The organism is Paenibacillus sp. W2I17, assembly GCF_030815985.1.
Taxonomy (GTDB): Bacteria; Bacillota; Bacilli; order Paenibacillales; family Paenibacillaceae; genus Paenibacillus.
In genome coordinates, this window is sequence record NZ_JAUSXM010000001.1 from 5,418,953 (window position 1) to 5,474,631 (window position 55,679).

64 protein-coding genes, 13 tRNA genes, 4 rRNA genes and 1 other annotated feature (2 of these 82 running past the window's edge) are annotated in these 55,679 nt (G+C 45.9%); of the genes, 77 read left to right on the top strand and 4 right to left on the bottom strand.

Translation table 11 applies throughout. The annotated features are described in order from the left end of the window. The 50 genes from sigH to rpsI all read left to right on the top strand — a co-directional run. A protein-coding gene (sigH, locus tag QF041_RS24135) for an RNA polymerase sporulation sigma factor SigH (RefSeq protein WP_017692059.1) crosses the window boundary here: on the top strand, window positions 1-250 show its end. The gene continues 395 nt to the left of window position 1, outside the view; the window shows 250 of its 645 coding nt (coding positions 396-645); its start codon lies off the left edge, out of view; the stop codon is at window positions 248-250. 304 nt (window positions 251-554) lie between these two features. After that, complete coding sequence (rpmG, locus tag QF041_RS24140) at window positions 555-704, top strand: 50S ribosomal protein L33 (RefSeq protein WP_072735843.1); 150 nt, start codon at window positions 555-557, stop codon at window positions 702-704. Between the two features lie 17 nt (window positions 705-721). Next, window positions 722-913 carry a preprotein translocase subunit SecE gene (gene secE / locus QF041_RS24145; RefSeq protein ID WP_017692060.1) on the top strand — a complete coding sequence of 64 codons (192 nt, stop codon included), beginning with the start codon at window positions 722-724 and terminating at the stop codon, window positions 911-913. 21 nt (window positions 914-934) lie between these two features. Next, the gene (nusG, locus tag QF041_RS24150) at window positions 935-1,468 is read left to right on the top strand and encodes a transcription termination/antitermination protein NusG (protein WP_024633599.1); all 534 of its coding nucleotides are present in this window, start codon (window positions 935-937) and stop codon (window positions 1,466-1,468) included. A gap of 68 nt (window positions 1,469-1,536) precedes the next feature. After that, complete coding sequence (gene rplK, locus QF041_RS24155; RefSeq protein ID WP_017692062.1) at window positions 1,537-1,962, top strand: 50S ribosomal protein L11; 426 nt, start codon at window positions 1,537-1,539, stop codon at window positions 1,960-1,962. Between the two features lie 94 nt (window positions 1,963-2,056). Beyond that, the gene (gene rplA, locus QF041_RS24160) at window positions 2,057-2,749 is read left to right on the top strand and encodes a 50S ribosomal protein L1 (protein ID WP_017692063.1); all 693 of its coding nucleotides are present in this window, start codon (window positions 2,057-2,059) and stop codon (window positions 2,747-2,749) included. Window positions 2,750-2,817: 68 nt separating this feature from the next. Beyond that, window positions 2,818-2,964: a sequence feature (ribosomal protein L10 leader region), on the top strand. 24 nt (window positions 2,965-2,988) lie between these two features. Further along, on the top strand, window positions 2,989-3,492 hold the full coding sequence (gene rplJ, locus QF041_RS24165; protein ID WP_017692064.1) for a 50S ribosomal protein L10: 504 nt from the start codon (window positions 2,989-2,991) through the stop codon (window positions 3,490-3,492). A 71-nt stretch (window positions 3,493-3,563) separates the two neighbouring features. Beyond that, window positions 3,564-3,923: a 50S ribosomal protein L7/L12 gene (gene rplL, locus QF041_RS24170; protein ID WP_017692065.1), complete on the top strand. Its 360-nt coding sequence runs from the start codon at window positions 3,564-3,566 to the stop codon at window positions 3,921-3,923. Window positions 3,924-4,020: 97 nt separating this feature from the next. Then, window positions 4,021-4,623, top strand: coding sequence for a class I SAM-dependent methyltransferase (locus QF041_RS24175; RefSeq protein WP_047841126.1), 603 nt, complete (start codon window positions 4,021-4,023; stop codon window positions 4,621-4,623). Window positions 4,624-5,035: 412 nt separating this feature from the next. Next, window positions 5,036-8,581, top strand: a complete 3,546-nt coding sequence (rpoB, locus tag QF041_RS24180) for a DNA-directed RNA polymerase subunit beta (protein WP_307415966.1) — start codon at window positions 5,036-5,038, stop codon at window positions 8,579-8,581. A gap of 113 nt (window positions 8,582-8,694) precedes the next feature. Continuing rightward, complete coding sequence (gene rpoC, locus QF041_RS24185) at window positions 8,695-12,309, top strand: DNA-directed RNA polymerase subunit beta' (RefSeq protein ID WP_307415967.1); 3,615 nt, start codon at window positions 8,695-8,697, stop codon at window positions 12,307-12,309. Window positions 12,310-12,514: 205 nt separating this feature from the next. Further along, window positions 12,515-12,763 carry a ribosomal L7Ae/L30e/S12e/Gadd45 family protein gene (locus QF041_RS24190; protein ID WP_047841123.1) on the top strand — a complete coding sequence of 83 codons (249 nt, stop codon included), beginning with the start codon at window positions 12,515-12,517 and terminating at the stop codon, window positions 12,761-12,763. 153 nt (window positions 12,764-12,916) lie between these two features. Then, window positions 12,917-13,339, top strand: a complete 423-nt coding sequence (gene rpsL / locus QF041_RS24195; RefSeq protein WP_017692070.1) for a 30S ribosomal protein S12 — start codon at window positions 12,917-12,919, stop codon at window positions 13,337-13,339. 87 nt (window positions 13,340-13,426) lie between these two features. Continuing rightward, the gene (gene rpsG / locus QF041_RS24200) at window positions 13,427-13,897 is read left to right on the top strand and encodes a 30S ribosomal protein S7 (RefSeq protein WP_017692071.1); all 471 of its coding nucleotides are present in this window, start codon (window positions 13,427-13,429) and stop codon (window positions 13,895-13,897) included. Window positions 13,898-13,946: 49 nt separating this feature from the next. Continuing rightward, complete coding sequence (gene fusA, locus QF041_RS24205; RefSeq protein WP_076216857.1) at window positions 13,947-16,025, top strand: elongation factor G; 2,079 nt, start codon at window positions 13,947-13,949, stop codon at window positions 16,023-16,025. A 95-nt stretch (window positions 16,026-16,120) separates the two neighbouring features. Further along, complete coding sequence (gene tuf, locus QF041_RS24210; protein ID WP_017692073.1) at window positions 16,121-17,311, top strand: elongation factor Tu; 1,191 nt, start codon at window positions 16,121-16,123, stop codon at window positions 17,309-17,311. Window positions 17,312-17,747: 436 nt separating this feature from the next. Next, window positions 17,748-18,056, top strand: coding sequence for a 30S ribosomal protein S10 (gene rpsJ, locus QF041_RS24215; RefSeq protein WP_017692074.1), 309 nt, complete (start codon window positions 17,748-17,750; stop codon window positions 18,054-18,056). Window positions 18,057-18,102: 46 nt separating this feature from the next. After that, a complete protein-coding gene (gene rplC / locus QF041_RS24220; RefSeq protein WP_017692075.1) occupies window positions 18,103-18,726 on the top strand; it encodes a 50S ribosomal protein L3 in 624 nt (207 codons plus the stop codon). Between the two features lie 25 nt (window positions 18,727-18,751). Next, the gene (gene rplD, locus QF041_RS24225; protein WP_017692076.1) at window positions 18,752-19,375 is read left to right on the top strand and encodes a 50S ribosomal protein L4; all 624 of its coding nucleotides are present in this window, start codon (window positions 18,752-18,754) and stop codon (window positions 19,373-19,375) included. Continuing rightward, window positions 19,375-19,665: a 50S ribosomal protein L23 gene (gene rplW, locus QF041_RS24230; protein WP_017692077.1), complete on the top strand. Its 291-nt coding sequence runs from the start codon at window positions 19,375-19,377 to the stop codon at window positions 19,663-19,665. Before rplD ends, rplW begins: the two co-directional genes overlap by 1 nt. Before the next feature lie 30 nt (window positions 19,666-19,695). After that, window positions 19,696-20,526 (top strand): 50S ribosomal protein L2, encoded by an 831-nt coding sequence (gene rplB, locus QF041_RS24235; RefSeq protein WP_017692078.1) that lies wholly within the window; start codon window positions 19,696-19,698, stop codon window positions 20,524-20,526. A 71-nt stretch (window positions 20,527-20,597) separates the two neighbouring features. Further along, complete coding sequence (rpsS, locus tag QF041_RS24240) at window positions 20,598-20,876, top strand: 30S ribosomal protein S19 (protein ID WP_062836183.1); 279 nt, start codon at window positions 20,598-20,600, stop codon at window positions 20,874-20,876. A 35-nt stretch (window positions 20,877-20,911) separates the two neighbouring features. Further along, the gene (gene rplV / locus QF041_RS24245; RefSeq protein WP_024633583.1) at window positions 20,912-21,244 is read left to right on the top strand and encodes a 50S ribosomal protein L22; all 333 of its coding nucleotides are present in this window, start codon (window positions 20,912-20,914) and stop codon (window positions 21,242-21,244) included. 15 nt (window positions 21,245-21,259) lie between these two features. Next, window positions 21,260-21,925, top strand: a complete 666-nt coding sequence (gene rpsC / locus QF041_RS24250; protein WP_036607182.1) for a 30S ribosomal protein S3 — start codon at window positions 21,260-21,262, stop codon at window positions 21,923-21,925. A 2-nt stretch (window positions 21,926-21,927) separates the two neighbouring features. Beyond that, window positions 21,928-22,362 carry a 50S ribosomal protein L16 gene (rplP, locus tag QF041_RS24255; RefSeq protein ID WP_017692082.1) on the top strand — a complete coding sequence of 145 codons (435 nt, stop codon included), beginning with the start codon at window positions 21,928-21,930 and terminating at the stop codon, window positions 22,360-22,362. Beyond that, complete coding sequence (gene rpmC, locus QF041_RS24260) at window positions 22,352-22,549, top strand: 50S ribosomal protein L29 (protein ID WP_017692083.1); 198 nt, start codon at window positions 22,352-22,354, stop codon at window positions 22,547-22,549. Before rplP ends, rpmC begins: the two co-directional genes overlap by 11 nt. A 48-nt stretch (window positions 22,550-22,597) precedes the next feature. Next, the gene (rpsQ, locus tag QF041_RS24265) at window positions 22,598-22,864 is read left to right on the top strand and encodes a 30S ribosomal protein S17 (RefSeq protein WP_017692084.1); all 267 of its coding nucleotides are present in this window, start codon (window positions 22,598-22,600) and stop codon (window positions 22,862-22,864) included. A gap of 35 nt (window positions 22,865-22,899) precedes the next feature. Beyond that, window positions 22,900-23,268 (top strand): 50S ribosomal protein L14, encoded by a 369-nt coding sequence (gene rplN, locus QF041_RS24270; protein ID WP_017692085.1) that lies wholly within the window; start codon window positions 22,900-22,902, stop codon window positions 23,266-23,268. A 39-nt stretch (window positions 23,269-23,307) separates the two neighbouring features. Beyond that, the gene (gene rplX, locus QF041_RS24275) at window positions 23,308-23,661 is read left to right on the top strand and encodes a 50S ribosomal protein L24 (RefSeq protein WP_017692086.1); all 354 of its coding nucleotides are present in this window, start codon (window positions 23,308-23,310) and stop codon (window positions 23,659-23,661) included. 32 nt (window positions 23,662-23,693) lie between these two features. Next, window positions 23,694-24,236 (top strand): 50S ribosomal protein L5, encoded by a 543-nt coding sequence (gene rplE / locus QF041_RS24280; RefSeq protein ID WP_221825249.1) that lies wholly within the window; start codon window positions 23,694-23,696, stop codon window positions 24,234-24,236. 73 nt (window positions 24,237-24,309) lie between these two features. Next, entirely contained in the window at window positions 24,310-24,495 is a 186-nt protein-coding gene (locus QF041_RS24285) for a type Z 30S ribosomal protein S14 (protein WP_013312154.1), read from the top strand. Window positions 24,496-24,527: 32 nt separating this feature from the next. Further along, window positions 24,528-24,926, top strand: a complete 399-nt coding sequence (gene rpsH, locus QF041_RS24290; RefSeq protein WP_017692088.1) for a 30S ribosomal protein S8 — start codon at window positions 24,528-24,530, stop codon at window positions 24,924-24,926. A 30-nt stretch (window positions 24,927-24,956) separates the two neighbouring features. Then, on the top strand, window positions 24,957-25,499 hold the full coding sequence (gene rplF / locus QF041_RS24295; RefSeq protein WP_017692089.1) for a 50S ribosomal protein L6: 543 nt from the start codon (window positions 24,957-24,959) through the stop codon (window positions 25,497-25,499). 117 nt (window positions 25,500-25,616) lie between these two features. Further along, window positions 25,617-25,985 carry a 50S ribosomal protein L18 gene (gene rplR, locus QF041_RS24300; RefSeq protein ID WP_017692090.1) on the top strand — a complete coding sequence of 123 codons (369 nt, stop codon included), beginning with the start codon at window positions 25,617-25,619 and terminating at the stop codon, window positions 25,983-25,985. Window positions 25,986-26,012: 27 nt separating this feature from the next. After that, window positions 26,013-26,510 (top strand): 30S ribosomal protein S5, encoded by a 498-nt coding sequence (rpsE, locus tag QF041_RS24305; RefSeq protein WP_017692091.1) that lies wholly within the window; start codon window positions 26,013-26,015, stop codon window positions 26,508-26,510. Between the two features lie 13 nt (window positions 26,511-26,523). Next, window positions 26,524-26,709 (top strand): 50S ribosomal protein L30, encoded by a 186-nt coding sequence (gene rpmD / locus QF041_RS24310; protein ID WP_017692092.1) that lies wholly within the window; start codon window positions 26,524-26,526, stop codon window positions 26,707-26,709. A gap of 43 nt (window positions 26,710-26,752) precedes the next feature. After that, window positions 26,753-27,193: a 50S ribosomal protein L15 gene (gene rplO / locus QF041_RS24315; RefSeq protein ID WP_017692093.1), complete on the top strand. Its 441-nt coding sequence runs from the start codon at window positions 26,753-26,755 to the stop codon at window positions 27,191-27,193. Next, on the top strand, window positions 27,193-28,491 hold the full coding sequence (secY, locus tag QF041_RS24320; RefSeq protein ID WP_047841120.1) for a preprotein translocase subunit SecY: 1,299 nt from the start codon (window positions 27,193-27,195) through the stop codon (window positions 28,489-28,491). Before rplO ends, secY begins: the two co-directional genes overlap by 1 nt. A gap of 90 nt (window positions 28,492-28,581) precedes the next feature. Continuing rightward, window positions 28,582-29,226, top strand: coding sequence for an adenylate kinase (locus QF041_RS24325; RefSeq protein WP_036607188.1), 645 nt, complete (start codon window positions 28,582-28,584; stop codon window positions 29,224-29,226). A gap of 3 nt (window positions 29,227-29,229) precedes the next feature. Beyond that, entirely contained in the window at window positions 29,230-29,982 is a 753-nt protein-coding gene (map, locus tag QF041_RS24330) for a type I methionyl aminopeptidase (protein WP_036607191.1), read from the top strand. A gap of 10 nt (window positions 29,983-29,992) precedes the next feature. Next, complete coding sequence (locus QF041_RS24335; RefSeq protein ID WP_036607194.1) at window positions 29,993-30,301, top strand: KOW domain-containing RNA-binding protein; 309 nt, start codon at window positions 29,993-29,995, stop codon at window positions 30,299-30,301. Between the two features lie 3 nt (window positions 30,302-30,304). Then, window positions 30,305-30,520, top strand: a complete 216-nt coding sequence (infA, locus tag QF041_RS24340) for a translation initiation factor IF-1 (RefSeq protein WP_017692098.1) — start codon at window positions 30,305-30,307, stop codon at window positions 30,518-30,520. 152 nt (window positions 30,521-30,672) lie between these two features. Next, a complete protein-coding gene (gene rpmJ / locus QF041_RS24345) occupies window positions 30,673-30,786 on the top strand; it encodes a 50S ribosomal protein L36 (protein ID WP_003333770.1) in 114 nt (37 codons plus the stop codon). 20 nt (window positions 30,787-30,806) lie between these two features. Beyond that, complete coding sequence (rpsM, locus tag QF041_RS24350) at window positions 30,807-31,175, top strand: 30S ribosomal protein S13 (RefSeq protein ID WP_062329455.1); 369 nt, start codon at window positions 30,807-30,809, stop codon at window positions 31,173-31,175. 19 nt (window positions 31,176-31,194) lie between these two features. Continuing rightward, complete coding sequence (rpsK, locus tag QF041_RS24355; protein ID WP_017692100.1) at window positions 31,195-31,590, top strand: 30S ribosomal protein S11; 396 nt, start codon at window positions 31,195-31,197, stop codon at window positions 31,588-31,590. 136 nt (window positions 31,591-31,726) lie between these two features. Beyond that, on the top strand, window positions 31,727-32,671 hold the full coding sequence (locus QF041_RS24360; RefSeq protein ID WP_017692101.1) for a DNA-directed RNA polymerase subunit alpha: 945 nt from the start codon (window positions 31,727-31,729) through the stop codon (window positions 32,669-32,671). A gap of 34 nt (window positions 32,672-32,705) precedes the next feature. Then, window positions 32,706-33,071, top strand: coding sequence for a 50S ribosomal protein L17 (rplQ, locus tag QF041_RS24365; protein ID WP_017692102.1), 366 nt, complete (start codon window positions 32,706-32,708; stop codon window positions 33,069-33,071). A 159-nt stretch (window positions 33,072-33,230) separates the two neighbouring features. Then, window positions 33,231-34,004: a tRNA pseudouridine(38-40) synthase TruA gene (gene truA / locus QF041_RS24370; RefSeq protein ID WP_307415968.1), complete on the top strand. Its 774-nt coding sequence runs from the start codon at window positions 33,231-33,233 to the stop codon at window positions 34,002-34,004. A gap of 205 nt (window positions 34,005-34,209) precedes the next feature. After that, on the top strand, window positions 34,210-34,647 hold the full coding sequence (gene rplM, locus QF041_RS24375) for a 50S ribosomal protein L13 (RefSeq protein WP_024633564.1): 438 nt from the start codon (window positions 34,210-34,212) through the stop codon (window positions 34,645-34,647). A gap of 19 nt (window positions 34,648-34,666) precedes the next feature. Further along, window positions 34,667-35,059 (top strand): 30S ribosomal protein S9, encoded by a 393-nt coding sequence (gene rpsI / locus QF041_RS24380; protein ID WP_017692105.1) that lies wholly within the window; start codon window positions 34,667-34,669, stop codon window positions 35,057-35,059. A 409-nt stretch (window positions 35,060-35,468) separates the two neighbouring features. On the opposite strand, the gene QF041_RS24385 is transcribed toward rpsI, so the two are convergent. Beyond that, entirely contained in the window at window positions 35,469-35,660 is a 192-nt protein-coding gene (locus QF041_RS24385; protein WP_307415969.1) for a hypothetical protein, read from the bottom strand. Window positions 35,661-35,863: 203 nt separating this feature from the next. Here QF041_RS24385 and QF041_RS24390 point away from each other — a divergent pair, with 203 nt between their 5' ends. From QF041_RS24390 to QF041_RS24405, 4 genes are all read left to right on the top strand, one after another. Then, window positions 35,864-36,556: a phosphoadenylyl-sulfate reductase gene (locus QF041_RS24390; RefSeq protein ID WP_124118836.1), complete on the top strand. Its 693-nt coding sequence runs from the start codon at window positions 35,864-35,866 to the stop codon at window positions 36,554-36,556. A 23-nt stretch (window positions 36,557-36,579) separates the two neighbouring features. Continuing rightward, window positions 36,580-37,749, top strand: coding sequence for a sulfate adenylyltransferase (gene sat / locus QF041_RS24395; RefSeq protein ID WP_307415970.1), 1,170 nt, complete (start codon window positions 36,580-36,582; stop codon window positions 37,747-37,749). Between the two features lie 69 nt (window positions 37,750-37,818). Beyond that, entirely contained in the window at window positions 37,819-38,574 is a 756-nt protein-coding gene (cwlD, locus tag QF041_RS24400) for an N-acetylmuramoyl-L-alanine amidase CwlD (RefSeq protein ID WP_036607212.1), read from the top strand. A 79-nt stretch (window positions 38,575-38,653) separates the two neighbouring features. Then, window positions 38,654-39,754, top strand: a complete 1,101-nt coding sequence (locus tag QF041_RS24405; protein WP_307415971.1) for an Mrp/NBP35 family ATP-binding protein — start codon at window positions 38,654-38,656, stop codon at window positions 39,752-39,754. Between the two features lie 89 nt (window positions 39,755-39,843). Here the strand turns inward: QF041_RS24405 and gerD are convergent, their stop codons facing one another. Further along, on the bottom strand, window positions 39,844-40,602 hold the full coding sequence (gerD, locus tag QF041_RS24410; protein WP_307415972.1) for a spore germination lipoprotein GerD: 759 nt from the start codon (window positions 40,600-40,602) through the stop codon (window positions 39,844-39,846). 125 nt (window positions 40,603-40,727) lie between these two features. Between gerD and QF041_RS24415 the strand changes: the two genes are divergently transcribed. Next, window positions 40,728-41,360: a KinB-signaling pathway activation protein gene (locus QF041_RS24415; RefSeq protein WP_047841115.1), complete on the top strand. Its 633-nt coding sequence runs from the start codon at window positions 40,728-40,730 to the stop codon at window positions 41,358-41,360. A 100-nt stretch (window positions 41,361-41,460) separates the two neighbouring features. Here QF041_RS24415 and pdaB read toward each other — a convergent pair whose 3' ends face one another. Continuing rightward, complete coding sequence (pdaB, locus tag QF041_RS24420) at window positions 41,461-42,237, bottom strand: polysaccharide deacetylase family sporulation protein PdaB (protein WP_091039181.1); 777 nt, start codon at window positions 42,235-42,237, stop codon at window positions 41,461-41,463. A gap of 122 nt (window positions 42,238-42,359) precedes the next feature. Between pdaB and QF041_RS24425 the strand changes: the two genes are divergently transcribed. The 19 genes from QF041_RS24425 (at window position 42,360) to QF041_RS24515 (ending at window position 50,208) form a co-directional block, all read left to right on the top strand. Next, entirely contained in the window at window positions 42,360-42,977 is a 618-nt protein-coding gene (locus tag QF041_RS24425; protein WP_307415974.1) for a stage II sporulation protein M, read from the top strand. Window positions 42,978-43,132: 155 nt separating this feature from the next. Further along, window positions 43,133-43,363: a hypothetical protein gene (locus QF041_RS24430; RefSeq protein WP_017692114.1), complete on the top strand. Its 231-nt coding sequence runs from the start codon at window positions 43,133-43,135 to the stop codon at window positions 43,361-43,363. 479 nt (window positions 43,364-43,842) lie between these two features. Further along, window positions 43,843-45,395 (top strand): 16S ribosomal RNA (locus tag QF041_RS24435). Window positions 45,396-45,552: 157 nt separating this feature from the next. Then, window positions 45,553-45,669, top strand: a 5S ribosomal RNA gene (gene rrf / locus QF041_RS24440). A gap of 36 nt (window positions 45,670-45,705) precedes the next feature. Continuing rightward, window positions 45,706-45,782, top strand: a tRNA-Ile gene (locus QF041_RS24445). A 22-nt stretch (window positions 45,783-45,804) separates the two neighbouring features. After that, a tRNA-Ala gene (locus tag QF041_RS24450) sits at window positions 45,805-45,880 on the top strand. Between the two features lie 204 nt (window positions 45,881-46,084). Next, window positions 46,085-49,013: ribosomal RNA gene (locus tag QF041_RS24455) — 23S ribosomal RNA — on the top strand. A 78-nt stretch (window positions 49,014-49,091) separates the two neighbouring features. Further along, window positions 49,092-49,208: ribosomal RNA gene (gene rrf / locus QF041_RS24460) — 5S ribosomal RNA — on the top strand. The 16S, 23S and 5S rRNA genes sit together here with 13 tRNA genes alongside, the layout of an rRNA operon. Before the next feature lie 84 nt (window positions 49,209-49,292). Further along, window positions 49,293-49,368: transfer RNA gene (locus QF041_RS24465), tRNA-Asn, on the top strand. Window positions 49,369-49,371: 3 nt separating this feature from the next. After that, window positions 49,372-49,444, top strand: a tRNA-Thr gene (locus tag QF041_RS24470). A gap of 10 nt (window positions 49,445-49,454) precedes the next feature. After that, a tRNA-Glu gene (locus QF041_RS24475) sits at window positions 49,455-49,526 on the top strand. Between the two features lie 7 nt (window positions 49,527-49,533). Continuing rightward, window positions 49,534-49,609: transfer RNA gene (locus tag QF041_RS24480), tRNA-Val, on the top strand. 10 nt (window positions 49,610-49,619) lie between these two features. Continuing rightward, window positions 49,620-49,694: transfer RNA gene (locus QF041_RS24485), tRNA-Gln, on the top strand. A 9-nt stretch (window positions 49,695-49,703) separates the two neighbouring features. Then, a tRNA-Lys gene (locus tag QF041_RS24490) sits at window positions 49,704-49,779 on the top strand. Between the two features lie 6 nt (window positions 49,780-49,785). Next, a tRNA-Leu gene (locus QF041_RS24495) sits at window positions 49,786-49,866 on the top strand. 10 nt (window positions 49,867-49,876) lie between these two features. Beyond that, a tRNA-Gly gene (locus QF041_RS24500) sits at window positions 49,877-49,951 on the top strand. A 7-nt stretch (window positions 49,952-49,958) separates the two neighbouring features. After that, window positions 49,959-50,035 (top strand) — tRNA-Arg (locus QF041_RS24505). Between the two features lie 15 nt (window positions 50,036-50,050). After that, window positions 50,051-50,124 (top strand) — tRNA-Pro (locus tag QF041_RS24510). Between the two features lie 13 nt (window positions 50,125-50,137). Next, window positions 50,138-50,208, top strand: a tRNA-Gly gene (locus QF041_RS24515). A gap of 217 nt (window positions 50,209-50,425) precedes the next feature. On the opposite strand, the gene QF041_RS24520 is transcribed toward QF041_RS24515, so the two are convergent. Further along, entirely contained in the window at window positions 50,426-50,767 is a 342-nt protein-coding gene (locus QF041_RS24520; protein WP_307415975.1) for a WGxxGxxG family protein, read from the bottom strand. A gap of 579 nt (window positions 50,768-51,346) precedes the next feature. Here QF041_RS24520 and ppc point away from each other — a divergent pair. The 3 genes from ppc to QF041_RS24535 all read left to right on the top strand — a co-directional run. After that, window positions 51,347-54,139 (top strand): phosphoenolpyruvate carboxylase, encoded by a 2,793-nt coding sequence (ppc, locus tag QF041_RS24525; RefSeq protein WP_100529907.1) that lies wholly within the window; start codon window positions 51,347-51,349, stop codon window positions 54,137-54,139. A 261-nt stretch (window positions 54,140-54,400) separates the two neighbouring features. After that, on the top strand, window positions 54,401-54,967 hold the full coding sequence (sigW, locus tag QF041_RS24530; protein WP_017692117.1) for an RNA polymerase sigma factor SigW: 567 nt from the start codon (window positions 54,401-54,403) through the stop codon (window positions 54,965-54,967). Window positions 54,968-55,103: 136 nt separating this feature from the next. Next, on the top strand, window positions 55,104-55,679 hold the 5' portion of the coding sequence (locus QF041_RS24535; protein ID WP_036614042.1) for a zf-HC2 domain-containing protein. The gene runs 39 nt beyond the window's last position; the window shows 576 of its 615 coding nt (coding positions 1-576); its start codon is at window positions 55,104-55,106; its stop codon lies off the right edge, out of view.

The following is a 55,679-nucleotide window of genomic DNA, read 5'->3' on the forward strand; positions in this document are numbered from 1 at the left end:
TGTGATTTGTGGAACCCAGGTCAGTGATCCGGAAGAACTTATCATCAATCAGGAAGAGTTTGTGGGCCTGGAAGATAAAATGTCCGAGATTCTGAGTGATCTGGAACGTAAAGTATTGATGTTGTATCTGGACGGGAGATCTTATCAAGAGATTGCAGTAGATTTGGACAGACATGTGAAGTCCATTGATAATGCACTTCAGCGCGTCAAGCGCAAACTTGAAAAGTACCTGGAAGTTCGAGATAATTAAACACATGTTGTCGTTGACGGAAAAGGCTCGGTGTTTGAGTCTTTTTTTAGTGTCTCAAGTTTATAAAATCTAAGAATGTTTATACTAGTAATCGCTCGGTCCATGCAGGAGAAGAGAAAAACAGAGATGAGAAACGAATGTACGTTGTACGGAAGTAATACCCAATGAATGAAAGGCTATTCTTTCATTGACATGGTTATACCCTTGTGATAAAGTGTTTTAGGTAGGCCTAAATTTATGGCTTTTTTTCAGGATCAATTTAGAGACTCTGCTTGAATGTGGAAGTCTTCGGGAGGTGTACATCATGCGGGTAATTATTACTTTGGCTTGTACTAACTGCAAACAAAGAAATTACACTACGACAAAAAACAAGCGTAATCACCCCGACCGCATGGAGATGAAGAAATTTTGCAAGTTTTGTAACGAGCAGACTTCTCATCGCGAAACCAGATAGTTTTTGGAGGTGTCGGCGTGAAACGAAGTTTCAAATCTCTGATTTCCTTTTTCTCAGAAAGCTGGGCTGAACTTAAAAAAGTTCGCTGGCCTAATCGTAAAGAGCTGACCAACTACACATTGATCGTACTTGGTACTGTTGTGGTTATGACGCTGTTTTTTTGGGTCATTGACATTGGCATCTCCTTTGTGATCGAAGCGATTATTTAAGAAGGGTTCCGGTGGCTTGATATGGAAAAAAGATGGTACGTCGTTCATACCTATTCAGGGTATGAGAACAAGGTCAAAGCCAATTTGGAAAAACGCGTAGAGTCTATGGGCATGGAAGACAAGATATTCCGCGTTCTTGTTCCTATGGAAGAAGAAGTGGTAAACAAGGACGGTAAGAAAAAAACCGTTATGCGTAAAGTTTATCCCGGTTATGTCTTGGTGGAAATGGTACAGACGGATGATTCTTGGTATGTTGTTCGCAACACACCAGGTGTTACAGGATTTGTCGGTTCGACAGGTTCTGGGTCCAAACCAACTGCTTTGTTGCCTGAAGAAGTGGAACAAATTCTGAAGCACATGGGTATGGTTGAACCTAAGCCGAAAATTGAGTTCGATATTAAGGAATCCGTACGTATTAAAGTCGGTCCTTTTGCGAATTTCGTAGGCTCCGTGGAAGAAATTTTGGTAGACAAAAGCAAGTTGAAAGTGCACGTGAACATGTTTGGACGGGAAACACCGCTTGAGTTGGAATACACGCAAGTGGAGAAGATATAGTCTCTTCAAGTTTCTTGTGGGAGGGTTGAAAAACCCGTTAACCACTATTTTGCAAGGAGGTGTCAATCATGGCGAAAAAAGTTATTAAAATGGTAAAACTGCAGATTCCAGCAGGTAAAGCAAACCCAGCACCACCAGTAGGTCCAGCTTTGGGTCAAGCAGGTGTCAACATCATGGCATTCTGTAAAGAATTCAACGCTCGTACAGCTGATCAGGCGGGATTGATTATTCCAGTTGAAATTTCTGTATTCGAGGACCGTTCCTTTACTTTCATCACTAAAACTCCACCAGCAGCAGTTCTGTTGAAAGTGGCAGCTAAAGTTGAAAAAGGATCCGGCGAACCGAACAAGAAAAAAGTTGCTACTGTTAAACGTGATGCGGTACGTCAAATCGCAGAAACAAAAATGCCTGACCTGAATGCAGCAGACGTTGAGTCCGCTATGCGTATGGTCGAAGGTACTGCCCGCAGCATGGGTATCACCATCGAAGACTAATTTTCATAAGAAACATGGCTTCGTAAAACCGGTCGATTCGCGACCGGTTGATGTGGGAGGTATATCCGCTAACACCACAAAGGAGGAATAAAACATGGCTAAACACGGTAAAAAATACCTGGAAGCTGCTAAGCTGATTGACAGCGAAGCAACTTACGAGCCTTCAGAAGCTGTAGAGCTTGTGAAAAAGGCAGCTACTGCAAAATTCGATGAAACAATCGAAGCAGCAGTTCGTTTGGGCGTAGACCCTCGTAAGCAAGACCAGGCTGTACGTGGTGTTGTTGTCTTGCCACACGGCACAGGTAAAACACAACGCGTATTGGTATTTGCAAAAGGTGACAAAGCGAAAGAAGCGGAAGCGGCTGGCGCGGACTATGTTGGTGATGCAGACATGATCAACAAAATCCAACAAGGCTGGTTCGAATTCGACGTCTGCGTAGCGACACCAGATATGATGAGTGAAGTAGGTAAATTGGGCCGACTGCTCGGCGGTAAAGGTCTGATGCCTAACCCTAAAGCCGGAACGGTAACTTTCGATGTAACTAAGGCTGTTCAAGAAATTAAAGCCGGTAAAATCGAATATCGTCTGGATCGTGCAGGTCAAATTCATGCACCGATTGGTAAAGCTTCTTTCTCTTCTGAGCAACTTAATGAGAACTTCAAAGCTCTCATGGAAGCTCTGAATCGTGCTAAACCAGCGGCAGCAAAAGGTGTTTATCTGAAGAATGTTAGTCTTTCTTCCACGATGGGCCCTGGCGCACGCGTGAACGCAGCAGCTTTTAGATAATATCTCTTGACAGGCTTGTCCTGTTTTTGATAAGATATAAAAGTTGTGAGTCCGAGTGACTGACCGTTGACATTTGAATATGCTTGCCGTAGACAGTAGGTGCCATTTGGCTTAATTTCCTGCCGAGGTGTGATTATAGAACTTAGAACGATGCAAATCGATGATGAGTATATATCAAGCCTTCGTGATTCTACGGAGGCTTTTCTTAATGGGATAAATTTGATCAGGAGGTGTACAGATTGGCAAACGCAAAAGTGATTCAAGCAAAACAAGAATCCGTTGATGCAGTAACAGCAAAATTGCGCGAGAGCGTTACAACTGTTGTTGTTGACTATCGCGGATTGAACGTTGCCCAAGTAACTGAGTTGCGTAAGCAACTTCGTGAAGCAGGGATCGAATTCCAAGTGCTGAAAAACTCGTTGCTTCGCCGTGCAGCTGCAGCAGCAGAACTGACAGAACTCGATAGTGTTCTTACAGGTCCTACTGCAATTGCATTCAGCGTAGATGACGTTGTGGCTCCAGCTAAAATTCTGAACGACTTCGCGAAAAAGAACGATGCACTGGAATTGAAAGGTGCAGTCGTAGAAGGTCGCGTAATCGGAGTAGAAGAAGTTAAGGCGTTGGCAGAACTGCCATCCCGCGATGGACTCCTCTCCATGCTCCTCAGCGTGCTTCAAGCGCCAGTGCGCAACTTCGCGCTTGCGGTTAAAGCAGTTGCAGAAAAAGAAGAACAAGGCGCGTAAGCAACTTGATCTGAATGCTGCTTAGGCGGCAAATGAATTAAAAAAATAATATTATATATGGAGGTTCACTCATGAGTAAAGAGCAAATCTTGGAAGCAATCAAAGGCATGACTGTACTGGAATTGAACGATCTTGTTAAAGCAATCGAAGAAGAATTCGGCGTAACTGCTGCAGCTCCAGTAGCTGCTGCAGGTGCAGTAGCTTCTGCTGAAGCTGAGCAATCCGAGTTCGACGTTATCTTGACTAGCGCTGGTGCTTCCAAAATCAACGTTATCAAAGCAGTTCGCGAAATCACAGGTCTTGGCCTGAAAGAAGCAAAAGAACTGGTTGACAACGCTCCAAAAGCATTGAAAGAAAAAGTTGCTAAAGAAGAAGCAGAAGCGGTTAAAGCTAAGCTTGAAGAAGCAGGCGCTTCAGTTGAAGTTAAATAATTTAGCTATTACAAGCTAAATGAACAAAACAACAAACCCCTTGACTTATATCAAGGGGTTTGTTTGCTGTAATTGTAAATGGAAAGTGAGTGAGGGCATGTCCAATCATTATTATTCGGACAAACCGCAAGTGGCGCATGATCGCAGAGCAACTGAAGCGGTTCTTCGCGGATTCAGTCTGCGATTCGTGACGGATGCCGGTGTGTTTTCCAAAAACGGAATCGATTATGGCAGCAGAGTATTGATTGATGCGATAGAGTTGCCATCAGGGGCTCATGTTCTCGATGTGGGCTGTGGATACGGGCCAATGGGTCTTACAGCAGCCAAACTTGTACCGGATGGGCATGTCACTATGATCGATATCAACGAGAGAGCCGTTGAACTTTCCAGGGAAAATGCAAAAGCGAACGGAATTAACAATGTTACGGTATTGCAAAGTAATCTACTGGCTGAAGTGAAAAAGCAAGATTTTGACGTTATCCTAACCAACCCGCCTATACGGGCTGGGAAAGAGACGGTTCATACTATTTTCGAACAGGCACATCGCCATCTGAAGGTAGGCGGTTCGTTGTGGATTGTCATTCAGAAGAAACAAGGAGCCCCGTCAGCGAAAGCAAAATTGGAATCTTTGTTTGGAAGAGTGGAAGAAGTGACGAAGGATAAAGGCTATCGGATTTTCAAAGCGGTGAAATCGGAATAGGTATCTACTAAAAGCTGAATCCGAGTTTGTAAAGTAAGCAGGGGATCATTTTTTTTGCAATAGGACTATTGACTTGAAATTCAGGTCGTGGTATAGTTGTAAAATGTCAGTATTAAGATGCCCTACTTGGCTTTAGCTAACTAAAAATGTCAACCTTTTTTTACGCCGAACGGGCTTATTATGCCTACGTTTGGCGTATAATATGTACATTTTGGGCAAACTGGGGATAAGAATGATTTGGAAAGACATCCGCCGATCAAAGTTGCTCTTTTTTCGAACGACATTTCGAGTAAGGGCTTTTCTTTATTTGTGGATGCATTGCTTTGCTCTGTATGTGTACCATTATAAGGTTACAAACAGAGGTTCGCAACGAAATTTTTAAAGTGAGTAGACATTGAGGGGTGAGTTTAAGTTGGCAGGACATCTTGTTCAATATGGTCGACGCACTCGGCGCAGTTATGCACGAATTAACGAGATACTCGAAGTTCCGAACCTGATTGAAATCCAACAAAAATCCTATGATTGGTTTTTGGAGGAAGGGTTGCGCGAAATGTTCCAGGATATCTCGCCGATCCAGGATTTTACAGGTAACTTGATTTTGGAATTTATCGATTACAGTCTCGGTGAACCGAAGTATACAGTAGACGACGCGAAAGAGCGTGACGTTACGTATGCAGCACCGCTTCGGGTCAAAGTCCGGCTCATTAATAAGGAAACCGGCGAAGTCAAAGAGCAGGAAGTATTCATGGGAGATTTCCCGCTGATGACCAACACGGGCACATTTATTATTAATGGTGCGGAACGGGTTATTGTCAGCCAGTTGGTTCGCTCTCCTAGCGTTTACTTCAGTACCAAAGTAGATAAAAACGCCAAAAAAACGTATACCGCTACAGTTATTCCTAACCGCGGCGCTTGGTTGGAACTGGAGATGGACGCGAAGGATGTTGTTTACGTCCGGATCGACCGTACACGTAAAATACCGGTTACGGTTCTCCTGCGTTCACTTGGTTTTGGCACAGATGCTGAGATTCTGGATCTGCTCGGTAATGACGAATATATCCGCAACACACTGGACAAAGACAACACGGATTCCACGGAGAAAGCACTCATTGAGATCTATGAGCGTCTTCGTCCGGGCGAGCCGCCAACGCTGGATAATGCGAAAAGCTTGCTCGTAGCACGTTTCTTTGATCCAAAACGTTATGACCTGGCTAATGTAGGTCGTTACAAAATGAATAAAAAACTTCACATCAAAAACCGTTTGTTTAACCAGCGCTTGGCTGAGTCACTTATTGACGCTGAGACTGGTGAAATCATTGCTGAAGCAGGTCAAATGGTTGATCGTCGTTTGTTGGATGAAATCATGCCGTATCTGGAGAAGAGCGTTGGATTCCGCACGTATCACGTGGGTAACGGCGTTTTGGATGCCAATGATATCCCTATGCAAACAATTGATGTGTTCTCACCAACTGAAGATGGTAAAGTGGTCAAACTGATTGCCAATGCAAACATTGACAAGTCCGTTAAAAACGTGACACCGGCGGATATTATTTCGTCCATCAGTTATTTCCTTAACCTTCTGCAGGGAATTGGTAGCACGGATGATATCGATCATCTGGGTAACCGTCGTTTGCGTTCGGTGGGTGAACTCCTGCAGAACCAGTTCCGTATCGGTTTGTCCCGTATGGAGCGTGTGGTTCGTGAGAGAATGTCCATTCAGGATGCTAACGTAATTACACCACAGGCTTTGATTAACATACGTCCTGTTATTGCATCCATTAAAGAGTTCTTTGGTAGCTCTCAGTTGTCACAGTTTATGGATCAAACGAACCCGCTGGGTGAGTTGACACATAAACGTCGTTTGTCCGCACTCGGACCCGGTGGTTTGACGCGTGAGCGCGCAGGTATGGAAGTGCGTGACGTCCATCCATCCCACTATGGCCGTATGTGTCCAATCGAGACGCCAGAGGGACCAAACATCGGTTTGATCAACTCCTTGTCTACGTTCGCTCGTGTGAATGAATATGGCTTCATTGAAGCTCCATATCGTTGGGTTGATCCGAAGACAGGTATTGTAACCGAGCAAATTGATTACCTGACAGCTGACGAAGAGGACAACTATGTTATCGCGCAAGCGAATGCGAAGTTGAACGAAGACGGTACATTCGAAGAAGAAGCGATCATTGTACGTTACAACAAACAGTCGGATAACATCCTTACGATGCCGAGTGAGCGAGTTGACTACATGGACGTATCTCCTAAACAGGTTGTATCCGTCGCGACAGCGCTGATCCCGTTCCTTGAGAACGATGACTCCAACCGTGCACTCATGGGATCCAACATGCAGCGGCAGGCGGTTCCACTCTTGATTCCTAAAGCACCACTTGTGGGAACAGGTATGGAGCACAAAGCTGCAAAAGATTCTGGTGTATGTATTGTCTCCGATTATGACGGAATTATCGAACGTTCTTCTGCGAACGAGATTTGGGTCCGTCGTGTTGAAGAAGTGGACGGTCAGGAAGTTAAAGGCGATATCGTTAAATATAAATTACACAAATTTATGCGTTCGAACCAAGGAACATGCATTAACCAGCGTCCGATTGTCAAAAGAGGTGCCGCTGTCAAAGCTGGCGATATCCTCGCTGATGGTCCTTCAACGGAAATGGGTGAATTGGCTCTGGGACGTAATGTTGTTGTTGCCTTCATGACTTGGGAAGGTTACAACTACGAGGATGCGATCTTGCTCAGTGAAAAACTCGTTAAGGAAGATGTATACACATCCATCCATATCGAGGAGTATGAGTCAGAAGCGCGTGATACCAAGCTTGGACCTGAAGAGATCACACGTGACATCCCTAACGTTGGGGAAGAAGCGTTGCGTAACTTGGATGAGCGCGGTATTATCCGCATCGGTGCTGAGATCAGTGCTGGCGACATTCTGGTTGGTAAAGTAACACCTAAGGGTGTAACAGAGCTGACAGCAGAAGAACGTCTCTTGCATGCGATCTTTGGTGAGAAAGCACGTGAAGTACGTGATACTTCCTTGCGTGTACCACATGGTACTGATGGTATCGTAGTAGACGTGAAAGTATTTACCCGTGAAAACGGTGATGAGCTGCCTCCAGGTGTTAACCAACTCGTTCGTGTATATATCGCTCAAAAACGGAAAATTTCCGAGGGTGATAAAATGGCCGGACGTCACGGTAACAAAGGGGTCGTGGCCCGCATCTTGCCGGAAGAAGATATGCCTTTCCTGCCAGACGGTACACCGGTTCAGATCGTTCTTAACCCACTGGGCGTACCTTCCCGGATGAATATCGGTCAAGTACTCGAGGTTCACTTGGGTATGGCGGCGATGCAACTGGGTATTCACGTAGCAACTCCTGTATTCGACGGAGCGAAGGAGTATGACGTCTTCGATACGATGGAAGAAGCAGGTATGCAACGTAATGGTAAAACTGTCCTGTATGATGGTCGTACAGGTGAAGAGTTTGAACGTGAAGTTACCGTAGGTGTCATGCACATGATCAAATTGGCACACATGGTTGATGATAAAATCCATGCCCGTTCCACGGGTCCTTACTCACTTGTTACGCAACAGCCATTGGGTGGTAAAGCCCAATTTGGTGGACAGCGTTTCGGGGAGATGGAAGTATGGGCGCTTGAGGCATACGGTGCAGCTTATACACTGCAAGAAATCTTGACTGTTAAATCCGATGACGTTGTTGGTCGGGTTAAAACGTATGAATCCATTGTCAAAGGTGAGAATGTTCCGGAACCAGGCGTTCCTGAATCATTCAAAGTATTGATCAAAGAGCTGCAAAGCTTGGGTATGGACGTTAAGATTTTGAGCGAAGATGAGCAAGAGATTGAAATGAGAGAAATGGACGATGAAGATGACGCTGCGAGCGATAAGCTCAGCCTCAACCTTGAGGGTACAGAGGTCGGAGCGGAATAAACCGCTTCGAGCGCATGATGACCGGCGTTTTTCATCAGGCTCACGTCTTGCTCCGGCTTCGGCCGGAGTGGGCGTAACCTAGATTACAGGAATTGGTTAAGGAGGGTTGCTCCTTGTTGGACGTCAACAATTTCGAATACATGAAGATCGGGCTTGCTTCCCCAGAGAAAATTCGTTCTTGGTCCCGCGGAGAAGTGAAAAAACCGGAAACGATCAACTATCGTACGTTGAAACCGGAAAAAGAAGGGCTGTTCTGCGAAAAGATTTTTGGCCCTACAAAAGACTGGGAATGTCATTGCGGTAAATACAAACGCGTGCGTTATAAAGGCGTTGTCTGTGATCGTTGTGGCGTTGAAGTAACACGTGCGAAAGTACGCCGCGAACGGATGGGCCATATTGAGCTCGCTGCTCCGGTATCGCATATCTGGTACTTCAAAGGTATTCCGAGCCGTATGGGTCTTGCTCTGGATATGTCTCCAAGATCTCTTGAAGAGATTATTTATTTTGCATCATATGTTGTAACTGATCCAGGAGAAACTCCACTGGAGAAAAAACAGCTGTTGTCCGAGAAAGAATACCGTAGCTACCGTGAAAAATACGGCTATGGTTTCCATGCTGGCATGGGCGCAGAAGCGGTTAAAAAATTGCTTCAAGACCTTGACATAGACAAAGAGCTCGAGTTCCTGAAAGAAGAGCTCCGGACTGCGCAAGGACAACGTCGTAATCGTGCAATCAAACGTCTGGAAGTTATCGAAGCCTTCCGCAACTCCGGCAATAAGCCAGAGTGGATGATCATGGATGTACTTCCTGTTATCCCGCCGGAACTTCGTCCAATGGTACAGTTGGATGGTGGACGTTTTGCAACGTCTGACCTGAATGACTTGTATCGCCGTGTAATCAACCGGAACAACCGTCTGAAACGTCTGCTTGATCTGGGCGCGCCAGATATTATCGTGCAAAATGAAAAACGGATGTTGCAGGAAGCTGTTGACGCATTGATCGATAATGGTCGTCGTGGACGCCCGGTAACGGGTCCTGGTAACCGTCCATTGAAATCTCTCAGCCACATGCTGAAAGGTAAACAAGGACGTTTCCGTCAAAACTTGCTCGGTAAACGGGTTGACTATTCTGGTCGTTCCGTTATCGTTGTTGGACCTTACCTGAAAATGTATCAGTGTGGTCTGCCAAAAGATATGGCACTTGAATTGTTCAAGCCTTTTGTTATGAAAGAGCTTGTAAATAAAGGGCTTGCCCACAACATCAAGAGCGCGAAACGTAAAGTTGAGCGTGTAAGTCCTGAAGTATGGGATGTTCTTGAAGAAGTAATCAAGGAGCATCCGGTTCTGTTGAACCGTGCCCCTACGCTTCACAGACTCGGTATTCAAGCATTTGAACCGATTCTCGTTGAAGGTAAAGCAATTCGTCTTCACCCGCTCGTATGTACGGCATACAATGCCGACTTTGACGGTGACCAAATGGCCGTGCACGTTCCGTTGTCCGCTGAAGCTCAAGCGGAAGCACGTATCCTGATGCTTGCATCTGGTAACATTTTGAACCCGAAAGACGGTAAACCGGTTGTTACTCCTTCCCAGGATATGGTGCTTGGTTCTTACTACCTCACTATGGACAACAAGGAAGAAAAGGGCACAGGTATGATCTTGCGTACAGTTAACGAAGCTGTATCGGCATACCAACGTGGTACTGCTGGTCTGCATGCGCGTGTAGCTATTCCGGTTAAGGCGCTTGGTAAAACAAGCTTCACGGAAGAACAGCAAGAAGGAATTTTGCTGACAACTATTGGTAAGATTATCTTCAATGAAATTTTCCCAGCAAGCTTCCCGTATATCAATGATGCGACTCGTGCTAACTTGTACCAAGGTACTGCAGATCACTCATTTGTATATGAAAAAGGTGCTGATCTCAGAGAAGCTATTATGAATGCTCCTCTGGCTGGCGGTGTCGGTAAAGAATACCTCGGCTCCATCATTGCACGTTGTTTTGAAATTTATCACACAACGGAAACAGCCGTTATTTTGGATAAAATCAAACAACTTGGATTCACATACTCTACACGTGCCGGTATTACGGTTGCGGTATCTGATGTTATCGTTCCACCTGAGAAGTTTGAAATTCTTAGACAATCTGAGGAAAAAGCACAAATCGTTACGAATCAGTACCGTCGTGGTCTGATTACGAATGAAGAGCGCTATGACCGTATCATTGATATCTGGTCAAAATCCAAAGATGACATCACTGAGATTCTGATGAAGTCCATGGATCGTTACAACTCGATCATGATGATGGTAGACTCCAAAGCACGGGGTAACAAATCGCAAATCACCCAATTGGGCGGTATGCGTGGTCTGATGGCCAACCCATCCGGTCGAATTATCGAACTCCCAATCAAATCGAACTTCCGTGAAGGTCTGACGGTACTCGAGTACTTTATCTCCACTCACGGAGCGCGTAAAGGTTTGGCGGATACAGCCCTGCGTACAGCCGATTCAGGTTACCTGACTCGTCGTCTCGTAGACGTAGCCCAAGACGTAATCGTGCGTGATGATGATTGTGGTACAGATAAAGGCTTTACGGTAAGTCGTATCCAGGATGGTAAAGAGGTTATTGAAGATCTCTACGACCGTATTGAAGGCAGATACTGCTTCGAGACACTTCGTCATCCGGAAACGAAAGAAATCATTGTAGGTCGCAATGAATTGATTGACTCCGATAAAGCAGAAGCGATCATCAAAGCAGGTATTACTAAATTGCAAATCCGCTCCGTCCTCAGCTGCCGTGCAAGTCATGGTGTCTGCAAGAAGTGTTATGGTCGCAACCTCGCGACTGGTAAACACGTGGAGATTGGTGAAGCAGTTGGTATTATTGCAGCACAATCCATTGGTGAGCCGGGAACACAGCTTACAATGCGTACATTCCACACCGGTGGTGTAGCCGGAGACGATATTACGCAAGGTTTGCCGCGTATCCAGGAGTTGTTTGAAGCTCGTAATCCTAAGGGTCAAGCAACAATCAGTGAGATTGATGGTGTAGTTAAAGAGATTCGCGAAGCGAAAGATCGTCGTGAAATCGAAATTCAAGGTGAGGCGGAATCCAAAGTTTACTCCGTTACCTACGGTTCCCGTGTGCGCGTAAGCGAAGGCGCGGAAGTTGAAGCGGGTGACGAGTTGACAGACGGTTCCATTGATCCAAAAGAGATGTTACGGATTAAAGGCATACGTGGTGTACAAAACTACATTCTGCAGGAAGTACAACGCGTATATCGTAACCAAGGCGTAGAAATTAACGATAAGCACGTTGAAGTTATGATCCGTCAAATGCTGCGTAAAATCCGCATCGTAGATGCAGGAGATACAACGCTGTTGCCGGGATCGTTCGTGGATATGCATGAGTACGAAAGAGCTAACAAAATTGCGATTCTTAGTGATAAAGAGCCAGCGGTTGCTAAACCAATCCTGCTCGGTATTACGAAAGCATCCCTGGAAACAGACTCCTTCCTCTCGGCGGCTTCTTTCCAAGAAACTACACGTGTACTGACAGATGCAGCGATCAAAGGTAAAGTCGATCAGTTGCTCGGTCTGAAGGAAAATGTAATCATCGGTAAATTGATCCCTGCTGGTACAGGTATGCACCGTTACCGCAGCATCAAATTTGCTGAGCCAGAAGATGGCCAATCTTCAGTAGAAGAACTTGAGCCAGTTTCGGTTGATTAAATAGATTCCTCCTCATTTAGAGGGGAATGAAAGTTTTGTGCGTCAGGAGGCGGACGCTTGTATAATGCAGGCGGACGAATCCTGATGTACGTAAACTTTTAAAAAATGTTTTAGGATTAGCATTGACAATGCTTGCGCTAGATGCTAATATATCAAAGGTGCGTGGGCAGCTGATTGTACATGGTTCTATTCGGAGGAATACACAATGTCTAATGAAAAAGCCTTGCAAGATGCTCATGTCAAAATAGGTACCAAACAGACCATGCGGATGGTGCAGACAGGTATGGCTTCTGAAGTCTATGTCGCAGAAGATAGTGATCCGCAGCTCACTTCCAAAATCATTGCTTTGTGTGAACAACACAATGTGAAGTACACGAAAGTGGATACAATGAAAAATCTCGGCAAAGCTTGCGGGATTGGAGTGGGAGCAGCTATGGCTGCTGTCGTAAAATGATAGTGTAAGGAACGTTTTTGTCCGAGAACTTTTAAGGATTCTCCAAGGCAAAAACTTTTCATTTGTCTTTTTATGAACCGCCTGGGTCTGTGGACTTAGCGAAAAGAGGTTTATAAAGAAACATGAATATTTGAGGAAGGGGGTGGCAATCACATGCCAACTATTAATCAACTGGTTCGTAAAGGACGTCAAGCAAAAGTTGAGAAGTCAAAATCTCCAGCTTTGCAAAAAGGATTCAACGCTTTGAAACGTGAATCTACTAACATCAGTGCCCCACAAAAACGTGGTGTCTGCACTCGTGTAGGTACAATGACTCCACGTAAACCAAACTCTGCACTTCGTAAGTATGCCCGTGTTCGTTTGACGAACCGTCTCGAGGTTACAGCTTATATCCCGGGAATCGGACATAACCTTCAAGAGCACAGTGTGGTATTGATCCGCGGAGGTAAAGTTAAAGACCTTGCAGGAGTTCGTTATCACATCGTTCGTGGAGCTCTCGATACTGCAGGCGTAAACAACCGTATGCAAGCTCGTTCGAAATACGGTGCAAAACGTCCAAAAGCTAAAAAAGCCTAAACCATTATAAGCAGAGAACCTGAAAGCCTTCTGGCTTAGGTCTGGAAGGTACAGGGTCTGCTGAACAAGAAAGAAAGGGGGATATCCATGCCACGCAAAGGTCCAGTTACGAAAAGAGACGTGTTGCCTGATCCGTTATACAACAGCAAGTTGGTTACTCGTTTAATCAACCGCATCATGATCGGCGGAAAACGCGGTGTTGCTCAAAGCATTCTGTATAATGCGTTCAAGTTGATTCAAGAACGTACGGGTAATGACCCTATGGAAGTATTTGAAGCAGCAATCAAGAACATCATGCCAGTCCTGGAAGTTAAAGCTCGCCGTGTCGGCGGTGCCAACTACCAAGTACCAATCGAGGTGAAACCAGAGAGACGTACTGCTCTGGGATTACGTTGGCTCGTGAACTACTCCCGCAACCGCGGTGAGAAAACAATGGAAGAGCGTTTGGCGGCTGAGATCATCGACGCTTCCAACAACACAGGCGCTTCCGTTAAAAAACGTGAAGATACGCACAAAATGGCTGAAGCGAACAAAGCGTTTGCTCACTACCGTTGGTAGGATTCAGTTCACAATAAAAAAACTTCAATTTTGAAGGGAGACCCATTTCATGGCTAGAGAGTTCTCCTTGAAAAATACACGTAATATCGGGATCATGGCTCATATTGATGCGGGTAAAACCACGACAACTGAGCGGATCCTGTTTTACACAGGACGTACGCACAAAATCGGTGAAGTACACGAAGGCGCTGCGACAATGGACTGGATGGAACAGGAACAGGAGCGCGGAATTACGATTACTTCCGCTGCAACTACCGCTGCTTGGAAAGGCCACCGCGTTAATATTATTGATACCCCGGGACACGTTGACTTCACTGTTGAAGTTGAACGTTCCCTTCGTGTATTGGACGGAGCAGTTGGTGTATTCAGTGCGAAAGAAGGCGTTGAGCCTCAGTCCGAAACCGTATGGAGACAGGCTGACAAGTACGGCGTACCTCGTATCGCATATGTAAATAAAATGGATATCATCGGTGCTGACTTCCTGAACGTTGTATCTGACATGCGTGATCGCCTTCAAGCGAACGCTGTTGCGATTCAACTTCCGATCGGCGCTGAAAATGATTTCACTGGTATCATCGATATCGTTGCACAAAGAGCTCATATGTACAAAGATGACCTTGGTCAAGATATCGAAGAAACCGACATTCCTGCAGAATTTGCAGATCAAGTTGAAGAACTTCGCAACGAGTTGATTGAGCGCGTTGCTGAACTGGATGAAGATTTGACAATGAAATACCTCGAAGGCGAAGAAATCACAATTGATGAGATCAAAGCCGTACTCCGTAAAGGTGTTGTAGATGTTAAGATCTTCCCGGTTATCTGTGGATCCTCGTATCGTAACAAAGGTGTTCAACTGATGTTGGATGCTGTTATCGATTACTTGCCAGCTCCAACAGATGTTCCATCGATCACTGGACATCTTGAAGATGGAACTGAAGCAGTCCGTCAGTCATCCGATGAAGAGCCTTTCTCCGCATTGGCATTCAAAATCATGACAGACCCTTACGTTGGTAAATTGACATTCTTCCGCGTATACTCTGGTGTTCTTCAATCCGGATCATATGTATTGAATGCCACTAAAAACAAACGTGAGCGTATCGGTCGTATCCTTCAAATGCATGCGAACAGCCGTCAAGAAATCACTGTAGTATACTCCGGTGATATTGCAGCTGCCGTAGGTTTGAAAGATACGGGTACAGGTGATACACTATGTGATGAGAAAAATCCGGTTATCCTGGAGTCAATGAACTTCCCTGATCCGGTTATCGAAATCGCCGTTGAACCTAAAACCAAAGCTGACCAAGATAAAATGGGTGTTGCTCTCGGTAAGTTGACTGAAGAGGATCCAACTCTTCGTGCTCATACTGACGAAGAAACAGGTCAAACAATCTTGGCAGGTATGGGTGAGCTTCACCTTGATATCATCATCGACCGTATGCGTCGTGAGTTCAAGGTTGAAACTACTGTGGGTAAACCACAAGTAGCTTACCGTGAAACATTCCGTGCTCCAGCGCGCGTTGAAGGTAAATTCGTACGTCAATCCGGTGGTCGTGGTCAATACGGTCACGTATGGGTTGAATTCGAACCTCTCGAGCCGGGTACAGGCAGCCAGTTCGAAAGTAAGGTTGTCGGTGGTTCCGTACCAAGAGAATACATTCAACCTGCACTGTCAGGGATTGAAGAGCAAATGAAAAACGGCGTTATTGCAGGCTTCCCGCTTGTTGACGTTAAGGCTACAATCGTAGACGGATCTTACCATGATGTCGATTCCAATGAGATGGCATTTAAAATTGCCGGATCTATGGCGCTTAAAGCGGCTAAAGACAAGTGTAAACCAGTTCTGCTTGAGCCTATCATGAAAGTAGAAGTAACTGTTCCAGAAGAGTACATGGGTGACGTAATGGGTATGTTGAACTCCCGTCGTGGCCGCATCGAAGGTATGGATTCCCGTAGTGGAGCTCAAATCATCCGTGCTAAGGTACCTCTGTCTGAAATGTTTGGTTACTCTACAACTCTTCGTTCCGGTACTCAAGGACGCGGCGTATTCTCCATGGAACTCTCTCACTATGAAGAAGTTCCTAAGAGCATCGCTGAAGAAATCGTTGCCAAAACAAAAGGCACCGAGTAGTTTTCTCACACTGGATGCAAGTGCATAAGAATTCAATTCGGAGCACTTCATTCAGTGAAAACATAAAATTATAATTTTAAGGAGGCCACGTTCAAATGGCAAAGGCTAAATACGAACGTAATAAACCCCACGTTAACATCGGTACTATTGGTCACGTCGATCACGGTAAAACAACTCTGACTGCTGCAATCACAACTGTATTGTCCAAAACTTACGGTGGTGCTGCAATTGCATTCGACCAAATCGACAAAGCTCCAGAAGAGCGCGAACGCGGTATCACAATCTCCACATCACACGTTGAGTACGAAACTGACACTCGTCACTACGCTCACGTTGACTGCCCAGGTCACGCCGACTATGTTAAAAACATGATCACTGGCGCGGCTCAAATGGATGGAGCTATCTTGGTAGTATCCGCAGCAGACGGCCCAATGCCACAAACTCGTGAGCACATCTTGCTCTCCCGTCAAGTAGGCGTACCTTACATTGTTGTATTCTTGAACAAATGTGACATGGTTGAAGACGAAGAGTTGTTGGAATTGGTTGAGATGGAAGTTCGCGACCTTCTTAACGAATATGAGTTCCCAGGTGACGATACTCCAATCACACGTGGATCCGCTCGTGAAGCTCTGGCAAACCCAGATGGCGAATGGGCTCAAAAAATCGTTGAGATGTTCAAAGAGATCGACACTTACATCCCACTGCCTGAGCGTCAAACTGACAAGCCTTTCTTGATGCCTGTCGAGGACGTATTCTCCATCACTGGTCGTGGTACTGTTGCTACTGGCCGTGTAGAGCGTGGTACTGTTAAAGTCGGCGAAGAGATCGAAATCGTTGGTATCACTGAAGAAACTAAAAAATCCGTTGTAACAGGCGTTGAGATGTTCCGTAAATTGTTGGATTCCGCTCAAGCGGGTGACAACATCGGTGCATTGTTGCGTGGTGTTGACCGTACTCAAATCGAGCGTGGTCAAGTACTTGCAAAACCAGGTTCTGTTAAGCCACACACAGAATTCACGGCTCAAATCTACGTTCTGACTAAAGAAGAGGGCGGACGTCACAAACCATTCTTCACTGGTTACCGTCCACAGTTCTACTTCCGTACAACTGACGTAACAGGCATCATCAACTTGCCTGAAGGTACTGAAATGGTAATGCCTGGTGATAACATCACTGTTACTGTTTCCCTGATCTCCCCAATCGCGATTGAAGAAGGAACTAAATTCTCCATTCGTGAAGGCGGACGTACAGTAGGTGCCGGTTCCGTAGCATCTATCCAAAAATAATTCGGCTTAACGCTGAATAAAGCATATGTAACAGTGTACTGGAACGAGTAACATTGTATTGTAACGAAGCTTCGGAAGAGTTCTTTATCCGACATCGGATAGAGAACTCTTTTATTATGTTTAAAGTTCGGAACCTGCGTCATACGAAATGAACATCATTTACGAGTTTAGAAGGATTGGCAAGGCAGCCTGGATATTGAAGATTAACACTGCAATAAACGAAGTCATTTCATCAGAAAAGATAAGTTTAAATGTTTTTCTTAAATATGCTTGCAATACGCCTATCTTTTCTATATAATAATGAATGTTGTTCTGTGACGTTGCGATGATGTGAGAGGTTACTGGCACACCCGGCCCCTTTGCCATGGGAGAGTGGCTAGAAAATTTTCACGGAGTATGTCCGATAAAAAATTGGGCGATAGAAGGAGGGACTAAAATGGCAAAGCAAAAAATTCGTATTCGTTTGAAAGCTTACGACCACAGAATTCTTGATCAATCCGCGGAGAAAATTGTTGAAACAGCAAAACGTTCGGGTGCTGGTGTATCCGGTCCGATTCCGCTTCCTACTGAAAAACAAATCATTACTATTCTTCGTGCGGTGCACAAGTACAAGGATTCTCGGGAACAATTCGAACAACGTACACATAAACGTTTGATCGACATCGTTAACCCGACTCCACAAACTGTGGATGCCTTGATGCGCTTGGATCTGCCGTCCGGTGTAGATATCGAAATTAAATTGTAATACAAGCTACAACAAAGACCATGTATAAAGGAAAAGAGGTGTCAACATGAAAGCAATCTTAGGAAAAAAACTCGGAATGACTCAAGTATTTACTCCTGAAGGTAACGTCGTTCCAGTAACGGTTATCGAAGCAGGCCCTTGTGTTGTTTTGCAAAAGAAAGACATTGAGAACGATGGCTACGAAGCAATTCAAATCGGTTACTCCGATAAGAAAGAGAAAAATGCTAACAAGCCAGAAGCAGGTCACGCTAAAAAAGCGAACACTGCCCCTAAGCGCTACGTTCGTGAAGTTCGCGGTATCAACATCGCAGAATATGAAGTTGGCCAAGAACTGAAAGCTGACATTTTCGCTGAAGGCGAATTCGTTGACGTAACGGGTATTTCTAAAGGTAAAGGTTTTGCCGGCGTTATCAAACGTTGGGGACAAAGCACTGGACCTATGTCACACGGTTCGCGTTATCACCGTGGCCCTGGTTCAATGGGTTCGATCCAAGCTAACCGCGTTCCTAAAGGCAAACGCCTGCCAGGACACATGGGACATGATACTATTACAATCCAACGTCTTGAAGTAGTTAAAGTAGACGCTGAGCGTAACGTGTTGCTCGTGAAAGGTTCCATTCCTGGGCCGAAAAACAGTCTCATCAGAGTTAAAGAAACGGTGAAAAAATAACCACTGAAGAAAGGAGGAACACAAAATGCCAAAAGTATCAGTTTACAATGTAGATGGTAGCCAAGTAGGCGAAGTTGAATTGAACGATGCGGTTTTCGGAATTGAGCCGAACCAACACGTTCTGTACGATGCAGTTCTTATGCAACGCGCTTCCCTTCGTCAAGGTACCCACAAAGTAAAAGGACGTTCTGAAGTACGTGGCGGTGGACGTAAGCCTTGGAAACAAAAAGGTACAGGTCGCGCTCGTCAAGGTTCAATTCGTTCACCACAATGGAAAGGCGGCGGTATCGTATTTGGTCCAACACCACGGAGCTATGCGTATAAACTGCCTAAGAAAGTTCGCCGCTTGGCGATCAAATCAGCCCTTTCATCCAAAGTGCTTGACAATGACATTATCGTTTTGGACGCTCTCACGTTGAGCACGCCTAAAACTAAAGAATTCGCAGCCATCTTGAGTAACCTCAAAGTGGGACGTAAAGCTTTGATCGTAGCTCCTAGCTATGATGATAATGTAGCTCTTTCCGCACGGAATATTCCAGGCGTGAAATTCGTAGCTGCTGACGGCATTAATGTTCTTGACGTGCTTTCGCACGACAAATTGATCATTACGAAAGAAGCAGTTCAGAAGGTAGAGGAGGTGCTCGCGTAATGAAGGATCCTCGTGATATTGTAAAACGTCCGATTATTACGGAACGTACTGCTGACATGATGAACGACTTGAAATATGTATTTGAAGTCGATATCCGTGCAAACAAAACCGAGATCAAAAAGGCAGTAGAAGCTATTTTCAATGTAAAAGTGAAAAACGTGAACACGCTTCGTGTTCCAGCTAAGCCGAAACGGTACGGACGTTATTCCGGATATACTAGCGAATGGAAAAAAGCGTTTGTAACGCTGACAAAAGACAGCAAAACGCTTGAGTTCTTTGAAACTGTATAATTGAATTTTTGAAGTAAGGAGGGAAACCCAGTGCCAATCAAAAAGTATAAACCAACATCCCCGGCAAGACGGAACATGTCCGTTTCTACATTTGAGGAAATCACCACAAATCAGCCGGAGAAATCGTTGTTGGCCCCGTTGAGCAAACAAGCAGGCCGCAACAACCAAGGTAAAATTACAGTTCGTCACCATGGTGGTGGACACAAACGTAAATACCGTATCATTGACTTCAAACGTACTAAAGATGGAATACCGGGCCGCGTTGCTACGATTGAGTATGACCCGAACCGTACATCCAACATCGCTCTGATTCACTATGCTGATGGTGAGAAACGTTATATCATCGCTCCTAAAGGTTTGAAAGTTGGAGATCAAGTGTTCTCCGGACCTGAATCAGACATCAAAATCGGTAACGCACTGCCACTCGAAAACATTCCAGTAGGTACCGTTATCCACAACATCGAGTTGAAACCAGGTAAAGGCGGACAATTGGTTCGTGCTGCTGGTACAGAAGCTCAATTGCTTGGTAAAGAAGAAAAATACGTTTCCGTTCGTCTCTCTTCCGGAGAAGTTCGTCGTATTTTGAAAGTTTGCCGCGCGACAATCGGATCTGTTGGTAACCAAGACCACGAGCTCATCAAAATCGGTAAAGCCGGTCGTAGCCGTTGGTTGGGTAAACGTCCTGAGGTTCGTGGTGTAGTAATGAACCCTAACGATCACCCACACGGTGGTGGTGAAGGTCGTGCTCCAATCGGACGTAAATCGCCAATGTCACCATGGGGTAAACCTACTCTTGGTTACAAAACGCGTAAGAAAAATAAAGCTTCTGATAAATACATCATTCGCCGCCGCACGAAGTAATACACACTGTGCATAACTTCGTGAGGCATCTGCGGATGCATAATAGCTACGTTTGAAGGGAGGATCTCCACATGGGTCGCAGTTTGAAAAAAGGGCCATTCATTGATGGCTACATGCTCAAAAAGGTAGAAGAGATGGAAGCTTCAGGTAAGAAGAACGTAATCAAAACCTGGTCCCGTCGTTCTACAATTTTCCCGCAATTCATCGGACACACATTCGGCGTTTACGATGGTCGTAAACACGTGCCAGTGTATGTAACTGAGGACATGGTCGGACACAAACTGGGTGAGTTCGCTCCAACCCGTACGTACAAAGGCCATACTGATGATGATAAGAAAACAAGAAGATAAATGAACATCTTTAATGTTTGAGAGGAGGTTACACAATGGAAGCAAAAGCACATGCTAAGTTTATCCGGATTGCTCCTCGTAAAGTTCAACTCGTTGTTGACTTGATTCGCGGCAAGCAAGTAGGTGAGGCGGTTGCCATTCTCCGTCACACTCCGAAATCCGCTTCTCCAATCGTTGAGAAGTTGCTTAACTCCGCTATTGCGAATGCGGAACATAACTATTCTTTGGATGTTAACAACTTGGTTATCTCGCAAGCTTACGTGAACCAAGGACCGACAATGAAACGTTTCCGCCCTCGTGCAATGGGACGTGCAAGTCGTATTAACAAACGTACTAGCCACATTACTTTGGTGGTATCTGAGAAGTAGAAGGAGGGGAAATGTGTGGGCCAAAAGGTAAATCCAGTCGGACTCCGTGTCGGAATTATCCGTGACTGGGAATCTAAGTGGTATGCAGGCAAAGACTTCGGTGATCTTTTGATGGAAGACGTGAGAATTCGTGAATTCCTGAAAAATAAATTGAAAGACTCCGCTTTATCTCGTGTAGAAATTGAGAGAGCGGCTAACCGCGTAAACGTAACGATTCACACTGCTAAACCAGGTATGGTTATTGGTAAGGGTGGTTCGGAAGTTGAAAATCTTCGTAACCAAATTACGAAAATTGCTGGCGGTAAAAAAGTACACATCAACATTTCTGAAATTAAGAACCAAGACTTGGACGCTGTTCTTGTAGCTGAAAGCATTGCACAACAATTGGAACGTCGTGTTTCTTTCCGTCGTGCTCTGAAACAAGCAATTCAAAGAACTATGCGCTCCGGTGCTAAAGGTATCAAAACTCAAGTAGGCGGACGTCTTGGCGGTGCTGAGATCGCACGTTCTGAAGGCTACAGCGAAGGAACTGTTCCACTGCACACACTGCGTGCTGACATTGACTATGGTACAGCAGAGGCTCATACTACTTACGGACTTATCGGCGTAAAAGTATGGATCTATCGTGGAGAGGTTCTTCCTACGGCTAAGAAACAAGCTGCTAAGGAAGGAGGCAACTAATCATGTTGGTACCAAAACGCGTAAAACACCGTAAGCAACAACGTGGACATATGAAAGGCCAAGCTAAAGGCGGAACGACTCTGAACTTTGGCGAATACGGTCTGCAAGCTACGGAACCGGCTTGGATTACGAACCGTCAGATCGAAGCGGCTCGTATTGCGATGACTCGTTACATCAAACGTGGTGGTAAAGTTTGGATCAAAATTTTCCCAGACAAACCAATCACTCAAAAGCCTCTCGAGGTTCGGATGGGTAGCGGTAAAGGTAACGTAGAAAAATGGGTTGCAGTAGTGAAACCAGGTAAGATCATGTTTGAACTTGCTGGTGTACCGGAGGAAATTGCACGCGAAGCAATGCGTCTTGCCGCTCACAAACTGCCAATCAAAACGAAGTTCGTGAAACGTGAAGAATTGGGTGGTGAAGCAAATGAAAGCTAGTGAATTTCGCAACCTAACCTCTGCTGAAATCGAGCAAAAGATTGCCGGATTTAAAGAAGAACTCTTTAACCTCCGCTTTCAATTAGCTACCGGTCAGCTGGATAACCCGACTCGCATCCGTGATGTGCGGAAAGAAATAGCTCGTGCTAAAACCATTATCCGTGAGAGAGAATTGGGAATCGGTTAATTAGGGATAGGATGGACAATCCGTCCGTAATCAGGAAGGAGGCCAACAATGAGCGAAGAACGTAACGCACGTAAAGTGCAAACTGGTAAAGTGGTCAGCGATAAAATGGACAAAACGATTGTTGTTGCTGTAGAAACTTACAAAAAACACAACTTGTACCATAAACGCATTAAGGTTACTAAAAAATTCAAAGCGCATGACGAAGAAAACACTGCGAAAATCGGTGACACGGTGAAAATCATGGAAACTCGTCCGCTTTCGAAAGATAAACGCTGGAGACTTACTGAAATCGTAGAAAAAGCGGTTATCATCTAATGCATCAGCAGCATTGCTGAAAGGAGGAATACTAAATGATTCAACCATTTACACGTTTGACTGTGGCCGACAACTCCGGTGCGAAGGAACTGATGTGTATCCGCGTACTCGGCGGTACGGGACGTCGTACAGCTCAAATCGGTGATCTGATCGTTTGTTCTGTTAAACAAGCAACACCAGGCGGCGTTGTCAAAAAAGGTGATGTAGTTAGAGCGGTTGTCGTTCGTACGAAACGTTCTGTACGTCGTAAAGACGGTTCCTACATCGGTTTTGATGAAAATGCAGCGGTTGTTGTAAAAGACGACAGAAGCCCACGTGGAACACGTATTTTCGGACCAGTTGCTCGCGAACTTCGCGATAAAGACTTCATGAAAATCGTTTCCTTGGCTCCAGAAGTTATCTAAAGCTTAATCTCGTGATGTTAGAAACAGGAGGTGTACGAAATGCCAAGAGTGAAAAAAGTTCTGGAATCCCATAACAACAAACTTCACGTTAAAAAGGAAGATACGGTTATGGTGATCAGCGGTAAAGACAAAGGTAAAAAAGGCCGTGTCATCGCTGCTTATCCTCGTGAGAACCGCGTCCTTGTGGAAGGTGTTAACATGGTGAAAAAACACCAGAAGCCTAACCAGCAAAATCCGCAAGGCGGCATTATCGAGAAGGAAGCTCCGATTCACGTTTCCAACGTAATGCACATCGATCCGAAGAGCGGAAAAGTAACCCGTGTAGGTTACAAAGTTTTGGATAACGGAAAGAAAGTGCGCGTTGCTAAACGTTCCGGAGAAATTATCGACTAATTGAACCGAATGAGAAAGGAGGGCTATGATTCATGGCATCAAGAATGAAAGAACGTTACCTGCAAGAAATCGCTCCTGCTTTGATGCAGAAGTTTAACTATACAACGGTAATGCAAGTGCCGAAAATCGAGAAAATCGTTATCAACATGGGTGTGGGCGACGCTGTCCAAAACTCTAAAGTGTTGGATTCCGCAGTAAGCGATTTGCAACTGATCGCAGGTCAAAAACCTGTAATCACTCGTGCTAAAAAATCTATCGCAGGATTCAAACTGCGTGAGAATATGCCTATCGGTGTGAAAGTAACATTGCGCGGTGAGCGTATGTATTTCTTCCTAGATAAATTGCTCAACGTAACGCTTCCTCGTGTCCGCGACTTCCGCGGTGTATCGAGTAAAGCTTTCGATGGACGTGGTAACTACACACTGGGTCTGAAAGAGCAACTGATCTTCCCAGAGATCGAGTATGATAAAGTTGATAAAGTCCGCGGTATGGATATTGTCATCGTAACAACGGCGAAAACAGACGAAGAGTCCCGCGAATTGCTCACGCAAATGGGAATGCCTTTCGTTAAGTAATGTTGGCATAACGTTTCCGGGTGTCTGGAAAGACTCCCTTTTCTCCGAAATTATTTAGGAGGTGTCAGGCTAAGTGGCAAAAACTTCGATGAAAGTTAAACAACAACGTACACCTAAGTTTAAAGTACGTGCATATACACGCTGTGAGCGTTGCGGACGTCCACATTCGGTCCTGCAAAAGTTCAAAATTTGCAGAATTTGTTTCCGTGAATTAGCTTATAAAGGCCAGATCCCTGGCGTGAAAAAAGCAAGCTGGTAAAAAGTCCTGAACGGGAAGGAGGTTAACTCACAATGACTATGTCTGATCCAATTGCAGATATGCTTACTCGTATTCGTAACGCGAACACTGTTCGTCACGAAACGGTAGAAATGCCTGCTTCGACAATGAAAAAACAAATCGCCGATATCCTGAAGCGTGAAGGTTTCATCCGTGACGCTGAAGTTATCGATGATAACAAACAAGGGATTATCCGTGTTTTCCTGAAATACGGTCAAAATAACGAGCGCGTTATCACTGGTCTGAAAAGAATCAGTAAACCTGGTCTTCGTGTTTACACGAAAAGCAACGAAGTACCTCGTGTACTTGGTGGCCTGGGAATCGCGATCATCTCGACATCTAAAGGTATCATGACGGACAAAGAAGCTCGTCAATCGAAATCCGGCGGAGAAGTCGTTTGCTACGTTTGGTAATATAACGTCACAAGATAGGAGGTGCAACATATGTCTCGTATTGGTCGCAAACCAATCACAGTACCAAGTGGTGTAGACATCACCCTGGACAACACCGTTATTACGGTAAAAGGACCTAAAGGAACTTTGACTCGTGAGCTTCATAAAGACATGAAGGTTACAGTTGAAAATAACGAAATCACAGTTGTGCGTCCTTCCGATAACAAAACTCACCGTTCTTTGCACGGCACAACGCGTAGCGTTGTAAACAATATGGTGAGCGGCGTTACTGAAGGATTCGCGAAATCTCTGGAATTGGTTGGGGTCGGATATCGTGCAAGCAAATCCGGAGATAAAATCGTTCTGAACGTTGGTTACTCTCACCCGGTTGAAATTACACCGGAAGCGGGAATCGAATTCGAAGTACCTTCGAATACAAAAATCATCGTTCGCGGAATTGACAAAGAGCGTGTAGGTGCTTACGCTGCTAAAATCCGTTCCGTACGTGAACCTGAGCCGTACAAAGGTAAAGGTATTAAATATGAAGGCGAGCGTATCATCCGTAAGGAAGGTAAAGCCGGTAAGAAGAAATAAGATTTCTCTTACCGCCTTTGCGCGGCTTTCGGCTTGCTTGCTTCGTGTGTTTCTAATATACCCCGTGGCTTCTGCTTTGAAGCCAGCGAGGTAACCTGAAAGGAGTGAATCTTTGAGATGATTACGAAACCAGATAAAAATAAGGCTCGTCTGAAAAGACACCTTCGTGTTCGTAAGAAAATCCAAGGAACGGCAGCACGTCCTCGTTTGAACGTATTCCGTTCTGGTAAACATATGTATGCTCAAATCATCGATGATGTTGCTGGTGTAACAATCGCTTCCGCGTCTACCGTAGACAAAGAATTGAGCACTGACATCAAAAATGGTGCATCTGTTGAATCAGCTCGTAAAGTTGGCGAACTCGTTGCTAAACGTGCTAAAGACAAAGGTGTTTCCAACATCGTATTTGACCGTAGCGGTTATCTGTACCATGGTCGTATCGCAGCATTGGCTGAAGCGGCTCGTGAAGCAGGACTTGAGTTTTAAGATATTTTTCAAAAGGAGGTTAACGACTTGCGTGTAGATCCGAATACTTTGGAACTGACTGAAAGAGTTGTAAATATTAATCGCGTAGCTAAAGTAGTAAAAGGCGGACGCCGTTTCAGCTTTAGCGCACTGGTTGTAGTCGGCGACGGCAACGGCTGGGTTGGAGCTGGTATCGGTAAAGCGGGCGAAGTACCTGATGCAATTCGCAAAGGTATTGAAGACGCTAAGAAAAACCTTGTACACGTTCCACTCGTAGGAACATCGATTCCTCACTTGGTAACAGGTAAGTTCGGCGCAGGACGCGTGCTGTTGAAACCAGCATCTGAAGGTACAGGTGTTATCGCTGGTGGTCCTGTACGTGCGGTTCTCGAACTTGCTGGTGTAGGTGACATTTTGACAAAATCTCTGGGTTCTTCGAATTCCATGAACATGGTCAATGCGACTTTGGAAGGTTTGTCCCGTTTGAAGCGTGCTGAAGACGTGGCTAAACTGCGCGGAAAATCCGTCGAAGAGCTTCTGGGTTAAGGAGGGAATTCTCATGGCTAAATTAGAAATTACCCTCGTCCGCAGCTTGATCGGACGTCCGGAGACGCAAAGAACAACTGTGAAAACATTGGGTTTGCGCAAAATCAATAGCAAAGTGGTACAAAACGATAATCCTGCCATCCGTGGTATGATTAACAAAGTAAGCCACTTGGTTGCTGTTAAAGAAGTAGAAGCTTAATAACGGGTTAATCCCACAAATCTTTAAGGAGGTGCAACGAACGATGAAGTTACATGAGCTTTCACCATCTCCTGGATCCCGCAAAGAACGTAAACGTCTTGGTCGCGGTCCAAGTAGTGGTACAGGTAAAACATCAGGTCGCGGTCACAAAGGACAAAATTCTCGTTCTGGCGGTGGAGTTCGTCCAGGCTTCGAAGGTGGACAAAATCCATTGTATCGTCGCTTGCCAAAACGTGGTTTTGTAAACCCAACTCGCAAAGAATATGCAGTTGTGAATACTGAAGACCTGAACAGTTTTGCTGCGGGTACTGAAGTAACTCCAGAATTCTTGATGACGAATGGCGTAGTTAAAAACGCTAAATCCGGAATCAAAATCCTGGGTAACGGTGATGTCACTGTGAAGCTGACTGTTAAAGCTAACAAGTTTTCTCAATCTGCTATTGAGAAAATTGAAGCTGCTGGCGGTACAACTGAGGTGATTTAATGTTCAAGACCCTAAAGAATATCTGGCGGGTTGAAGATCTGCGCAAAAGGGTATTATTTACCCTTTTTGTACTGATCATTTACCGCATCGGCTCCTTTGTCCCCGTGCCGGGAGTTAACAAAGATGTGTTCGAAGCGACAAATTCTGCGGGTAAAGAAGTTTTTGGACTTCTCAATACGTTCTCGGGTGGAGCGCTCTTCCAGTTCTCGATATTTGCGCTCGGGATCGTGCCTTACATCACTGCGTCTATTATAGTACAGTTGCTTTCCATGGACGTTATTCCTAAATTAGCGGAGTGGGCAAAGCAAGGTGAACAAGGTAAGAAGAAATCTGCACAGTTGACCCGTTATTTAACCATCGGGCTGGCATTGATTCAAGCGTTTGGTACGTCGATCGGATTCAACCGCTTGTACAATACAGAGATGGTGCCTAACGCTACATTTGCAGATTATATCTTGATCGCGATTGTACTTACGGCCGGTACTTCATTCCTGATGTGGCTTGGTGAGCAGATCACCGAGAAGGGCATAGGAAACGGGATTTCGATCTTGATCTTTGCAGGTATCCTATCTACGGTGCCTAACATTATCAAACAAACGATCGAATCTGACTTCATTCAACCTGACCAACTGTTTATGAATATTCTTAAAGGTGTTATCATCGCAATTGTTATTGTGTTGATCATCATAGGAGTCATTTACATTCAGCAGGCGATTCGGAAGATTCCGGTACAGTACGCTAAACGTGTCGTAGGTAACAAAATGTACGGTGGACAGAATACACATATCCCGCTGAAAATTAATGCAGCAGGTGTTATCCCTGTCATCTTTGCTTCATCGCTGTTGATGTTCCCAACGATTATCGCCAACTTCTGGGCAGATCGCCTCTGGGCACAGTGGATCGGACAGAACCTGACTACACACAAACCTCTGGGTATGTTGCTGTATGTCGTGATGATCTTCGGTTTCACATTCTTCTATACTTTTGTACAGATGAATCCACAGCAGATGGCTGATAATATGAAAAAGAACGGCGGTTACATCCCAGGCATTCGCCCGGGTAAAGCAACCGAGAAATATCTGACCCGTGTCATGACTCGTTTGACAATGGCCGGAGCCATCTTCTTGGCAGTCATTTCCGTTCTGCCTGTATTCTTAGGGGCACTTTCTGGTTTGCCTCAATCTGCGCAAATTGGAGGAACATCCCTCCTGATCGTTATCGGTGTTGCGCTGGATACGATGAAGCAAATCGAAAGCCAATTGATCAAACGCCACTACAAAGGTTTTATCAATAAATAGGCAATAGGTACCGGTCGAGTGAAGATTTACTTGCCGGCACCTATTGTGCTGTTTGTTGATGTAGGGTAGTCTTGGAGGGAGTGACATAACGTGAACATCCTATTCATGGGCCCTCCGGGGGCAGGAAAAGGAACGCAAGCAGACGTCATCGTGAAAGAGTTCGGTATTCCCCATATTTCAACAGGCGATGCATTTCGTCTCGCGATCAAACAGGGAACTCCCATTGGCATGAAAGCCAAGGAATATATGGATCAAGGATTGCTTGTACCAGATGATGTAACCATTGGCATCGTTGAAGAACGTTTGCAGCAGCCTGACTGCAGAGAAGGTTTCCTCTTGGACGGATTTCCAAGAACCCTTTCGCAAGCAGAAGCGCTCGATGGCATTCTGGATCGATTGAACTCAGGTCTCGATCATGTAATCAACCTGAAAGTGGATCGCAACAAATTGCTCGCTCGTTTGACGGGTCGTCGAATTTGTAAAAACTGTGGTTCCACTTATCATGTGGTATTCAATCCGCCTAAGCAGGAAGGTATTTGTGATAAATGCGCTGGTGAATTGTATCAACGCTCTGATGATAATGAAGAGAGTGTAGGTACACGACTGGACGAGTATATCAACAAAACAGCACCACTCCTCACGTTCTATGAGACTAAAGGTCTTCTTCGTCAAATGAACGGAGAACAGGATATCGATCAAGTTTCTCAAGAAATCGTGTCCTTACTGAGAGGTTAATTGATGATCATTGGTAAGTCCGAAACGGAACTGGGCTTGATGAGGGAAGCAGGGAGAATTGTTGCGGAAACGCATCGTCTCTTGGCAGAGCATATCGCTCCCGGTATTACGACTGGAGAACTTGACCATATGGCTGATCAATATATCCGCAGTCAAGGAGCTGTGCCGTCTTTCAAAGGTTATAACGGTTTCCCTGCCAGTGTGTGCGCTTCAGTAAATGAAGAGTTGGTACATGGATTTCCCGGCAAACGCAAGTTGAACGAGGGCGATATCGTTACGTTTGACATTGGCGCGCAGTACCAGGGGTATCATGGAGATTCCGCCTGGACTTATCCGGTCGGCCGTATTTCCGAAGAAGCCCGTCGTCTTCTGGACGTTACCGAGGCTTCGTTATACGCAGGTCTGGCGCTGGTAAAACCGGACGTTCGCTTGTTTACAATATCTCATGCGATTCAGAAATATATTGAAGATGAAGGGTTCTCCGTAGTTCGTGAATATGTCGGTCACGGCATAGGCGCAGATCTGCACGAAGAACCACAGATTCCGAACTATGGTCTTCCCGATCGGGGACCACGGCTTAAAGCGGGCATGGTGCTGGCCATAGAGCCGATGGTTAACGTAGGTAGACGGTATGTGAAAACGTTGGAAGATAACTGGACTGTCGTCACGGTTGATGGTAAGTTATGTGCCCACTTTGAACACACCGTAGCAGTTACACCAGATGGTATGGAAATTTTCACGAAACTGAATGCGTAGGTGATGAGGCATGAACAGTCAGTCTAATCCGCAGCTCGGTCAACTTGTGAAGATCCGTAAAGGCCGCAATGCGGACCAAGCCGCAGTAATTGTTGCTATAGCGGACGGTAAGTTCGTATATATTGCGGATGGAGACAAACGTAAGTTTGATCAACCAAAGAAGAAGAATCTTCTTCATCTTGAACTCCAGCCCATGATTAGCAGCGAGGTTGTGAACAGTTTAAACGAGAGTGGTCGGGTGACAAATGGAAAGCTCCGTTACGCGGTTCATTCATTTCTGGAATCCACCAACATTCAAGCTGAAGAGAAAGGAGACTGACTAATGGCCAAGGAAGATGTCATTGAAGTGGAAGGTACGGTTCTCGAACCGCTACCGAATGCAACATTCAAGGTTGAGCTTGAGAACGGTCATCAAATTCTCGCTCACGTTTCCGGAAAACTGCGGATGCACTTTATCCGTATCCTGACTGGAGACAAAGTAGTTGTTCAGTTGTCGCCTTATGATTTAACAAAAGGTCGCATAACTTACCGTAAATAGTAGTAGACAGTTGCAATGAACTGTGAAGCTTATGAAGCGGGTTTTGCCCGGCAAAACTTGCGAAAGCTTCGAAGCCGGTTTTACAATAGTAGAACAAGGTCAATGCTTACGAAGAGGGTTTTGCTTAGCAAAACTTTGAGGAGGTAATTCACATGAAGGTAAGACCTTCGGTCAAGCCGATTTGCGAAAAATGCAAAGTCATTCGCCGCAAAGGGAATGTTATGGTTATCTGTGAAAATCCGAAACACAAACAAAAACAAGGTTAAAGAAGGGGGTGTAGCGTAAAATGGCACGTATAGCTGGTGTGGATTTGCCACGTGATAAGCGCGTTGAGATCGCCTTGACTTATATTTTCGGAATCGGTAAAACGACTTCCCAGAAAATTCTGAGCACAACAGGCATCAATCCGGACACTCGTGTTCGTGATTTGACGGAAGATGAAGTCAGCAAATTGCGTGAAAGTATCGATAAAGAGGTCAAAGTAGAAGGTGACCTGCGTCGAGAAATCTCTTTGAATATTAAACGTTTGACGGAGATCGGTTGTTACCGTGGAGTTCGTCATCGTCGTGGTCTGCCTGTTCGTGGACAACGTACGAAAACGAATGCTCGTACTCGTAAAGGTCCTCGTCGTACAGTAGCGAACAAGAAGAAATAATAAGGGGGGATAAGAGAAAATGGCTAAACCGAAAAAAGTCGTACGTACTAAACGTCGTGACCGTAAGAATATTGAATCTGGCGTGGCGCATATCCGTTCCACTTTCAATAACACTATCGTTACTATTACGGATCCTCACGGAAATGCAATTTCGTGGGCAAGCTCCGGCGGCCTCGGATTCAGAGGTTCCCGTAAATCGACTCCGTTTGCTGCACAAATGGCTGCTGAGACTGCTGCCAAAGCTGCAATGGAACATGGGATGAAAGCCGTTGAGGTTATGGTTAAAGGACCAGGCGCAGGCCGTGAAGCAGCGATCCGCTCTTTGCAAGCTGCTGGTCTTGAAGTTAACCTGATCAAAGACGTAACTCCAGTCCCGCATAACGGATGCCGTCCTCCAAAACGTCGTCGTGTCTAATGAGATTTGCCCCTGCGTGTGGTATATTTCCGGCACAATCTGCTAATAATGGTTGTTTAGGCATACTACTACATGTTTTCGCAAGAGAAGGTAAATGTTTCATAGAGGACCGACGTTTTGAAGGAGGGGTATTGCAGTGATTGAAATCGAAAAGCCGAAAATTGAGACGGTAGACGTCAACGATGATGGCACCTATGGGAAATTCGTAGTAGAACCGCTTGAGCGCGGATACGGTACGACGCTTGGAAACTCGCTTCGCCGAATCTTGCTCTCGTCACTGCCGGGTGCGGCAGTGTCTTCGGTTCAAATCGATGGCGTTCTGCATGAATTTGCTACAGTTCCTGGCGTAATGGAAGATGTAACGGAGGTTATTCTTAACCTGAAAGCTTTGTCGCTTAAGATTCATTCAGACGAGGAGAAAGTGCTCGAGATTGATGCTGAAGGCGAAGGAGCAATTACGGCTGGAGATATCCGTGCTGACTCCGATGTGGAAATCCTTAATCCGGATTTGCACATTGCTACGCTCGGACCAGGTTCGAGACTTCACATGCGTATTTTTGCCAATCGCGGTCGCGGCTACGTCCAGGCAGATCGGAATAAACGCGATGACCAGCCGATCGGCGTCATCCCAGTCGATTCCATCTTCACCCCGATCAGTCGCGTTAACTACGCTGTGGAAAATACGCGTGTCGGTCAAGTGACCAACTATGACAAGCTCACGTTGGAAGTTTGGACTGATGGAAGTATTCGTCCTGAAGAGGCTGTAAGCCTCGGCGCTAAAATTTTGACTGAGCATTTGATGCTCTTCGTGGGTCTTACAGACGAAGCGAAAGATGCAGAAATCATGGTCGAAAAAGAAGAAGACAAAAAAGAAAAAGTACTCGAAATGACGATCGAAGAGCTGGATCTCTCTGTTCGTTCCTACAACTGCCTCAAACGTGCCGGTATTAATACCGTGCAAGAGCTGACTACGAAAACGGAAGAAGACATGATGAAAGTCCGTAACCTCGGACGCAAGTCTTTGGAAGAAGTTCAAGAGAAGCTTGAGGAACTTGGTTTGGGACTCCGTACAGAAGAATAGACAGCCGAGTGCTTGAAGTGAAGGAGGGAAAACAATGGCATACCAAAAGTTGGGCCGTAATTCCAGCGCACGTAAAGCTTTGTTCCGTGACCTGGTAACCGACCTGTTCTTATACGAACGCATTCAGACAACTGAAGCGAAAGCAAAAGAGGTTCGCTCTATTGCTGAAAAATTGATCACTAAAGCGAAAAAGGGAGATCTTCATGCCCGTCGCCAAGTGGCAGCTTATGTTCGCCGCGAAACTATCGATGGTGAGCAAGATGCAATCCAAAAACTGTTTAGCGAATTGTCCGGTCGTTACGCTGAGCGTCCAGGTGGATACACTCGTATCTTGAAACTGGGACCTCGTCGTGGTGACGCAGCGCCAATGGTTTACTTGGAACTGGTAGACCGCGCGTAAAACAGATGAGATGAGGAAAGGGGACAGAATCAACGATTCTGGATTAACCCTTTTTTTCTCTTCATTTCGGAATTCGTGCTGTAATAGAAGCTCCGTAAGGGGCTTCTTTTGCTGTTCGGGATAGGGATATGTATAGTATGGAACAAAGGTGTGGTATTAATGCGGAACTTATGTATGACGTTAACTTATGATGGCACTGCCTATTACGGCTTCCAAGTACAGCCGGGTGGGAATACCATTCAGGATCATCTTGAAGATGCGATTCGTGCTTTAACTGGTGAGAAGGTTAAAATTACAGGTTCAGGCCGAACAGATGCAGGTGTTCACGCTCGCAGACAGATCTTCAATTTTCCTACGGAGTCCCAGATCCCGATTGAACGCTGGTGTATTGCACTCAACTCCAGATTACCCTCCGATATTGTCGTTATTGATGCGATTGAAGTTTCGGCTGATTTTCATTCTCGCTATGCAGCGAAAAAGAAAACGTATCGTTATACAGTCAATGCGAATCAATTTCCGGATGTATTCAACAGAAGACTGCAATATCATCATCATGCGAAGCTTGATATTATGGCAATGCAGGAGGGCTTACGACATTTCATAGGGACGTATGATTTTACCTCTTTTGCTTCACGCAAGTCTCAGAAAGAGAATCATGTCCGTTCGGTATACGAAGCATGGATGGAAGTGGACCGATCAATGTGCAGAGACCATCCGCGCGATCAGGGTGTCATTCACATTTATGTGAGTGGTAACGGCTTTTTGCAGCATATGGTTCGTATCATTGTAGGGACACTGCTGGAGATCGGAGAGGGCAAACGGAAAGCCTCTGATGTACCAAATATGATTGCTGCATGTAATCGATCTGCTGCAGGACCTACTGCAGTTAGCTGCGGTTTAATGCTCTGGGATCTTGAATACAACAAAGATTAAATTTGGTGAGTGAAAAGCTTAATTAACACTTGCGATTTAATCGCCTATCATGTAATATAAAAGTTGTGTTTTCTTAATGGCTTTCCCACAGCCCCAATTAAGAGGTTCACATCAAATTTACAATCCATCAACACCTAAAGTTATAACTTAACGATCGAAGATAAATGAAAATGATGATTTTGAACATTTTAAGGAGGAACTTTTCATGCGTACTACGTACATGGCGAAGCCTAACGAAGTTGAGCGCCAATGGCACATCATTGATGCTGAAGGCAAAACCCTCGGACGTTTGGCGAGCGAAGCAGCAGCTTTGATTCGCGGCAAACACAAGCCACAATTCACTCCACATGTGGACACTGGCGATTTCGTTGTTATCATCAATGCTGAGAAAATCGTATTGACTGGTAAAAAAATGCAAGGTAAAAAATACTACCGTCACTCAATGCACCCAGGTGGTTTGAAAGTAACTACAGCTGAAGAGATGGTTAAAAACAAACCTGAGCGTATGTTGGAATTGGCTGTTCGCGGTATGCTTCCTAAAACTCGCATGGGCGAGAAAATGAAGTTGAGACTTAAAGCGTACAGAGGCACTGAGCATCCACATGCAGCACAAAAACCAGAAGTTTACGAACTTCGCGGTTAATTAAAAGGAGGACAGTTTCATGGCACAAGTACAATACTATGGGACAGGTCGTCGTAAACATTCGGTAGCACGTGTTCGCCTTGTACCGGGTGAAGGACGCATTGTCATCAATAAACGTGATATTAATGAATACTTCGGTTTGGAAACACTCAAACTGATCGTAAAACAACCACTGAACTTGACAGAAACGCTCAACAACTATGACGTTCTTGTTATTGCTCATGGTGGCGGAATCTCCGGTCAAGCCGGCGCTATCCGTCATGGTATCTCCCGCGCTCTGCTCAAAGCAGATCCGGAATACCGTGCATCCCTGAAAAAAGCAGGATTCCTGACTCGTGACCCACGTATGAAAGAGCGTAAAAAATACGGTCTTAAAGCGGCTCGTCGCGCACCTCAGTTCTCCAAACGTTAATATTAAAAGCCTTTGGCCTCGGTCAAAGGCTTTTTTATATATTCATGACTATTCCGCCATATATTATATTAGTTTGTGCGATAGCTCTCATACCTCTGATGTCTCTCCCTGTGCTTGTGCATTTTTCCTCCATTGCTTTTTTCTATGTTCTCTTAATGTCCCTAAATACAATCCTTTAATATGTACGTTAATACATCTACATCTTACTGAACCTCTCTAATCGTTTAGATCATTGGATTTGCTCTTACGCTCTTACTCATCGCTCACCACACATTCTATAACATCTCTTTATAAAATCATCTGTTAGAACTCACTCCGGATTTCTTGAATGAACTCGGCTTACTGTTTTTGCGCTTAAATCTTTATTGCAAACCATATCAGTATTTCTTATGGAAGCGATAAAAGTCCCTTACATATCAACCGCTAAATGTCGCAACGCTGATCCCCTTAAAACTTCTGCTTTTCGTCCTTCATCTTCAATCGCCCATTGAATTTTTGATGTTGCTCTTTGCGACATGAACTGTCCAAACCCAGCAGCAGCAAAGGTTTCCCAGGCTAAGAGATGTATTTTCACCTTCCTAATGACCTGAGCCAACAGCATTGTTTTTATCTCGTAAACAGAGAAATGGATAAATTGAACGAAAATATTGTGTGAGAGCGACGATTAAAAATGGTCAAAAACTGATTTATTTTACCATATGGCAGGCATTGACATCCCCAATGAAAGATTTATACTAAACATAATTCATATTAGATTAGTCGGCTTTAGGGAGTATTGAAATGCAGAATGGGGGAAATTCACAGATGAACTTGTTGGAGAAAGAAGAATTGGCACGGACGAAGGCAGAGGAACTGGAACATGCTAGTCCGGAGGATATTATTCGTTACGCTATTGAAACATTTCCTAATATCACTTTTGCATGTAGCTTTGGTGCAGAAGATGTTGTACTTGTAGATATGTTGCAGAAGATTAGCCCATCCACAGATATTTTTTATCTGGATACAGATTTTCACTTTAAAGAAACATACGAAACACGTGATAAGATGCAGGAGAACTACAACCTTGAATTTGTACGCGTGTCACCTAAGATTACTCCGGAAGAGCAGGCAGCTCAACACGGTGAAGAGTTGTGGAAGTCTGATCCCAATGGGTGCTGTAACATTCGCAAAGTCGAACCGTTAACACGTATTCTTTCTCAGTATGATGCATGGATTACAGGTATTCGTAGAGATCAAGCACCAACTCGTGCAAACTCAAAGAAGGTTGAATATGATTCCAAATTTGGCCTGATGAAGTTTAATCCGATTGCACACTGGACGACTGAGGATGTATGGCAATATATTCGTGACAATAACGTTGTATATAACCCTCTTCATGATCAGAACTACCCAAGTATTGGTTGTGAGCATTGCACACGTCAGGTTATGCCTGGTGAGGACCCTCGTGCTGGACGCTGGTCTGGTAATGATAAGACGGAATGTGGCCTTCATAAATAATAGATATACAAGGAGCTGACAAGATGACATCGATTCTGCCTCATGGAGGTACGCTGGTTCAGCGTATCGTACAAGGAGAAGAACGGGAGCAGTTGTTGCAAGACAGTAAAAACTTATCCTCTTTGCTTATTAATACCTGGACGATATCAGATTTGGATCTGATTGGTGTAGGTGCTTTCTCACCACTTCAAGGTTTCTTGAATGAGGAAGATTACCTCTCGGTGGTATCTCGCATGCGTCTCGCCGATGGAACTGTCTGGAGTATACCAATCACACTTGCTGTTGACGATCAACAAGCCGCATCCCTCCAGATTGGTGAACGTGTGAAACTTGTTGGTGATCAAGATGGAGTCACATATGGATTGCTCGAAGTCCAAAGTATATACCAGGTGGATCAGGGTGAAGAAGCCCGGCGTGTATTCAAAACAGATGATCCTGAGCACCCGGGTGTTAAAAAACTGTTGGAGCGTCCTGCAACATACGTAGGAGGTCCAATCCAAGTGCTGAACCGTCCAAAACCTTCGAAATTCGAAGAATTCTATTATGATCCTGCAGATACCCGGAAGATTTTTCAGGAGAAGGGTTGGAAGACCGTAGTGGGTTTTCAGACACGTAATCCGGTCCATCGGGCTCATGAATACATTCAGAAGAGCGCTATGGAGATTGTAGACGCACTCTTCCTGAATCCGCTTGTTGGAGAGACGAAGTCGGACGATGTTCCCGCAGATGTTCGGATGAAGAGTTATCTGGTATTACTGGAGAACTATTACCCGGCTGATCGTGCGTTCCTTGGTGTGTTCCCCGCAGCGATGCGGTATGCCGGTCCACGTGAAGCTATTTTCCATGCAATGGTTCGCAAAAATTACGGGTGTACCCACTTTATTGTTGGTCGTGACCATGCGGGTGTTGGTGATTATTATGGAACATATGAAGCACAGGAGATCTTTACTAACTTTACAGCAGAGGAACTGGGGATCACTCCGTTGTTCTTCGAACATAGTTTCTTCTGTACCAAATGTGGAAACATGGCATCCAGCAAAACTTGTCCACATGATAAAGAACATCATATGGCGCTTTCTGGCACCAAAGTACGCGGGCTGCTCCGTGACGGCCAGTGCCCTCCACCTGAATTTACACGTCCTGAGGTAGCTGAGGTGCTGATTGAAGGAATGGCGGAGCAAGTCCGGTCCTAGCGGTATATTTGTCCATCTTGTCCCATATAGATGATTAGAATCATTTATAGGGACGAGGTGGTTTTTTTTATGCGTAAAAATATGGGGAAACACTTTGTAGTCTGGATTAGGTTAAAAACAATTAAAAGGGTCATGCTGAGTCTCTGTCTACTGGCCATGTTAGTGGCGGTAATGTCCTATGAACTGCCTTCCGCTAAGACGTCAGGTTATTGGAGTTTGCCGATGGCAGGTAAAGTCATTGCCATTGATGCAGGACACGGAGGTCCAGATGGAGGAGCGGTGAGTAAACAGGGGGTTATTGAAAAAGATATCAATCTGTCTATCGCCCTGTATGTGAGAGATTATTTGCAACAGGCAGGGGCCTTAGTGGTTATGACACGAGAAATAGATACCGATTTGGCCGAATCGGACACCAAGGGGTACTCCAAACGTAAGACGGAAGATCTGAAACAAAGAGTACGGCGGATAGAGGATAAGCAAGCAGATCTCTTTATTAGCATTCACATGAACAGTGTCCCATCCAACCGCTGGAGTGGAGCGCAGGTTTTCTATACAACGAACCATCCGGATAACGAAGGTTTGGCTAATCTGCTTCAACAAGAGATGGTTCGTAATCTGGAGAATACAGATCGAATCGCCAAAACGGTGAATACGGTTTATCTGTTACAGGCGCTGAAGATCCCTTCAGCGCTGGTAGAAGTGGGTTTCCTTTCTCATCCGGAAGAGGCACGTATGCTTGCCGACGAAGCTTATCAACGCAAGGTGGCTGCTTCGATCTATAATGGAATTCTCAGATATTCCTCTGGAGAACGGCCTAAAAGTTAGTCAGAACAAGAAAGGTAATGATATAATTGGATCAGCATACCTAATTACATGCCAATAGATAAAGCTGAGGTGCTGTCTGATGTTATCAAAAGAACAGATACTTGAACTATTACAGCCATTACAAGAACCACAATTGGGAGTAAGTCTGACCGAACTGGAATGGGTTCGAGATATTATGGTGAAAGAAAATCATGTGGCTCTGACCATAGTGACACTGGAAAATCGACCTGAGGATACAACAGCCTTGAGTGATGCAGCGCGTAATCTTTTGTCCCAGCACGGACTGAAGGATGTACATATTCGTGTACGTGCAGCTTCTGAGCATGATCGTGAGAGCCTGAATATGGGACGACCCGATGATGAGCCAGATCGGGACGAAGTGCTCGTAAAAGGTCACGCAGCGGGTCTGGATGGACATGAGCTGTTAAGTCCTGAATCGGGTGTTCGTTTTATTGCTGTGGCCAGTGGTAAAGGTGGCGTTGGTAAATCAACGGTAACCGTTAATCTGGCTGTAGCTTTGGCACGTCAAGGCAAGAAAGTGGGCTTAATTGATGCGGATATCTATGGCTTCAGTGTACCCGACATGATGGGGATTGAAGAATATCCGGTCGTTGAAGATGGCGTTATTCAACCGGTTGAACGTTTTGGCGTCAAAGTCATGTCGATGGGCTTCTTTATTCGGGAGAACAACCCGGTAATCTGGCGTGGACCCATGCTAGGTCGGATGCTGCGTCAATTCTTTACGGATGTCCAGTGGGGCGAATTGGATTATGTATTACTGGATTTGCCACCAGGTACGGGAGATGTTGCTTTGGATGTGCATCAGATGTTGCCACAGAGTAAGGAGATCATCGTTACCACGCCGCATGCAACGGCAGCTTTTGTCGCAGCACGTGCGGGTGCGATGGCCATTCAGACCGATCATGAGTTGCTTGGTGTGGTTGAGAATATGGCTTACTATGAGTGTGGCAGTTGCGGAGAGAAGGATTATGTCTTTGGTCGTGGAGGCGGGGGGAGACTTGCGGAAAGTCTGCATACAAGCCTGCTTGCCCAGATTCCATTAGGCACGCCGGATAATCATCCTTCCGAGCCTGATTTCTCACCTTCAGTTTACAAAGCAGATTCCCGTATAGGGGCTATCTACGATGAAGTTGCGCGGTCCATTGAATCCAAATTCTAATGGTATGAGTGTTATAAATACAAATAAAGCCTGCGTCCACCATTCGGATGCAGGCTTTTCAGTTTCTGTAATATACCAACATCTACTGTTTATGAACCTCCACCGCCGCCAGAATCTCCACTTCCACCATCTCCGCCATCACTACCACCTTCGCCCTGACCCTCTTGCTGTCCGCCTTGCTCTTCCCCCTGTTTTCCGCCACTTTCCACTTTGGGTTGCAATTCGTCCTGTACTACCTTCTTGAGCAAAGTGAGTACTTCCATGCGGAACAACGGGTTTTGCATCACTTCCTGCATGACAGTCATCGTCTGTTTACGATAATCCGGAGTCTTCGTCATATCCATGAACATCTTGGATACCTCAGGTGACTTCATGATGTCTTCAACAGACTTTTGATATGTGGGATCTTTAATCAATTGCATATGAAGTTGTTTACTTTGTGCGTTGATCACTTTGGCAAATTCACCCGCAAACTGCGGATCGGTCATGATCTTTTCGAACTCCTTCTTATATTCGGGAGCTGTGATGGTATCTTTTACTGCAATACGTATTTGTTCCGAAGATTGCACAGGCATTAACATTTTCATACCAATGGTTCCCGAACCACCACCCGATCCGCCGCCACCTTCTTCTGAACCGCCGCCTTCACCGCTGGATGAGCTTTGACCGGTAAGAGCTTCCTCTACCGCTTTCTTGCCTTCGTCACTTTTCAAAATATCTACAACCATTGTTTTCATCTCTTTATAACTGCCCTGAGGAGGCGAAGAACTCTGATCTGAACCGCAGCCGACAAGCATGACGGATAGCCCCAGTACGACACAGCATAGCTGCCACAAAGGCCGTTTCATGTGTACAATCCCTCCTTGATTAGATACTGGATGTAGTATGTGATGGGAAAGGGGGAAATATGTTGAGCAATGATGGTTTTTTGCTGAGAAGGTTGGTAAAATAAACACTCGGGGGTGGAAAACTTTTGAATTTACGTAGATGGTTTTTCCTGTTTTGGACAGCCTTGCTTATTGGGGCCGCGGGAGCATTGGGTACAGGATTGATTATGATGCTGGTGAACGGGGAGAAAACAAATGGGTTGAATGATTTTCTTCTGTATCTTTTGATACTATTCGGATCAGGGGTTATGATCAGCGTGTATTCACAAATGGGTTTCTTTGCATATCTGATATTGAATTATATGGGTAAAGGTGTATTTCCAAAGCGCGGTTGGCAGATCGTGCAGATTGTACTAACGGTGTTAGCCCTGCTTGACGTGATGTTTTTACGTCTGTTTGTTGGGGGAGACCGGGAGCGCATATCGGATATTGTGTTAGGTATCATTATTTTGGCAGCTGCAATTGTTACCGCTTACGTTAAAGTAAAGCTGACTCATATCTCCGCGCTCGTACCTACACTCTTTTTCATGATTGCCGTCACCATAGTGGAGACGATCGGCGTATTACGTATTGATGTGAATGCTGCAACCATATTTATTGTGGTTCCCTTGCTCCTATGTAATGCATACCAAATGCTGATATTGCACAGGCTGGTGGATGTATCTACGAATCGGAGTGTAAGTGGAAAGGCAGAACAGTTGAAAGAAAGCCGAGCATAGAATTCGTTTTGCATAAAAAACATACCAAAAAGAGCTAACCTGGTTAGCTCTTTTCAACTTTTACACTCGTATTTGAGCTGTAGCCCAAGCAATCTACCAATTATTGACCGCTGGCTTGATCACGAACTTCCTTACCTTCTACACTGGAATGGTTAAGCAACTCAGACACGGTTACGAATTCATAGCCCTGATTTTTTAATTTGTCGATAATGACAGGGAGTGCTTCATGTGTTTGTTTAGAAGAATCGCTTGCATGCAGCAGTACGATGTCCCCTGGATGTGCTTTGCTTACTACGCGATCAACTATGGTCTGTACACCAGGGTTTTTCCAATCCAAAGAGTCGGTATCCCACTGCACAACCTGATAATTCAGACTATTGGCTACCTGAAGCACACGCTTGTCAAAGTCCCCGTTGGGCAGACGCAGTAATTTCGGTTCTTTTCCCGTTAAATCGGTTAAAATGCTATGAGCTGTCGAAATTTCTTTGCGTATTTCTTCTTCGGTCAGGCTGCTGTAGTTTTCATGTCTGTGACCATGGCTGCCAATTTCATATCCTGCCTCTTTGATGGCAGTAACAATTTCAGGGTGTGTCTTGCTCCAGGGGGAGGAAAGGAAAAAGGTTGCCTTCTGCACTTTATTCTCCTGAAGAACTTTCAGAATCGGCTCTGTCCGTTTATCTCCCCAGCTAATGTCAAAGGTAAGTGCGATTACCTTCTTCTCGGTTGGAACGCTGTAGACGGCTGATGGTGCTTCCTCCGAGAATACGGAGACGTTCCCACTCTCCAGATAAATAATACCGATCGCAAAGATGGCAGCAACGAGGACAATCAGGTACCGTTTAATCTTTTTGCCGCTAAATACATAGAACGAGTTCATTTCAATAAGCGCCCCTCTCCCATAAGAAATGCTTGTTTACTCTCCAATGTATGCTCGTACTCCCCAGTTATTCGTAACGGAACCTTGTTTGTCCATCATTTTAGATTCTACAGGAGGTTATTATGTTAAAATTCAGTACATTTCTTAGAGATCTTAGTTCCATTCGCAGTGCATTAATCTGGTCCGTAGTTTTGTTTGCTGTTGGTATAGGGGCAGGATGGGTGAGTACAGGGCCACTGGAAGAACTATTGTTGAACCAAATCGGAGGACTACGTGAAGTCAGTGAACGGCTGGAGCAGGGGGGCAATGTGCAATGGAACTTCTTCCTGTTTATCTTTTTCAATAATGCCATCAAAAGTGTACTTGTCATCTATGCTGGTATATTCTTCGGAATTCTGCCTCTCATCTTCCTGCTGATCAATGGGATGGTCCTTGGATTTGTGGTGCACACCACGATGAATTATGGAGCAAGCTTCTATGATATTGTGGTTAAAGGTTTACTTCCGCATGGCATTATTGAGATTCCTGTCATTATTATTGCTTGCGCCTTCGGACTGAAGTTTGGTGGTCTGGTTATCAAAAGCCTTGCGCAACTTGGAAGTGACAAGCGAAATACGATGGGTACCCGGTGGAGAGTATTCATGAATAGGACATTAACGGCATCCTTCTGGGTTGTCATCTTGCTTCTTGTTGCAGCAATCATCGAAAGCACACTTACGTATACTCTGGTGAGAGGATAAAATTTTGTGCTGGTTGGCATTCATAAATTTTCAGAAAGTTGACCATAACAATAAAACGGGTTCCAGCAGCACCCACAAAAGCGAGAATGCACGGGGTGTTGCATGAAACTTGTGTAAGTGTGATAAAGAGGCTATGCACAAAAAGGAGAACTCTAATGCTGGGTATGTTGTTTAACGAGAAGGAATGCAAGGAACTAGACTATGTGCTGCGTAAAGAATTAGATGAAATGCTGTTCGATCTGAGTGATAATCGTCTTGACCAAGAGATCAAATATGCTATCGCGAGCCGATATAAGACTGTGTTCCGCATGTATGCACGCTTTGCCCCGCCAAAAGAGTTGTCCAAGTATGCAAGAGGTGGGAAGCTGAAAAAGTCGAAGCCATAATGCTGAAGCTGGTCATATATTCGATTTACAGTAGTGGAATGAGGTGCGGCTCTTCATAGCGGGTGCTGTACCTCTGAACCATGAGAATGTGAAATTGTTATGGGATTCATACTTTTTGTCGAAAAAGGGTTGACCTTTCTAATTTCATATGGTAAATTAATTTTCGTTCCTTTTTTAGGAGCGGTTCACTGAAACAAGCATGAAAATAAAGCGATTGAAAATAATCGGAAAAATAATGCTTGCAAAGAGAACTTCAACATGATATATTATAAAAGTCGCCGCTGAAACGACGACAACATGAAAAACAGCACTAAATTGAATTTTTGATCTTTGAAAACTGAACAACGAGTGAGTAAACATTCTGCTTGCAGAATGAAACGCGAAAGTTTGAGACAAGCCTTGGCTTGAATCGGCTGGAGCACAAATGAGATTTTTAATCTCGTCAGATTCAAAATGAGCTTATCGCTCTTTTCAATACTTTATTGGAGAGTTTGATCCTGGCTCAGGACGAACGCTGGCGGCATGCCTAATACATGCAAGTCGAGCGGACTTGAAGAGAAGCTTGCTTCTCCGATGGTTAGCGGCGGACGGGTGAGTAACACGTAGGCAACCTGCCCTCAAGTTTGGGACAACTACCGGAAACGGTAGCTAATACCGAATAGTTGTTTTCTTCGCCTGAAGGAAACTGGAAAGACGGAGCAATCTGTCACTTGGGGATGGGCCTGCGGCGCATTAGCTAGTTGGTGAGGTAACGGCTCACCAAGGCGACGATGCGTAGCCGACCTGAGAGGGTGATCGGCCACACTGGGACTGAGACACGGCCCAGACTCCTACGGGAGGCAGCAGTAGGGAATCTTCCGCAATGGGCGAAAGCCTGACGGAGCAATGCCGCGTGAGTGATGAAGGTTTTCGGATCGTAAAGCTCTGTTGCCAGGGAAGAATGCTTGGGAGAGTAACTGCTCTCAAGGTGACGGTACCTGAGAAGAAAGCCCCGGCTAACTACGTGCCAGCAGCCGCGGTAATACGTAGGGGGCAAGCGTTGTCCGGAATTATTGGGCGTAAAGCGCGCGCAGGCGGTCATTTAAGTCTGGTGTTTAATCCCGGGGCTCAACCCCGGATCGCACTGGAAACTGGGTGACTTGAGTGCAGAAGAGGAGAGTGGAATTCCACGTGTAGCGGTGAAATGCGTAGATATGTGGAGGAACACCAGTGGCGAAGGCGACTCTCTGGGCTGTAACTGACGCTGAGGCGCGAAAGCGTGGGGAGCAAACAGGATTAGATACCCTGGTAGTCCACGCCGTAAACGATGAGTGCTAGGTGTTAGGGGTTTCGATACCCTTGGTGCCGAAGTTAACACATTAAGCACTCCGCCTGGGGAGTACGGTCGCAAGACTGAAACTCAAAGGAATTGACGGGGACCCGCACAAGCAGTGGAGTATGTGGTTTAATTCGAAGCAACGCGAAGAACCTTACCAGGTCTTGACATCCCTCTGACCGGTACAGAGATGTACCTTTCCTTCGGGACAGAGGAGACAGGTGGTGCATGGTTGTCGTCAGCTCGTGTCGTGAGATGTTGGGTTAAGTCCCGCAACGAGCGCAACCCTTATATTTAGTTGCCAGCACTTCGGGTGGGCACTCTAGATAGACTGCCGGTGACAAACCGGAGGAAGGTGGGGATGACGTCAAATCATCATGCCCCTTATGACCTGGGCTACACACGTACTACAATGGCCGGTACAACGGGCTGCGAAATCGCGAGATGGAGCCAATCCCAACAAAGCCGGTCTCAGTTCGGATTGCAGGCTGCAACTCGCCTGCATGAAGTCGGAATTGCTAGTAATCGCGGATCAGCATGCCGCGGTGAATACGTTCCCGGGTCTTGTACACACCGCCCGTCACACCACGAGAGTTTATAACACCCGAAGTCGGTGGGGTAACCGCAAGGAGCCAGCCGCCGAAGGTGGGATAGATGATTGGGGTGAAGTCGTAACAAGGTAGCCGTATCGGAAGGTGCGGCTGGATCACCTCCTTTCTATGGAGAATCGTTTCCTGCAACGGAAACATTCAAATAAGCAGGTTCTTAGAACCTGCGACAGCGATTCATTTCGGTCCGTCACTTCGGTGTGGATGAAATGAAGAGCAAAGCAACTCACTCGTTGTTCAGTTTTGAGAGCTCAAACTCTCAAACGTTTGGTGGCGATAGCGAAGGGGTTCCACACGTTCCCATCCCGAACACGACCGTTAAGCCCTTCAGCGTCAATGGTACTTGGACCGCAGGGTCCTGGGAGAGTAGAACGCCGCCAAGCGTAACCCATTTTGGGTTCAAATAGTATATGTAATGTGGGCCCTTAGCTCAGTTGGTTAGAGCGCACCTCTGATAAGGGTGAGGCCGGTGGTTCGAGTCCACCAGGGCCCACCATCTATACCTTTAAACTTTATATGGGGCCATAGCTCAGCTGGGAGAGCGCCTGCCTTGCAAGCAGGAGGTCAGCGGTTCGATCCCGCTTGGCTCCACCAAAAAAATTTTACAAGTTTGTTCTTTGAAAACTAGATATCGAAACGAAACAAACGCGAATTAGAACATTCCTTTAAGCTGATCTTGTGTAAACAAGTGAAGTGTTTTTATAAGGTAGATTGCACGTACGATGGTATCGAATGGGAGCGACTTTTGGCTTTGCGCAAGCAAAACAAGGGAAGCGAGCAGTCGAAACCGGAGCACGAGGTTAAGCTACTAAGAGCACACGGAGGATGCCTAGGCGCTAGGAGCCGATGAAGGACGTGGCGAACAACGAAACTGCCTCGGGGAGCTGTAAGCAAGCTTTGATCCGGGGGTGTCCGAATGGGGAAACCCAGCTGGGGTAATTTCCAGTTACTCATAACTGAATACATAGGTTATGCAGAGGCATACCAGGGGAACTGAAACATCTAAGTACCCTGAGGAAGAGAAAACAATAGTGATTCCGTCAGTAGCGGCGAGCGAACGCGGAGAAGCCCAAACCAGAGAGCTTGCTCTTTGGGGTTGTGGGACGTCTCACATGGAGTTACAAAGGAACCGGTTAAGCGAAGAGGTCTGGAAAGGCCCGCCAAAGAAGGTAAAAGCCCTGTAATTGAAAGTCTGTTCCCTCCGAGACGGATCCCGAGTAGTGCGGGGCACGTGAAACCCCGTATGAATCCGGCAGGACCATCTGCCAAGGCTAAATACTTCCTAGCGACCGATAGTGAAGCAGTACCGTGAGGGAAAGGTGAAAAGCACCCCGGAAGGGGAGTGAAATAGAACCTGAAACCGTGTGCTTACAAAAAGTCAGAGCCCGTTTTAGGGGTGATGGCGTGCCTTTTGTAGAATGAACCGGCGAGTTACGTTCCCGTGCAAGGTTAAGGTGAAGAGCCGGAGCCGCAGCGAAAGCGAGTCTGAATAGGGCGATATAGTACGTGGACGTAGACCCGAAACCGGGTGATCTACCCCTGTCCAGGGTGAAGGTGCGGTAACACGCACTGGAGGCCCGAACCCACGCATGTTGAAAAATGCGGGGATGAGGTGGGGGTAGCGGAGAAATTCCAATCGAACTCGGAGATAGCTGGTTCTCCCCGAAATAGCTTTAGGGCTAGCCTCGGAAAACAGAGTCGTGGAGGTAGAGCACTGATTGGGTGCGGGGCCCGCAAGGGTTACCAAGCTCAGTCAAACTCCGAATGCCATAGACTTACTTCCGGGAGTCAGACAGTGAGTGCTAAGATCCATTGTCAAAAGGGAAACAGCCCAGACCATCAGCTAAGGTCCCCAAGTGTGTGTTAAGTGGGAAAGGATGTGGAGTTGCACAGACAACCAGGATGTTGGCTTAGAAGCAGCCACCATTGAAAGAGTGCGTAATAGCTCACTGGTCGAGTGACTCTGCGCCGAAAATGTAACGGGGCTAAACACACCACCGAAGCTATGGCTTGATGCTTTGCATCAGGGGTAGGGGAGCGTTGTATAAGGGTTGAAGGTGTACCGTAAGGAGCGCTGGACATTATACAAGTGAGAATGCCGGTATGAGTAACGAAAAGATCAGTGAGAATCTGATCCGCCGAAAGCCTAAGGGTTCCTGAGGAAGGCTCGTCCGCTCAGGGTAAGTCGGGACCTAAGGCGAGGCCGAAAGGCGTAGTCGAAGGACAACAGGTCGAAATTCCTGTACCACCGTAAGCCGTTATGAGCAATGGGGGGACGCAGTAGGGTAGTGACGCGGACTGATGGATGTCCGTCTAAGCAGTAAGGCTGATGTGTAGGCAAATCCGCACATCATTAAGGCTGAGCTGTGATGGGGAGCGAAAATTATAGTAGCGAAGGTCATGATCTCACACTGCCAAGAAAAGCCTCTAGCCAGGTGAAGGTGCCCGTACCGCAAACCGACACAGGTAGGCGAGAAGAGTATTCTAAGGCGCGCGGAAGAACTCTCGTTAAGGAACTCGGCAAAATGACCCCGTAACTTCGGGAGAAGGGGTGCCCCGGTAGTGTGAATAGCACGAGGGGGCCGCAGTGAAAAGGCCCAAGCGACTGTTTAGCAAAAACACAGGTCTGTGCGAAGCCGTAAGGCGAAGTATACGGGCTGACGCCTGCCCGGTGCTGGAAGGTTAAGGGGAGTGGTTAGGGAGTAATCCCGAAGCTGTGAACCGAAGCCCCAGTAAACGGCGGCCGTAACTATAACGGTCCTAAGGTAGCGAAATTCCTTGTCAGGTAAATTCTGACCCGCACGAATGGCGTAACGACTTGGGCGCTGTCTCAACGAGAGATCCGGTGAAATTTTAATACCTGTGAAGATGCAGGTTACCCGCGACAAGACGGAAAGACCCCATGGAGCTTTACTGCAGCTTGATATTGAATTTGGGTACGATCTGTACAGGATAGGTGGGAGCCTTTGAAGTGTGAGCGCCAGCTTGCATGGAGGCAACGTTGGGATACCACCCTGATCGTATCTAGGTTCTAACCTGGTACCGTAATCCGGTGCGGGGACAGTGTCAGGTGGGCAGTTTGACTGGGGCGGTCGCCTCCTAAAGAGTAACGGAGGCGCCCAAAGGTTCCCTCAGAATGGTTGGAAATCATTCGAAGAGTGCAAAGGCATAAGGGAGCTTGACTGCGAGACCTACAAGTCGAGCAGGGACGAAAGTCGGGCTTAGTGATCCGGTGGTACCGCATGGAAGGGCCATCGCTCAACGGATAAAAGCTACCCTGGGGATAACAGGCTTATCTCCCCCAAGAGTCCACATCGACGGGGAGGTTTGGCACCTCGATGTCGGCTCATCGCATCCTGGGGCTGAAGTAGGTCCCAAGGGTTGGGCTGTTCGCCCATTAAAGCGGTACGCGAGCTGGGTTCAGAACGTCGTGAGACAGTTCGGTCCCTATCTGTCGTGGGCGTAGGAAATTTGAGAGGAGCTGTCCTTAGTACGAGAGGACCGGGATGGACGTACCGCTGGTGTACCAGTTGTTCCGCCAGGAGCACCGCTGGGTAGCTATGTACGGACGGGATAAACGCTGAAAGCATCTAAGCGTGAAGCCCCCCTCAAGATGAGATTTCCCAGTATGTAAGACCCCTTGAAGACGACGAGGTAGATAGGCTGGGGGTGGAAGTGCAGCAATGCATGGAGCTGACCAGTACTAATCGGTCGAGGGCTTATCCAATAGCAAGTGATAATTCGCATGTTTCGTTTCGAATCTAGTTTTCAGAGAACGATCTCTGAATGTAAGCTAAGCTATGCGTTTGGTGGCGATGGCGGAGGGGTTCCACACGTACCCATCCCGAACACGACCGTTAAGCCCTCTAGCGCCGATGGTACTTGGACCGCAGGGTCCTGGGAGAGTAGGACGCCGCCAAGCGAACTCTTTCATCATACATAGAAAACAGGCTCTGCATGTGGACGTTGTACGATGAATTGCATTTGCCCTGCAAATGCATATTATTCCCTGATAGCTCAGTTGGTAGAGCACTCGACTGTTAATCGAGTTGTCACAGGTTCGAGCCCTGTTCGGGGAGCCATTTGCTCTCATAGCTCAGTAGGTAGAGTGCATCCATGGTAAGGATGAGGTCACCGGTTCGATCCCGGTTGAGAGCTTTGGAAATGGGGCCCGTTGGTCAAGGGGTTAAGACACCTCCCTTTCACGGAGGTAACAGGGGTTCGAATCCCCTACGGGTCATAAAGTTGGAGGCTTAGCTCAGCTGGGAGAGCATCTGCCTTACAAGCAGAGGGTCGGGGGTTCGATCCCCTCAGCCTCCACCATATTTTTTATTGGGGATTAGCCAAGCGGTAAGGCAACGGACTTTGACTCCGTCATGCATAGGTTCAAATCCTATATCCCCAGCCATTTTAGTATGAGTCATTAGCTCAGTTGGTAGAGCACCTGACTTTTAATCAGGGTGTCGAAGGTTCGAGCCCTTCATGACTCACCATCATATGCGCGTGTGGCGGAATTGGCAGACGCACTAGACTTAGGATCTAGCGTCTTTGACGTGGGGGTTCAAGTCCCTCCACGCGCATCCTTTATTTGCGGAAGTGGCTCAGCGGTAGAGCATCGCCTTGCCAAGGCGAGGGTCGCGGGTTCGATTCCCGTCTTCCGCTCCAATATTTTGCGCCCTTAGCTCAGCTGGATAGAGCGTTTGACTACGAATCAAAAGGCCGGGAGTTCGAATCTCTCAGGGCGCGCCATTATTTTTTTAGTATCGGGATGTAGCTCAGCTTGGTAGAGCACCTGGTTTGGGACCAGGGGGTCGCATGTTCAAATCGTGTCATCCCGATTTTTTTGTTTATGCGGGTGTAGTTCAATGGTAGAACTTTAGCCTTCCAAGCTAATAGCGTGGGTTCGATTCCCATCACCCGCTTACAGGATATAATAAAAAAGCCTTTGCAGATGCAGAGGCTTTTTTATTTTTATTAACGTAATAATTAGCAGTTATGTAAAGTACAATACAGGTTTATTTAAAAAAGAGCCAAGACCCCTTTACTATCCAAATAGGGAGGTCTTGGCTCTTATGTTTATCTCTGTGGATGAGCTGCTTCTAAGACGTAGCAGCTATTGTAACGTGACGTGAGTACTATTTAACGTTCGTTGTGGTCCGTCACTCTTTTACGCATGCCAGCTAATCCAAGCAGTCCCAGCAAACCGAGCCAGCCCCAATCCATGTCGTTGTCACGGTCGTTTGTTGTGGCGTTCGCCCGAACATTGTTGGTACGATAGTCACCATTGTTGCGGTAGTTTCCATCCATATTCAGGTTGGTATTTGTGCGATCCATGTAGTTGGTGTCCTGATAAGACCGGACACGTGAGCCATTGGTGTTGGTATCCATTCCTTTGGACATTTGACCATCAGCAGCAGCAGGGCCAGCCATCGCGGCTACCAGAAGCACGGAAGCAATAATTGTTGTACCTTTCTTCATCATTTGGATTCCTCCTTTTTAGTAAGAGCTATAGATTAATCTGCCCAATAAGCTAAGAACATTATGTAGAAATGGTCTGTTAAGATATCCCTACGTTTACAGTAGGCTAGGAACATACATAAGAACCTCCCCTAATAAGCAGACTTGTAGTGGGAAGAAATTTATAATTACACCTTTAATTTATTGCGTCACTGTGGTAAAGTATACAAAAGCTTGCTTTGCCGGTCATGTTTCTTTGTATATCATCTGTTCTCAAATAATGAAATTATGCGGTTTAACCTTACGATCAGGTACCATGGAATCATATCTAAAGTAACTGTATATTTATAAATTTTTAAGCATAGGTATGAGACATTTGATTTATCTAAAGTACGTGAAAAAGGTATCATGCGACAGCATATGACCATTAATTGAAGCAGAACAAGAAAATGAATAAAAAAGCGTGTTTTTGTGCTGTAAATCGGGGATAATCCCCATTTTTTCTAGTAGAAAAATAAAGATTTTCGTACCATTTTATTGTATGATGTTATGAAGGTGTCAAATTTACGTGTACGAATGGAACGATCAGATGGGAGGATAAGCATGACTGAAACTATGGTAACCGCCAGCAAAAGCCAATCCAACAACCTGCTTCGGCGAGACGTGCGGTTCCTGGGCAATATACTCGGAGAAGTTCTTGTCCATCAAGGCGGCACGGAGCTTCTAGATATCGTTGAGAAGATTCGGGAAACGAGCAAATCGTTGCGTGCAGAATTTTTGCCAGAACTCTATGCAGAGTTCAAAACGATGATCCAGGAATTAGACTCGGACAATCGTCACCAGGTTATTCGGGCTTTCGCTATTTATTTTCAATTAGTTAATATTGCTGAACAAAACCATCGGATCCGGCGTAAACGGGATTATGAACGTTCTGCAGGGGACGCTGTGCAGCCAGGATCGATTGAGAAAGCAGTACAGGATCTTAAGGAACGTGGACTGTCTCATACAGAGGTGGAAGAGATTCTCGACGATTTGTCGTTGGAACTCGTTATGACAGCTCACCCAACCGAAGCCATGCGCCGGGTTATACTGGACATCCACAAGCGGATATCCGAAGATGTCATGTCACTTGATAATCCTACGCTGACGTTGCGTGAACGTGAACAGTTGCGTGAGAAACTGCTGAATGAGGTTATTACACTCTGGCAGACAGATGAACTTCGCGACCGTAAACCGACTGTACTCGATGAAGTGCGGAACGGGATGTATTACTTTCATGAAACGTTGTTCCACGTACTTCCGGATGTATATCAGGAGCTGGAACGCTGCCTGAACAAATTTTATCCTGACCATGACTGGCATGTGCCGACGTATTTGCGGTTCGGTTCCTGGATCGGTGGAGACCGGGATGGAAATCCTTCGGTAACTTCAGATGTAACATGGCAGACGCTGTTGATGCAACGCAAGCTTGCTTTGCGTGAATACCAACGGATTATGATTGAACTTATGGGCCATCTCAGCTTCAGCACAAACATCATTCATGTATCGGATGAGCTGGTGCAGTCGATTGAGCAGGACCGTAATTCTGTTACATTGAAAAAAGTGGATATCTGGCGGAATGAAAAAGAGCCATACCGCATCAAATTGGCCTATATGATTGCCAAGCTGAACAATGTACTGGATGAGAACAAATTAGGTCAGCCTGACCGTTATCATAGCGCACAGGATTTAATTGATGAATTGATGATTATTGATCGAAGTCTGCGCCATCATTTTGCCGATTACGTAGCAGATACGACCATTCGCAAAATGATTCGTCAAGTCGAGTTGTTTGGTTTCCATACTGCAGCATTGGATGTGCGTCAGCACAGTAAGGAACATGAAAATGCGATGTCGGAGATTTTGGCGAAAATGAACATTGTAGAGGATTATGCGCGTCTGACTGAAGACGGTAAAATCGATCTGCTTGCTCGTTTGCTGGATGATCCACGTCCGCTTACTTCTCCTTATCACCAATACACGGAGGGAACCAAAGAGTGTCTGGATGTCTTCCGTACCATCAAGCGTGCCCAGAACGAATTTGGGAACGGCTGTATCACAAGTTACCTGATCAGTATGACGCAGGGCGCAAGTGATTTGCTGGAGGTTATGGTATTTGCCAAGGAAGTGGGCTTATTCACCAAAGGTCACAACGGTGACGTTGTATCTACACTTCAAGCGGTACCGCTGTTTGAAACGATTGATGATCTACATGCGGCTTCGGACATTATGCAGAAGCTGTTCAACCTTCCTGTATACCGCGCAAGCGTAAAAGGACGGAATGAACTACATGAAATCATGCTTGGTTATTCAGACAGTAACAAGGATGGCGGAGTGGTTACAGCCAACTGGGAACTGCGCGTAGCAATGAATGCCATCACGGCTGTAGGTAATGAACACGGCGTTAAGCTGAAGTTCTTCCATGGACGTGGCGGGGCTCTTGGACGTGGCGGCATGCCACTCAACCGCAGTATTCTTGCTCAACCACCGCATACCATTGGTGGAGGCATCAAGATTACGGAGCAGGGAGAGGTTATTTCTTCCCGTTATTCCCTTCAGGGGATTGCATACCGCAGTCTAGAGCAGGCAACTTCGGCTTTGATTACAGCAGCACTCAATGGTCTTGAGCCGCAGGAGTCAGCATCCGAGCGCCATTGGGACAGCATCATCAAAGAGATTTCGGAAGTATCTCTGACGAAATATCAGGATCTGATTTTCCGTGATCCAGACTTTTTCACCTTCTTCAAAGAATCAACGCCGCTTCCGGAGGTTGGTGAGCTGAATATTGGTTCCCGTCCATCCAAGCGTAAAAATAGCGATAAGTTTGAAGATCTGAGAGCGATCCCTTGGGTATTCGCATGGACTCAAAGTCGATATCTGCTTCCGGCATGGTATGCGGCAGGAACAGGATTGCAAAGTTACTATCAGGATAAAGAGGAAAATCTGGTTGTTCTGAAAGAAATGTATGCAAGCTTCCCATTCTTCCGCACATTAATTGATACGGTACAGATGGCCGTAGCCAAGGCAGATCTGGTGATTGCCAAAGAATACTCAGCCATGACTTCGAACAAAGAAGCACGAGATCGCATTTACGGTCAGATCGAAGCCGAATTCAAGCTCACAAAAGAGCTGATTTTGAAAATTACCGGAGAAGCTGAAATTCTGGATGATGTACCGGTTATTCAAGAATCCATTCGTCTTCGTAACCCTTATGTAGATCCGTTGTCCTACATGCAAGTTCAACTTCTGAGCGAGCTCAGAGATATGCGTGAACGTGGTGAGGATGATACGGAACTGCTTAGAGAAGTATTGCTGACAATCAACGGCATCGCTGCAGGACTGCGTAACACAGGTTGATGATTGAACTGTTGCATTTGAATAATCATATGTAACAAAGTACCCATTACTTTGTTAACTAAAAAGCTCCATTCTCTGCTCTACGGAGTAAGAGATGAAACGGGACTCCTGCGGGAGTTCCCGTTTTTACTGTTTTTGGCGGATATTTGTCATACAGTCTTGATTTTTGACCAAAGTTGATTTACGATTTGATTGGTGAATTACAAGTGTGGACGGGTATCAGAAGACGGAAGACCCATCAGCATGTCTGGGGGAATAAGGGTGGACAATTTGGAGAACAGGCTTGTGAAACTGGTGCTCAAGGGCGACCAGAGAGCCTTTGCAGAAATCGTTGAACTATATAAGGACAAGCTATTTCATTTGGCATATCGGATGCTGAACAATCGTCATGAAGCTGAAGACGTTGTGCAGGAGACGTTTTTGCGTGTGTTTCGTAATATGGAGAAGTACGATCCGAACCAGAAGTTCTCAACCTGGATCTACCGGATCGCGACGAATCTGTGTATTGACCGACTGCGTAGAAAGAAACCTTCATACTCTTTGGATGCTGAACTGAATGACCAGGAAGGATCTGATGGTTATGCCATGCTCCCGAGTGATGATCGTACACCGGAGAGTGAAGCACTTCTGTCAGAAACGCAGACACTCATTCGTGAGGCCATTGACAGTTTGCCAGCCAAGTATAAGTCCGTTATGATTCTGAGATATTTACAGGACTTGTCGCTACAGGAAATCAGTGACGTGACAGGTATGCCCGTAACAACGATCAAGACACGCGTTCATCGGGGCCGTGATTTTCTACGTAAAAAATTGGAGTATAAGTTATAAATGTTAAACGCCTTTAAATATGGGCGAAATTATTTGAAACATATCCGAAACGGATGCGTATGTAATGTATGCAAGTCTTATGCGTGCTTTTTAATGGCACATGGACTAAGTGATTTAAGAAAGGATTGGCTCTCATATGGATTGCAACTCGGCCGTCTCTTTAATGCATGAATGTTTGGATGAGTCGTTGTCCCCGGCCCAGAAGGTTGAACTGAAAAGTCACCTTGTGATCTGTCCGGATTGTCGCATGCGCTTTAAAGAGTTGGAACAGACGGAAATGTTACTCTTTGCCATGAAACACTATTCACCGTCTGCCTCTGATGAGCTGACCAATCGAATTATGAATGCTCTGCCCCAGCCCAAGAGACAGCAAGCATGGCTCAAATGGGTCAAAGGACATCCCGCGCTGACGGCGGCAGCCTTCTTTTTGGTCGTGATGCTCTTTAGCGCCTTGAATTTCTGGAATCAGAATAACGAAATGGTTGTTAAGGGAAATAATCTGGACCAGATCGTGATTCAGGGTAACACGGTTATTGTTCCTGAAGGTAAGTCAATTGCTGGCGATCTTACGATAGAAAATGGAACCGCACAAGTATATGGTGATGTGAACGGCAATCTGACGGTTATCGACGGACAACTGTTTCAGGCTTCAACGGCGCATATTTCAGGTCAGGTGAAAAGTATTGATCAGGCGCTGGACTGGTTCTGGTAC

What these genes read in the sequence shown, in the direction of transcription:
- rpmG (WP_072735843.1), top strand. Translation starts at nt 555, where the DNA reads ATGCGGGTAATTATTACTTTGGCTTGTACTAACTGCAAACAAAGAAAT.
- nusG (WP_024633599.1), top strand. Translation starts at nt 935, where the DNA reads ATGGAAAAAAGATGGTACGTCGTTCATACCTATTCAGGGTATGAGAAC.
- rplK (WP_017692062.1), top strand. Translation starts at nt 1,537, where the DNA reads ATGGCGAAAAAAGTTATTAAAATGGTAAAACTGCAGATTCCAGCAGGT.
- rplA (WP_017692063.1), top strand. Translation starts at nt 2,057, where the DNA reads ATGGCTAAACACGGTAAAAAATACCTGGAAGCTGCTAAGCTGATTGAC.
- rplL (WP_017692065.1), top strand. Translation starts at nt 3,564, where the DNA reads ATGAGTAAAGAGCAAATCTTGGAAGCAATCAAAGGCATGACTGTACTG.
- QF041_RS24175 (WP_047841126.1), top strand. Translation starts at nt 4,021, where the DNA reads ATGTCCAATCATTATTATTCGGACAAACCGCAAGTGGCGCATGATCGC.
- QF041_RS24190 (WP_047841123.1), top strand. Translation starts at nt 12,515, where the DNA reads ATGTCTAATGAAAAAGCCTTGCAAGATGCTCATGTCAAAATAGGTACC.
- rpsL (WP_017692070.1), top strand. Translation starts at nt 12,917, where the DNA reads ATGCCAACTATTAATCAACTGGTTCGTAAAGGACGTCAAGCAAAAGTT.
- rpsG (WP_017692071.1), top strand. Translation starts at nt 13,427, where the DNA reads ATGCCACGCAAAGGTCCAGTTACGAAAAGAGACGTGTTGCCTGATCCG.
- fusA (WP_076216857.1), top strand. Translation starts at nt 13,947, where the DNA reads ATGGCTAGAGAGTTCTCCTTGAAAAATACACGTAATATCGGGATCATG.
- tuf (WP_017692073.1), top strand. Translation starts at nt 16,121, where the DNA reads ATGGCAAAGGCTAAATACGAACGTAATAAACCCCACGTTAACATCGGT.
- rpsJ (WP_017692074.1), top strand. Translation starts at nt 17,748, where the DNA reads ATGGCAAAGCAAAAAATTCGTATTCGTTTGAAAGCTTACGACCACAGA.
- rplC (WP_017692075.1), top strand. Translation starts at nt 18,103, where the DNA reads ATGAAAGCAATCTTAGGAAAAAAACTCGGAATGACTCAAGTATTTACT.
- rplD (WP_017692076.1), top strand. Translation starts at nt 18,752, where the DNA reads ATGCCAAAAGTATCAGTTTACAATGTAGATGGTAGCCAAGTAGGCGAA.
- rplW (WP_017692077.1), top strand. Translation starts at nt 19,375, where the DNA reads ATGAAGGATCCTCGTGATATTGTAAAACGTCCGATTATTACGGAACGT.
- rpsS (WP_062836183.1), top strand. Translation starts at nt 20,598, where the DNA reads ATGGGTCGCAGTTTGAAAAAAGGGCCATTCATTGATGGCTACATGCTC.
- rplV (WP_024633583.1), top strand. Translation starts at nt 20,912, where the DNA reads ATGGAAGCAAAAGCACATGCTAAGTTTATCCGGATTGCTCCTCGTAAA.
- rplP (WP_017692082.1), top strand. Translation starts at nt 21,928, where the DNA reads ATGTTGGTACCAAAACGCGTAAAACACCGTAAGCAACAACGTGGACAT.
- rpmC (WP_017692083.1), top strand. Translation starts at nt 22,352, where the DNA reads ATGAAAGCTAGTGAATTTCGCAACCTAACCTCTGCTGAAATCGAGCAA.
- rpsQ (WP_017692084.1), top strand. Translation starts at nt 22,598, where the DNA reads ATGAGCGAAGAACGTAACGCACGTAAAGTGCAAACTGGTAAAGTGGTC.
- rplN (WP_017692085.1), top strand. Translation starts at nt 22,900, where the DNA reads ATGATTCAACCATTTACACGTTTGACTGTGGCCGACAACTCCGGTGCG.
- rplX (WP_017692086.1), top strand. Translation starts at nt 23,308, where the DNA reads ATGCCAAGAGTGAAAAAAGTTCTGGAATCCCATAACAACAAACTTCAC.
- rplE (WP_221825249.1), top strand. Translation starts at nt 23,694, where the DNA reads ATGGCATCAAGAATGAAAGAACGTTACCTGCAAGAAATCGCTCCTGCT.
- rpsH (WP_017692088.1), top strand. Translation starts at nt 24,528, where the DNA reads ATGACTATGTCTGATCCAATTGCAGATATGCTTACTCGTATTCGTAAC.
- rplF (WP_017692089.1), top strand. Translation starts at nt 24,957, where the DNA reads ATGTCTCGTATTGGTCGCAAACCAATCACAGTACCAAGTGGTGTAGAC.
- rplR (WP_017692090.1), top strand. Translation starts at nt 25,617, where the DNA reads ATGATTACGAAACCAGATAAAAATAAGGCTCGTCTGAAAAGACACCTT.
- rpmD (WP_017692092.1), top strand. Translation starts at nt 26,524, where the DNA reads ATGGCTAAATTAGAAATTACCCTCGTCCGCAGCTTGATCGGACGTCCG.
- rplO (WP_017692093.1), top strand. Translation starts at nt 26,753, where the DNA reads ATGAAGTTACATGAGCTTTCACCATCTCCTGGATCCCGCAAAGAACGT.
- secY (WP_047841120.1), top strand. Translation starts at nt 27,193, where the DNA reads ATGTTCAAGACCCTAAAGAATATCTGGCGGGTTGAAGATCTGCGCAAA.
- map (WP_036607191.1), top strand. Translation starts at nt 29,230, where the DNA reads ATGATCATTGGTAAGTCCGAAACGGAACTGGGCTTGATGAGGGAAGCA.
- QF041_RS24335 (WP_036607194.1), top strand. Translation starts at nt 29,993, where the DNA reads ATGAACAGTCAGTCTAATCCGCAGCTCGGTCAACTTGTGAAGATCCGT.
- infA (WP_017692098.1), top strand. Translation starts at nt 30,305, where the DNA reads ATGGCCAAGGAAGATGTCATTGAAGTGGAAGGTACGGTTCTCGAACCG.
- rpmJ (WP_003333770.1), top strand. Translation starts at nt 30,673, where the DNA reads ATGAAGGTAAGACCTTCGGTCAAGCCGATTTGCGAAAAATGCAAAGTC.
- rpsM (WP_062329455.1), top strand. Translation starts at nt 30,807, where the DNA reads ATGGCACGTATAGCTGGTGTGGATTTGCCACGTGATAAGCGCGTTGAG.
- rpsK (WP_017692100.1), top strand. Translation starts at nt 31,195, where the DNA reads ATGGCTAAACCGAAAAAAGTCGTACGTACTAAACGTCGTGACCGTAAG.
- rplQ (WP_017692102.1), top strand. Translation starts at nt 32,706, where the DNA reads ATGGCATACCAAAAGTTGGGCCGTAATTCCAGCGCACGTAAAGCTTTG.
- truA (WP_307415968.1), top strand. Translation starts at nt 33,231, where the DNA reads ATGCGGAACTTATGTATGACGTTAACTTATGATGGCACTGCCTATTAC.
- rplM (WP_024633564.1), top strand. Translation starts at nt 34,210, where the DNA reads ATGCGTACTACGTACATGGCGAAGCCTAACGAAGTTGAGCGCCAATGG.
- rpsI (WP_017692105.1), top strand. Translation starts at nt 34,667, where the DNA reads ATGGCACAAGTACAATACTATGGGACAGGTCGTCGTAAACATTCGGTA.
- QF041_RS24385 (WP_307415969.1), bottom strand. Translation starts at nt 35,660, where the DNA reads ATGCTGTTGGCTCAGGTCATTAGGAAGGTGAAAATACATCTCTTAGCC.
- QF041_RS24390 (WP_124118836.1), top strand. Translation starts at nt 35,864, where the DNA reads ATGAACTTGTTGGAGAAAGAAGAATTGGCACGGACGAAGGCAGAGGAA.
- sat (WP_307415970.1), top strand. Translation starts at nt 36,580, where the DNA reads ATGACATCGATTCTGCCTCATGGAGGTACGCTGGTTCAGCGTATCGTA.
- cwlD (WP_036607212.1), top strand. Translation starts at nt 37,819, where the DNA reads ATGCGTAAAAATATGGGGAAACACTTTGTAGTCTGGATTAGGTTAAAA.
- QF041_RS24405 (WP_307415971.1), top strand. Translation starts at nt 38,654, where the DNA reads ATGTTATCAAAAGAACAGATACTTGAACTATTACAGCCATTACAAGAA.
- gerD (WP_307415972.1), bottom strand. Translation starts at nt 40,602, where the DNA reads ATGAAACGGCCTTTGTGGCAGCTATGCTGTGTCGTACTGGGGCTATCC.
- pdaB (WP_091039181.1), bottom strand. Translation starts at nt 42,237, where the DNA reads ATGAACTCGTTCTATGTATTTAGCGGCAAAAAGATTAAACGGTACCTG.
- QF041_RS24425 (WP_307415974.1), top strand. Translation starts at nt 42,360, where the DNA reads ATGTTAAAATTCAGTACATTTCTTAGAGATCTTAGTTCCATTCGCAGT.
- QF041_RS24430 (WP_017692114.1), top strand. Translation starts at nt 43,133, where the DNA reads ATGCTGGGTATGTTGTTTAACGAGAAGGAATGCAAGGAACTAGACTAT.
- QF041_RS24520 (WP_307415975.1), bottom strand. Translation starts at nt 50,767, where the DNA reads ATGATGAAGAAAGGTACAACAATTATTGCTTCCGTGCTTCTGGTAGCC.
- ppc (WP_100529907.1), top strand. Translation starts at nt 51,347, where the DNA reads ATGACTGAAACTATGGTAACCGCCAGCAAAAGCCAATCCAACAACCTG.